Annotated in this window: 64 protein-coding genes and 1 tRNA gene (1 of these 65 cut by a window edge); 23 read left to right on the forward strand and 42 right to left on the reverse strand. The window is 67.6% G+C overall.

Annotated elements, in window-relative coordinates; genetic code table 11:
• Positions 1-97 precede the first annotated feature (97 nt).
• The 3 genes from PV766_RS00005 to PV766_RS00015 all read right to left on the reverse strand — a co-directional run bounded on the left by PV766_RS00005 (position 98) and on the right by PV766_RS00015 (position 3,253).
• The gene (locus PV766_RS00005) at positions 98-889 is read right to left on the reverse strand and encodes an FAD:protein FMN transferase (RefSeq protein WP_421096174.1); all 792 of its coding nucleotides are present in this window, start codon (positions 887-889) and stop codon (positions 98-100) included.
• Positions 890-986: 97 nt separating this feature from the next.
• On the reverse strand, positions 987-2,609 hold the full coding sequence (locus PV766_RS00010; RefSeq protein ID WP_421096175.1) for an acyl-CoA dehydrogenase family protein: 1,623 nt from the start codon (positions 2,607-2,609) through the stop codon (positions 987-989).
• On the reverse strand, positions 2,606-3,253 hold the full coding sequence (locus tag PV766_RS00015) for a TetR/AcrR family transcriptional regulator (RefSeq protein ID WP_129977049.1): 648 nt from the start codon (positions 3,251-3,253) through the stop codon (positions 2,606-2,608). Before PV766_RS00015 ends, PV766_RS00010 begins: the two co-directional genes overlap by 4 nt.
• Before the next feature lie 59 nt (positions 3,254-3,312).
• Here PV766_RS00015 and PV766_RS00020 point away from each other — a divergent pair, with 59 nt between their 5' ends.
• Positions 3,313-4,536 carry a hypothetical protein gene (locus tag PV766_RS00020; protein WP_129977050.1) on the forward strand — a complete coding sequence of 408 codons (1,224 nt, stop codon included), beginning with the start codon at positions 3,313-3,315 and terminating at the stop codon, positions 4,534-4,536.
• 55 nt (positions 4,537-4,591) lie between these two features.
• A complete protein-coding gene (locus PV766_RS00025) occupies positions 4,592-6,118 on the forward strand; it encodes a carboxylesterase/lipase family protein (RefSeq protein ID WP_129977051.1) in 1,527 nt (508 codons plus the stop codon).
• Positions 6,119-6,124: 6 nt separating this feature from the next.
• Here the strand turns inward: PV766_RS00025 and PV766_RS00030 are convergent, their stop codons facing one another.
• The 3 genes from PV766_RS00030 to PV766_RS00040 are packed head-to-tail and all read right to left on the reverse strand — an operon-like array spanning position 6,125 to position 7,772.
• Positions 6,125-6,451, reverse strand: a complete 327-nt coding sequence (locus tag PV766_RS00030) for a cupin domain-containing protein (protein WP_016933259.1) — start codon at positions 6,449-6,451, stop codon at positions 6,125-6,127.
• A 35-nt stretch (positions 6,452-6,486) separates the two neighbouring features.
• Positions 6,487-6,972: a dihydrofolate reductase gene (locus tag PV766_RS00035; protein ID WP_129977052.1), complete on the reverse strand. Its 486-nt coding sequence runs from the start codon at positions 6,970-6,972 to the stop codon at positions 6,487-6,489.
• Complete coding sequence (locus tag PV766_RS00040) at positions 6,972-7,772, reverse strand: thymidylate synthase (RefSeq protein ID WP_255162294.1); 801 nt, start codon at positions 7,770-7,772, stop codon at positions 6,972-6,974. Before PV766_RS00040 ends, PV766_RS00035 begins: the two co-directional genes overlap by 1 nt.
• A gap of 73 nt (positions 7,773-7,845) precedes the next feature.
• On the opposite strand from PV766_RS00040, the gene PV766_RS00045 reads away from it, so the two are divergent.
• Complete coding sequence (locus PV766_RS00045; protein WP_421096176.1) at positions 7,846-8,712, forward strand: Fpg/Nei family DNA glycosylase; 867 nt, start codon at positions 7,846-7,848, stop codon at positions 8,710-8,712.
• 193 nt (positions 8,713-8,905) lie between these two features.
• Complete coding sequence (locus PV766_RS00050) at positions 8,906-9,601, forward strand: AAA family ATPase (RefSeq protein WP_421096177.1); 696 nt, start codon at positions 8,906-8,908, stop codon at positions 9,599-9,601.
• Between the two features lie 123 nt (positions 9,602-9,724).
• On the opposite strand, the gene PV766_RS00055 is transcribed toward PV766_RS00050, so the two are convergent.
• Positions 9,725-10,534 carry a cytochrome c oxidase assembly protein gene (locus PV766_RS00055; RefSeq protein WP_421096178.1) on the reverse strand — a complete coding sequence of 270 codons (810 nt, stop codon included), beginning with the start codon at positions 10,532-10,534 and terminating at the stop codon, positions 9,725-9,727.
• Positions 10,535-10,543: 9 nt separating this feature from the next.
• Positions 10,544-11,038, reverse strand: coding sequence for a DUF2243 domain-containing protein (locus PV766_RS00060; RefSeq protein WP_037222805.1), 495 nt, complete (start codon positions 11,036-11,038; stop codon positions 10,544-10,546).
• An 82-nt stretch (positions 11,039-11,120) separates the two neighbouring features.
• On the opposite strand from PV766_RS00060, the gene PV766_RS00065 reads away from it, so the two are divergent.
• From PV766_RS00065 to PV766_RS00075, 3 genes are all read left to right on the forward strand, one after another.
• Positions 11,121-11,669 carry a hypothetical protein gene (locus PV766_RS00065; RefSeq protein WP_129977058.1) on the forward strand — a complete coding sequence of 183 codons (549 nt, stop codon included), beginning with the start codon at positions 11,121-11,123 and terminating at the stop codon, positions 11,667-11,669.
• A 64-nt stretch (positions 11,670-11,733) separates the two neighbouring features.
• Positions 11,734-12,378: an alpha/beta family hydrolase gene (locus tag PV766_RS00070; RefSeq protein ID WP_421096179.1), complete on the forward strand. Its 645-nt coding sequence runs from the start codon at positions 11,734-11,736 to the stop codon at positions 12,376-12,378.
• Positions 12,375-14,033: a GAF domain-containing sensor histidine kinase gene (locus PV766_RS00075; protein ID WP_016933387.1), complete on the forward strand. Its 1,659-nt coding sequence runs from the start codon at positions 12,375-12,377 to the stop codon at positions 14,031-14,033. Before PV766_RS00070 ends, PV766_RS00075 begins: the two co-directional genes overlap by 4 nt.
• A 25-nt stretch (positions 14,034-14,058) precedes the next feature.
• On the opposite strand, the gene PV766_RS00080 is transcribed toward PV766_RS00075, so the two are convergent.
• Entirely contained in the window at positions 14,059-14,706 is a 648-nt protein-coding gene (locus PV766_RS00080; RefSeq protein WP_129977060.1) for a response regulator, read from the reverse strand.
• A gap of 182 nt (positions 14,707-14,888) precedes the next feature.
• Between PV766_RS00080 and PV766_RS00085 the strand changes: the two genes are divergently transcribed.
• Entirely contained in the window at positions 14,889-15,812 is a 924-nt protein-coding gene (locus tag PV766_RS00085; protein ID WP_421096180.1) for a hypothetical protein, read from the forward strand.
• 23 nt (positions 15,813-15,835) lie between these two features.
• Positions 15,836-16,099 carry a hypothetical protein gene (locus PV766_RS00090; RefSeq protein WP_129977062.1) on the forward strand — a complete coding sequence of 88 codons (264 nt, stop codon included), beginning with the start codon at positions 15,836-15,838 and terminating at the stop codon, positions 16,097-16,099.
• Positions 16,100-16,146: 47 nt separating this feature from the next.
• Here PV766_RS00090 and PV766_RS00095 read toward each other — a convergent pair whose 3' ends face one another.
• The 3 genes from PV766_RS00095 to PV766_RS00105 all read right to left on the reverse strand — a co-directional run bounded on the left by PV766_RS00095 (position 16,147) and on the right by PV766_RS00105 (position 19,106).
• Complete coding sequence (locus PV766_RS00095) at positions 16,147-17,058, reverse strand: universal stress protein (RefSeq protein WP_026003122.1); 912 nt, start codon at positions 17,056-17,058, stop codon at positions 16,147-16,149.
• 25 nt (positions 17,059-17,083) lie between these two features.
• Positions 17,084-18,124, reverse strand: coding sequence for an LLM class F420-dependent oxidoreductase (locus PV766_RS00100; RefSeq protein WP_016933393.1), 1,041 nt, complete (start codon positions 18,122-18,124; stop codon positions 17,084-17,086).
• 73 nt (positions 18,125-18,197) lie between these two features.
• Positions 18,198-19,106, reverse strand: a complete 909-nt coding sequence (locus PV766_RS00105) for a universal stress protein (protein WP_255162287.1) — start codon at positions 19,104-19,106, stop codon at positions 18,198-18,200.
• 146 nt (positions 19,107-19,252) lie between these two features.
• Between PV766_RS00105 and PV766_RS00110 the strand changes: the two genes are divergently transcribed.
• The 3 genes from PV766_RS00110 (at position 19,253) to PV766_RS00120 (ending at position 23,339) form a co-directional block, all read left to right on the forward strand.
• On the forward strand, positions 19,253-19,696 hold the full coding sequence (locus tag PV766_RS00110; protein WP_016933681.1) for an RrF2 family transcriptional regulator: 444 nt from the start codon (positions 19,253-19,255) through the stop codon (positions 19,694-19,696).
• 54 nt (positions 19,697-19,750) lie between these two features.
• Positions 19,751-20,974: a globin domain-containing protein gene (locus tag PV766_RS00115; RefSeq protein WP_016933682.1), complete on the forward strand. Its 1,224-nt coding sequence runs from the start codon at positions 19,751-19,753 to the stop codon at positions 20,972-20,974.
• A 73-nt stretch (positions 20,975-21,047) separates the two neighbouring features.
• Positions 21,048-23,339: a M28 family peptidase gene (locus tag PV766_RS00120; protein ID WP_255162285.1), complete on the forward strand. Its 2,292-nt coding sequence runs from the start codon at positions 21,048-21,050 to the stop codon at positions 23,337-23,339.
• 6 nt (positions 23,340-23,345) lie between these two features.
• Here PV766_RS00120 and PV766_RS00125 read toward each other — a convergent pair whose 3' ends face one another.
• Both PV766_RS00125 and PV766_RS00130 read right to left on the reverse strand, forming a co-directional pair.
• Positions 23,346-24,854 carry a glutamate-cysteine ligase family protein gene (locus PV766_RS00125; protein WP_026003185.1) on the reverse strand — a complete coding sequence of 503 codons (1,509 nt, stop codon included), beginning with the start codon at positions 24,852-24,854 and terminating at the stop codon, positions 23,346-23,348.
• A gap of 110 nt (positions 24,855-24,964) precedes the next feature.
• Complete coding sequence (locus PV766_RS00130; RefSeq protein WP_421096181.1) at positions 24,965-25,780, reverse strand: M23 family metallopeptidase; 816 nt, start codon at positions 25,778-25,780, stop codon at positions 24,965-24,967.
• A gap of 235 nt (positions 25,781-26,015) precedes the next feature.
• Between PV766_RS00130 and PV766_RS00135 the strand changes: the two genes are divergently transcribed.
• The 3 genes from PV766_RS00135 (at position 26,016) to PV766_RS00145 (ending at position 27,249) form a co-directional block, all read left to right on the forward strand.
• Positions 26,016-26,088, forward strand: a tRNA-Arg gene (locus PV766_RS00135).
• Between the two features lie 154 nt (positions 26,089-26,242).
• A complete protein-coding gene (locus tag PV766_RS00140; protein WP_421096182.1) occupies positions 26,243-26,908 on the forward strand; it encodes a hypothetical protein in 666 nt (221 codons plus the stop codon).
• Positions 26,905-27,249, forward strand: coding sequence for a hypothetical protein (locus PV766_RS00145; protein WP_006551576.1), 345 nt, complete (start codon positions 26,905-26,907; stop codon positions 27,247-27,249). Before PV766_RS00140 ends, PV766_RS00145 begins: the two co-directional genes overlap by 4 nt.
• A 768-nt stretch (positions 27,250-28,017) precedes the next feature.
• Here PV766_RS00145 and PV766_RS00150 read toward each other — a convergent pair.
• From PV766_RS00150 to PV766_RS00215, 14 genes are all read right to left on the reverse strand, one after another.
• Entirely contained in the window at positions 28,018-29,244 is a 1,227-nt protein-coding gene (locus tag PV766_RS00150; protein ID WP_421096183.1) for a hypothetical protein, read from the reverse strand.
• A 124-nt stretch (positions 29,245-29,368) separates the two neighbouring features.
• Positions 29,369-29,587: a hypothetical protein gene (locus tag PV766_RS00155; protein WP_421096184.1), complete on the reverse strand. Its 219-nt coding sequence runs from the start codon at positions 29,585-29,587 to the stop codon at positions 29,369-29,371.
• Entirely contained in the window at positions 29,584-29,886 is a 303-nt protein-coding gene (locus tag PV766_RS00160; protein ID WP_421096185.1) for a hypothetical protein, read from the reverse strand. Before PV766_RS00160 ends, PV766_RS00155 begins: the two co-directional genes overlap by 4 nt.
• A gap of 149 nt (positions 29,887-30,035) precedes the next feature.
• Positions 30,036-30,350, reverse strand: a complete 315-nt coding sequence (locus PV766_RS00165; protein WP_421096186.1) for an HNH endonuclease — start codon at positions 30,348-30,350, stop codon at positions 30,036-30,038.
• Between the two features lie 94 nt (positions 30,351-30,444).
• Positions 30,445-31,236: a hypothetical protein gene (locus PV766_RS00170; RefSeq protein ID WP_421096187.1), complete on the reverse strand. Its 792-nt coding sequence runs from the start codon at positions 31,234-31,236 to the stop codon at positions 30,445-30,447.
• A 10-nt stretch (positions 31,237-31,246) separates the two neighbouring features.
• A complete protein-coding gene (locus PV766_RS00175; RefSeq protein WP_421096188.1) occupies positions 31,247-31,486 on the reverse strand; it encodes a hypothetical protein in 240 nt (79 codons plus the stop codon).
• Positions 31,483-31,842 (reverse strand): helix-turn-helix domain-containing protein, encoded by a 360-nt coding sequence (locus PV766_RS00180; protein WP_421096189.1) that lies wholly within the window; start codon positions 31,840-31,842, stop codon positions 31,483-31,485. Before PV766_RS00180 ends, PV766_RS00175 begins: the two co-directional genes overlap by 4 nt.
• Complete coding sequence (locus PV766_RS00185) at positions 31,839-32,012, reverse strand: hypothetical protein (protein WP_421096190.1); 174 nt, start codon at positions 32,010-32,012, stop codon at positions 31,839-31,841. The genes PV766_RS00180 and PV766_RS00185 overlap by 4 nt, the downstream gene beginning before the upstream one ends.
• Positions 32,009-32,311, reverse strand: coding sequence for a WhiB family transcriptional regulator (locus PV766_RS00190; protein WP_421096191.1), 303 nt, complete (start codon positions 32,309-32,311; stop codon positions 32,009-32,011). Before PV766_RS00190 ends, PV766_RS00185 begins: the two co-directional genes overlap by 4 nt.
• Before the next feature lie 331 nt (positions 32,312-32,642).
• The gene (locus PV766_RS00195; protein WP_421096192.1) at positions 32,643-33,866 is read right to left on the reverse strand and encodes an AAA family ATPase; all 1,224 of its coding nucleotides are present in this window, start codon (positions 33,864-33,866) and stop codon (positions 32,643-32,645) included.
• On the reverse strand, positions 33,863-34,270 hold the full coding sequence (locus tag PV766_RS00200; protein ID WP_421096193.1) for a hypothetical protein: 408 nt from the start codon (positions 34,268-34,270) through the stop codon (positions 33,863-33,865). The genes PV766_RS00195 and PV766_RS00200 overlap by 4 nt, the downstream gene beginning before the upstream one ends.
• Entirely contained in the window at positions 34,267-34,539 is a 273-nt protein-coding gene (locus PV766_RS00205; protein WP_421096194.1) for a DUF6011 domain-containing protein, read from the reverse strand. The genes PV766_RS00200 and PV766_RS00205 overlap by 4 nt, the downstream gene beginning before the upstream one ends.
• A complete protein-coding gene (locus PV766_RS00210) occupies positions 34,536-34,787 on the reverse strand; it encodes a helix-turn-helix domain-containing protein (RefSeq protein WP_397519261.1) in 252 nt (83 codons plus the stop codon). The genes PV766_RS00205 and PV766_RS00210 overlap by 4 nt, the downstream gene beginning before the upstream one ends.
• A 209-nt stretch (positions 34,788-34,996) precedes the next feature.
• Positions 34,997-36,145, reverse strand: a complete 1,149-nt coding sequence (locus PV766_RS00215) for a tyrosine-type recombinase/integrase (RefSeq protein ID WP_421096195.1) — start codon at positions 36,143-36,145, stop codon at positions 34,997-34,999.
• 346 nt (positions 36,146-36,491) lie between these two features.
• Between PV766_RS00215 and PV766_RS00220 the strand changes: the two genes are divergently transcribed.
• The gene (locus tag PV766_RS00220; protein ID WP_421096196.1) at positions 36,492-37,307 is read left to right on the forward strand and encodes a DUF5602 domain-containing protein; all 816 of its coding nucleotides are present in this window, start codon (positions 36,492-36,494) and stop codon (positions 37,305-37,307) included.
• A gap of 19 nt (positions 37,308-37,326) precedes the next feature.
• Here PV766_RS00220 and PV766_RS00225 read toward each other — a convergent pair whose 3' ends face one another.
• The gene (locus PV766_RS00225) at positions 37,327-37,698 is read right to left on the reverse strand and encodes a VOC family protein (RefSeq protein WP_232284709.1); all 372 of its coding nucleotides are present in this window, start codon (positions 37,696-37,698) and stop codon (positions 37,327-37,329) included.
• Between the two features lie 99 nt (positions 37,699-37,797).
• Between PV766_RS00225 and PV766_RS00230 the strand changes: the two genes are divergently transcribed.
• The 3 genes from PV766_RS00230 to PV766_RS00240 all read left to right on the forward strand — a co-directional run bounded on the left by PV766_RS00230 (position 37,798) and on the right by PV766_RS00240 (position 40,155).
• Positions 37,798-38,778, forward strand: a complete 981-nt coding sequence (locus PV766_RS00230; RefSeq protein WP_421096197.1) for a helix-turn-helix transcriptional regulator — start codon at positions 37,798-37,800, stop codon at positions 38,776-38,778.
• Between the two features lie 55 nt (positions 38,779-38,833).
• Positions 38,834-39,607: an amidohydrolase family protein gene (locus tag PV766_RS00235; protein WP_421096198.1), complete on the forward strand. Its 774-nt coding sequence runs from the start codon at positions 38,834-38,836 to the stop codon at positions 39,605-39,607.
• A gap of 95 nt (positions 39,608-39,702) precedes the next feature.
• The gene (locus PV766_RS00240; protein ID WP_016933098.1) at positions 39,703-40,155 is read left to right on the forward strand and encodes a hypothetical protein; all 453 of its coding nucleotides are present in this window, start codon (positions 39,703-39,705) and stop codon (positions 40,153-40,155) included.
• Positions 40,156-40,197: 42 nt separating this feature from the next.
• Here the strand turns inward: PV766_RS00240 and PV766_RS00245 are convergent, their stop codons facing one another.
• The 4 genes from PV766_RS00245 to PV766_RS00260 form a co-directional block, all read right to left on the reverse strand.
• The gene (locus tag PV766_RS00245) at positions 40,198-40,527 is read right to left on the reverse strand and encodes a YnfA family protein (protein WP_016933097.1); all 330 of its coding nucleotides are present in this window, start codon (positions 40,525-40,527) and stop codon (positions 40,198-40,200) included.
• 10 nt (positions 40,528-40,537) lie between these two features.
• Positions 40,538-40,699, reverse strand: coding sequence for a hypothetical protein (locus PV766_RS00250; protein ID WP_421096199.1), 162 nt, complete (start codon positions 40,697-40,699; stop codon positions 40,538-40,540).
• Positions 40,696-40,968 (reverse strand): LuxR C-terminal-related transcriptional regulator, encoded by a 273-nt coding sequence (locus tag PV766_RS00255; protein WP_016933095.1) that lies wholly within the window; start codon positions 40,966-40,968, stop codon positions 40,696-40,698. The genes PV766_RS00250 and PV766_RS00255 overlap by 4 nt, the downstream gene beginning before the upstream one ends.
• Positions 40,969-41,165: 197 nt before the next feature.
• Positions 41,166-43,487 carry an ATP-dependent DNA ligase gene (locus PV766_RS00260; RefSeq protein WP_421096200.1) on the reverse strand — a complete coding sequence of 774 codons (2,322 nt, stop codon included), beginning with the start codon at positions 43,485-43,487 and terminating at the stop codon, positions 41,166-41,168.
• A gap of 147 nt (positions 43,488-43,634) precedes the next feature.
• On the opposite strand from PV766_RS00260, the gene PV766_RS00265 reads away from it, so the two are divergent.
• Both PV766_RS00265 and PV766_RS00270 read left to right on the forward strand, forming a co-directional pair.
• Positions 43,635-44,360: a GAF domain-containing protein gene (locus PV766_RS00265; RefSeq protein ID WP_421096201.1), complete on the forward strand. Its 726-nt coding sequence runs from the start codon at positions 43,635-43,637 to the stop codon at positions 44,358-44,360.
• 7 nt (positions 44,361-44,367) lie between these two features.
• On the forward strand, positions 44,368-44,829 hold the full coding sequence (locus PV766_RS00270; RefSeq protein ID WP_421096202.1) for a hypothetical protein: 462 nt from the start codon (positions 44,368-44,370) through the stop codon (positions 44,827-44,829).
• 223 nt (positions 44,830-45,052) lie between these two features.
• Here PV766_RS00270 and PV766_RS00275 read toward each other — a convergent pair whose 3' ends face one another.
• From PV766_RS00275 to PV766_RS00295, 5 genes are all read right to left on the reverse strand, one after another.
• The gene (locus PV766_RS00275) at positions 45,053-45,685 is read right to left on the reverse strand and encodes a helix-turn-helix domain-containing protein (protein WP_421096203.1); all 633 of its coding nucleotides are present in this window, start codon (positions 45,683-45,685) and stop codon (positions 45,053-45,055) included.
• Positions 45,686-45,717: 32 nt separating this feature from the next.
• Positions 45,718-45,918 carry a cold-shock protein gene (locus PV766_RS00280; protein ID WP_016933092.1) on the reverse strand — a complete coding sequence of 67 codons (201 nt, stop codon included), beginning with the start codon at positions 45,916-45,918 and terminating at the stop codon, positions 45,718-45,720.
• Between the two features lie 525 nt (positions 45,919-46,443).
• A complete protein-coding gene (locus PV766_RS00285; protein ID WP_242496758.1) occupies positions 46,444-46,608 on the reverse strand; it encodes a hypothetical protein in 165 nt (54 codons plus the stop codon).
• 134 nt (positions 46,609-46,742) lie between these two features.
• A complete protein-coding gene (locus tag PV766_RS00290) occupies positions 46,743-47,033 on the reverse strand; it encodes an SHOCT domain-containing protein (RefSeq protein WP_064064375.1) in 291 nt (96 codons plus the stop codon).
• A gap of 32 nt (positions 47,034-47,065) precedes the next feature.
• Complete coding sequence (locus PV766_RS00295; protein WP_026003161.1) at positions 47,066-47,515, reverse strand: DUF6325 family protein; 450 nt, start codon at positions 47,513-47,515, stop codon at positions 47,066-47,068.
• 198 nt (positions 47,516-47,713) lie between these two features.
• On the opposite strand from PV766_RS00295, the gene PV766_RS00300 reads away from it, so the two are divergent.
• A complete protein-coding gene (locus PV766_RS00300; RefSeq protein WP_421096204.1) occupies positions 47,714-49,129 on the forward strand; it encodes a hypothetical protein in 1,416 nt (471 codons plus the stop codon).
• Here the strand turns inward: PV766_RS00300 and PV766_RS00305 are convergent.
• Both PV766_RS00305 and PV766_RS00310 read right to left on the reverse strand, forming a co-directional pair.
• The gene (locus PV766_RS00305) at positions 49,114-50,829 is read right to left on the reverse strand and encodes a SulP family inorganic anion transporter (RefSeq protein WP_421096205.1); all 1,716 of its coding nucleotides are present in this window, start codon (positions 50,827-50,829) and stop codon (positions 49,114-49,116) included. The genes PV766_RS00300 and PV766_RS00305 overlap by 16 nt on opposite strands.
• A 646-nt stretch (positions 50,830-51,475) precedes the next feature.
• Positions 51,476-53,512, reverse strand: a complete 2,037-nt coding sequence (locus tag PV766_RS00310; RefSeq protein WP_421096206.1) for an alkaline phosphatase family protein — start codon at positions 53,510-53,512, stop codon at positions 51,476-51,478.
• 36 nt (positions 53,513-53,548) lie between these two features.
• Between PV766_RS00310 and PV766_RS00315 the strand changes: the two genes are divergently transcribed.
• Complete coding sequence (locus tag PV766_RS00315; protein WP_255162278.1) at positions 53,549-54,355, forward strand: MBL fold metallo-hydrolase; 807 nt, start codon at positions 53,549-53,551, stop codon at positions 54,353-54,355.
• A 26-nt stretch (positions 54,356-54,381) separates the two neighbouring features.
• Here PV766_RS00315 and PV766_RS00320 read toward each other — a convergent pair whose 3' ends face one another.
• Together PV766_RS00320 and PV766_RS00325 are read right to left on the reverse strand one after the other, a co-directional pair.
• The gene (locus PV766_RS00320; protein WP_242496759.1) at positions 54,382-55,191 is read right to left on the reverse strand and encodes a class II glutamine amidotransferase; all 810 of its coding nucleotides are present in this window, start codon (positions 55,189-55,191) and stop codon (positions 54,382-54,384) included.
• Between the two features lie 87 nt (positions 55,192-55,278).
• On the reverse strand, positions 55,279-55,315 hold the 3' portion of the coding sequence (locus tag PV766_RS00325; RefSeq protein ID WP_421096207.1) for a diacylglycerol/lipid kinase family protein. The gene runs 1,286 nt beyond the window's last position; 37 of the gene's 1,323 nt are visible here — the last part of the coding sequence; its start codon lies off the right edge, out of view; its stop codon occupies positions 55,279-55,281.

Raw genomic sequence — 55,315 nt, forward strand, 5'->3', positions numbered from 1 at the left:
CTCGCCGGCGAGGAGACCCCCGACACCGGCGATGCCTCCACCGACCACCTGATCGAGACCTACCGAACCCTGCGCGATCGGGCGTGACCGCTCTCGGTCACGCTGCCTTCGGATCGGACCACGCCGTGGTGGTCCGGACGCGACCGTGGGTGTCGACGAGGCGCGCGGGCAGGTCGTACTGCTCGAGCCACGACACGGCCCCGATCCCCCGCCGCAGCGCCGTCGCCGCAGCCGCATCGGCCCACACCGCGTCGGGAGCGATGACGCTGACCAGACGCCACCGCTCCGGGTCGGCGACATCGCTGGTGTGCGACGCCATCGCCGATCCGGCCGGCAGTTCGACGGACCCGCGATCCGGAAGCGGCACCTGCCATCCCCCGGCCGGGGCGTGACCCGCGGTGGCCATGACATCGCCGATGCGTACGAGCGCCCCGCATTCGAGCAGGCTCGCGACGAGCGCCGCCGAGTAGTCGACGGTGTCGGCCACGGCCGTCGCGCCGAGTTCGAGACTCACCCCGAACGGGGCGAGCACGACGTCTCCCTCGATCTGCACGTCGCGGTAGGTCGGGATGGGATGGATCGGCGGGATGGCACCCGCGTCGACGGAGGCGTCGTCGGAGTCGACCGGAGTGACGGTCCCGCCCGTCATACGGGCCGCCCACAGCGCCGACCGCACCATCGACGCCAGGCGGGGGCTCATCGTGACCGGAGTGCCCTGCGCGAGATTGACGGAATGGATCTCGGCGTCGCCCCGGCGGCTGTCGCTGACCGCCTCGGATTCGGCGACGACGCCGCGCACGATCATGCGGGCACGGTGCAGTGCGTGCGGCTCGGTCACCGCGAGTGCGATCTGCCGACCCCACTCCCACCATTCGTTGCTGCCGACCATGACGGGCTCCACCCGTGTTCGATATCTCGCAGGATGTATTCCAGTATGCCCGCGGCCTACGACGGGTGACAGCGCTGCAAGATCGGGCCCGCCCTCGTCAGACCCGCTCGAGGATCGCGGCGGTGTCCACACCGGTCGGCAATGTGCCCATCGCAATGCCCCAGTCGTCGTCGAGCCGGCTCCGGCAGAACGCCTCCGCGACCGCGGGGTGCCCGTGCCGGACGAGCTGGGCTCCCTGCAGGACGAGAGCCATCAGTTCCACGACCCGCCGTGCCCGGTATTCCGCGTCCTCGAGGTCGGCGAGCTCCTTGCCGACCCGGGCGATCGCCGAATCGAGCCGGGGATCCGAGCCTTCCGCGAGCCGGACCTCGGTGAAGAACGCCTCGACGGTGTCGGGTTGCCGGGCCATGGCCCGCAGGGCGTCGAGCGCCGCGACGTTTCCGGACCCTTCCCAGATCGACATGAGCGGCGACTCGCGGTACAGCCGCGGCATCCCCGATTCCTCGGCGTAACCGTTGCCGCCGAGACATTCGAGGGCTTCGGCCGTCAGGGCGGGTGCCCGCTTGCACACCCAATACTTGGTGACGGCCAGCGCGATACGGCGCAGCGCAGCTTCCTGCTCGTCCCCCGCGGCGCGGTCGGTGGCCCCGGCCAGACGCATCATCATCGTCGTCGCAGCGTCGGATTCGACGACGAGATCGGACAGGACGTTGCGCATGAGCGGCTGGTCGACGAGCAGCGCGCCGAACGCCTTCCGGTGTCGCGCGTGATGCACCGCGCGCAGCGTCGCGACCCGCATGTTGACCGCCGAGCCGATGACGCAGTCGAGCCGCGTCATGTTCACCATCTCGATGATGGTGTTGATGCCCCGCCCCTCGGGGCCGACGAGCCACCCGATCGCGTTCTCGTACTCGATCTCGGAGGAGGCGTTCGACTTGTTGCCGAGCTTGTCCTTGAGCCGCTGGCTACGGATGGCGTTACGGGTGCCGTCGGGCAGGACGCGCGGCAGCAGGAAGCACGACGGTCCGTGCTCGGTCTGCGCCAGCGTGAGGAACAGATCGGACATCGGCGCGGATGTGAACCACTTGTGCCCGACGATCGTGTACGACCCGTCCGCGTTCGGGGTGGCGGTGGTGGTGTTGGCGCGCACGTCGGAACCGCCCTGCTTCTCGGTCATCGACATCCCGGCGATGAGGCCCTGCTTCGAGGAGGGCTCCCTCAGTCCGAAGTCGTAGTGCGGGGCGGCCAGCAGCGGTTCGTAGCGCTCGGCGAGTTCGGCGTTGTGGCGCAGCGCCGGAATCGCGGCGTAGGTCATGGAGATCGGGCACATGTGCCCGGCGTCGGTGTGTCCCCACACGTAGAACTTCGCGGCACGGGCGACATGCGCGCCGGGACGCGGATCGCGCCAGGGCGCGGCGTGCAGGCCGTTCTCGACGGCGACGGTCATCAGGTCGTGCCAGTGCGGATGGAACTCGACCTCGTCGACGCGGTGGCCGTGACGGTCGTGGGTGTGCAGGACGGGCGGGTACTCGTTGGCGAGGCGACCCCAGTCCTGGGCGCGGGGGCTGCCGGCCAGGGCGCCGAGTTCACGGACCTCGTCCTCGGCCCATCTCGCCCCCTCACGGCGCAGCCCTTCGAGCAGGGCCGGATCGTCGGCGGCCCGGTAGGGCTCGAGGTCCGGGGCCTGGTTGAACACCTCATGGGTGGCGGGGAAATTCACGGCTTCACTCCTGACACGATGTCGTTCCGGACGGCAGGGCACCCGGCCGCCCGCAGGGCGAGGACGACGAGATCGGGGACGGTGGATTCGGCCGCGCCGCGAAGGCGACCATCGGCCGCGCCGCGCAGGCGGCCGGTGAGGACCTCACCGACCGCACCGACGAGGGCGGCGGCGGTGAGTTCGGCGTCCTGGCCGGGGAATTCACCGGCCGCGATGCCGTGGTTCACGGCGTTCGCGAAGGCCGCCGCGAAAGCGCGACGCAGCACGAGCCGTTCGGCGTCGACCGCGGCGTCGACCGGTTCGGCGAGCAGTGCGTAGGCGAGGGTGGGATTGCGCAGCGCACGCCGGGAGAACGTCTCGACCACCGCGCTGACCCGGTCGGCACCGGATCCGGCTGCGGCTGCGGCCGTCACGGCCTCGACCTCGCGCCCGCACAGTTCCCGGAAGATGCGCACCATGAGGTCGGACTTGTCGACGTAGTGCCGGTAGACACTGCCGGTGGCGACGCCGGCGCGTTCGGCGACCGCGGAGACGGACAGTCCGCTGTAGCCGCGCTCGCTCAACAATCCCACGGCGGCAGCGGCGATCGCCTCGCGCTGCGCGTCGAGTCGCTCTTGTACTGCGGGTGTCCGCCGGTACGCCACACCAAGAATTGAACCTCGGTTCAGTGCTTCGGTCAACGGTCGGCGCTACGGTCGGACCTGTGAATCGACTCAGCGTCGTGGACGAGATGTTCCTCCACCGCCACAAAGGAACCGGTCTGCCGTCGGTGATGCAGGGCCTGTGGCGCACCGACGAGACCGTCGACGCGACCCTGTTGCTGTCCCTCCACGACGTGCTGTCCGAAGGCCCCCTCGGACGCCGCGTGGTCCGGTCCCGGGTTCCCGGCGCGCGCCCCCGGTTCGAGCCGAACACCCACGTCCATCCGCTGCGCTATCCCGCGACGCCCATTCCCGACGACCAACTCCTCGCCTGGGCCGACGAGCACGCGAACGTGAACGTCGATCCCGAACTCGGTCCCGGCTGGGCCCTCGCCGCGACCCGCCTCGCGAGCGGCGGCACGGCGCTGTCGATCGTGTGCTCACACGTTCTGACGGACGCACGGGGATTCGTCCGCGCGGTCGCCGACGCCCTCGCCGACCGGCCGCGGCGACCGGACCCCGGTCGTCACTCCGACCTGCGCGACGCGATGCAGCTGCTCCGGAAGGTCGGCGGCGGACTGCGCAGCGTGAAGTACACACCCCGCACCGAGAAGGCACCCGCACCACAGACGGTGCGCGCCCGGCCCCGCACCGCGCTGGTCGACGTCGACGCCGCGCAGTGGAAGGCACTCGCAGCAACGGAGGACGGCACTCCGAACGCCCTGCTGCTCGCCGTGTCGGCCGGCGTCGCCCGCCGCGCCCGGATCCCGTTCCCCGTGCGCATCTCCGTTCCCATCGACGACCGGGCAGACGGAACCGTCTCCAACGGTGTGTCGATGGTGGGGATCTCCGTCGACGAGGGCGACACCGTCGCCTCGATCCGCGCCCACGCCGCGCAGGCCTACACGCAGCCGCGGGAAGGGGCACCGCACAACATGCCGGCCGAGATCCTGCAGCTCCTCCCCGACCGGCTCGCCGCCCGCGTCGCGCGGGGCGCCGGCGAGCGCGACCTGTTGTGTTCCAACATCGGCGCCGTGCCCCGCGAACTCACCACCCTGGGGCCGTACCGCACCACCGGGATCGCGATGCGCGCCATGCATCCGGGACTCGACACCCGGCCGGCCCGCACCGCGACCCGGCTGTCGGTCTACGCCTGCCACACCGACGAGCGGTACACGCTGGCGTTCGTGGCTCTCGACAAGGAGCGCTTCCCCGACACCTCGACGCTGCGCACCTACGTCCGGGCCGAGCTCGCGGACCGGGGACTCGAGGCCCACGCCTGGTGACGCCGATCGCGGAGGCGACGGCTGCTGTGACGCCCCGTCACGTACAGTGCAGAGCATGACGGCCGAGACCCACGTCACATTCGCCGACGGGACCGTCCGCGGTTCCCGGCTCGGCGACCTCCTCGCCTGGCGCGGCATCCCGTACGCCGCTCCCCCGGTCGGTCCGCTGCGACTGCGCGCGCCGCAACCGGTCGAGCCCTGGACAGGGGTGCGCGATGCGACGCGGTTCGGCAATGCCGCACCGCAGCGTCCGCGTTATGCCGAGACGGGGCGTCGTGGGGTGCGTGTGCGTCCCGACGAGGACTGTCTGACCCTCAACGTGCTCGCCCCGGCCGGACGGGTCCACGCGCCTCGACCGGTCATGGTGTTCATCCACGGTGGCGCGTTCACCCTCGGCACGAGTGCCCTGTCGGTGTACGGCGGCGAGTCGCTGGTCCGGCGCGGCGACGTGGTCTACGTGTCGGTCAACTACCGCCTCGGAGCGCTCGGCTATCTCGACTTCGGCGCCTTCTCCACCGAATCGACGCGGTTCGATTCCAATCTCGGCCTGCGCGACCAGGTCGCGGCGCTGGAATGGGTGCAGCGCAACATCGCCGCTTTCGGCGGCGACCCCGGAAACGTGACGATCTTCGGCGAGTCCGCGGGCGGCACCTCGGTGACCACCCTGCTGGCGACACCCGCCGCGCGCGGACTGTTCTCCGCCGCGATCGCGCAGAGCCCGGCACCGAATCTCGTGGTCACCGCCGACCGCTCGGCCGAATGGGGCCGGAAGTTCGTCGAACTGCTCGGCGCCGATCCGGATTCGGCGGCCCGGGCGCTCCTCGACGCCTCACCCGTCGAGCTCGGACGGGTGGGCTCCCGGCTCGGGGCACAGGTGCTGCGCGCGACTCCCGGTCTGCATCCCTTCGGCCCGGTGGTCGACGGTGATTTCGTTCCGCTCCAGCCGCTCGAGGCGTACGAGACGGGTGCGGCGCATCCTGTTCCGCTCGTGCTCGGGACGAACGACCGCGAAGGTGCGCTGTTCCCGAAGTTCCTCGACGCGCTGCCGACGAGCCCGCGGCGGATCGACGCGTTGTTCGCCGCGACCGACCCGGAGGCGAAGGATCGCATCACGGCGGTCTATCCGGGATATCCGGACGAGCGTGCCGCGATCGATCTCGGCGGCGACCTCACCTTCTGGTATCCGTCCGTGCAGATCGCGCAGGCACATTCGCGTTTCGCGCCGACCTTCATGTACCGATTCGACCTCGCCCCGCGGCTGTTGCGGTGGATGGGCTTCGACGCGACCCACGCCGTGGAGTTGCTCGCGGTCTTCGACCAGAGCGGCGAACCGCTCGGCCGCGCCCTCACGGCGCTGGGGGGCCGACGCGGTCTGCGTACGGTCTCCGCGGCGATGCAGCGCCAGTGGCTGAACGTGGTCCGGCACGGCGAACCGCTGCCGTCGTGGCCGCGCTACGACGAGAACGACCGTGCGACAGTCATTTTCGACGAGGTCACGCGTGTCGAGCGCGATCCGCGCCGCGACCGGCGACTCGCGTGGGAGGGCTACCGCGGGTACACCGCTCCGGCACCCGTCCGGTGAGCGCCGCTATTTCGCCACGGTGAGCAGGAAGGCGACGTCTTCGATGGCGCTGACGCTGTGCCGCACGGCCGGGATGATGATCAGGTCGCCCGCCGAACCCTTCCACACGTCGTTGCCGGCGACGAGCTGGAGCTGACCCGACAGCACCTGCAGGGTCGCCTCGCCCGGGCTGTCGTGCTCGCCGAGTTCGTGCCCCGCCAGCAACGCGACGACGGTCTGCCGCAGGTGCTTGGTATGCCCACCGAAAACCGTCTGGGAGCTGCGTCCGCTGCTGGACGTCGCTGCGAGTTTGAGCTGCTGCCGTGCCATGGCGGTCAAGGAGAGCTTGTCCATGTACCGCAGTATCGCTCAGATGCCTCCGCGAGAACTCAGCTTCGCGCGTACCGGATCCAGCGGAACCTGATTCCCTTGGTGGACGTCAGCCATTGTCCGGGATCCGCCACCCACTCGGTCCCGATGGGAGGTGCGGTCGCATCTCCTGCGACGTCGAGGTCGACCTCGGTCACGAGCAGCTGCGTCGCGAACGGCATCGCCTGCGCGTAGATCTGGCCCCCACCCATGACGACGACCTCGTCCTCACCGGCGAGTGTCAGGGCGTCCTCGAGGCTCGTCGCGGTCTCGGCGCCCTGGGCCGACCACTCGACGTTGCGGGTGACGACGATGTTCCGCCGTCCCGGAAGCGGCCGGAACCTCGGCGGCAGCGAATCCCAGGTGAGCCGGCCCATGATCACCGGCTTTCCCATCGTCGCGTCCTTGAAGAACGCCATGTCCTCGGGGATGTGCCACGGGATGGTGTTCTCCCGCCCGATCACACCACCACGTGCCTGCGCCCAGACGAGGGTGACATCTCCCATCAGACGGCCACCGGCGCCTTGATCGCCGGGTGGTGCCGGTAGCCGACGACCTCGACGTCCTCGTAGCGGTAGTCGAAGATCGAGTCGCGCGGGTGCAGCTTCAACGTCGGGTAGGGATACGGCTCACGAGTGAGCTGTTCGGTGACCTGCTCGAGGTGGTTGGAGTAGATATGGCAGTCGCCGCCGGTCCAGATGAACTCGCCGGGTTCGAGGCCGGTCTGCTGCGCGACCATGTGAGTGAGCAGCGCGTAGCTGGCGATGTTGAACGGCACACCGAGGAACATGTCGGCGCTGCGCTGGTAGAGCTGGCAGCTGAGTTTGCCGTCGGCCACGTAGAACTGGAAGAAGGCGTGGCACGGCATGAGCGCCATCTTGTCGAGCTCGGCCACGTTCCATGCGGAGACGAGGATGCGACGCGAGTCGGGGTCGGTGCGCAGCGTCTCGAGGACCTGGCCGATCTGGTCGATGTGCTGTCCGTCCGGCGTCGGCCAGGAGCGCCACTGCACGCCGTAGACCGGTCCGAGGTCGCCGTCGGGCGCCGCCCATTCGTCCCAGATGGTCACGCCGTGCTGCCGCAGCCACTCGACGTTGGAGTCGCCGCGCAGGAACCACAGCAGCTCGTAGACGATGGACTTCAGATGCACCTTCTTCGTGGTGATCAGCGGGAAGCCCTCGGACAGATCGAAGCGCATCTGGTGGCCGAACAGGCTCCGGGTGCCGGTTCCGGTGCGGTCCGCCTTCTCCGCTCCGGTCTCGAGGATCAGGCGCAGGAGGTCTTCGTAGGGCGTCGGCACAGTCACGAGGGCAGTCTATCCGTGACCGAATCGTGCCCGTCGGCACCCGAGACGGTGCCTGCGACCGTAGCCTGGTCCCATGCCCGAGCTCCCCGAGGTGGAAGCACTCGCGGTGTTCCTGCGCGAGCATGCCGTCGGCAGCGTCGTCGGACGCATCGACGTCGCGGCGCTGAGCGTGCTGCAGACCGCCGACCCGCCGATCACGGCGCTGCAGGGACGCGACATCACCGGCGCCTCGCGCTTCGGCAAGTTCCTCGCGATCGACTGCTCGGGCCTGCACCTGATCACGCACCTGTCGCGCGGCGGCTGGTTGCGCTGGCTCGACGAGCCGTCGCAGACTCCCCCGAAACTCGGCCGCGGTCCGCTCGCCCTCCGCGTCCACCTGTTCGCCCCCGACGCGACGACACCGGCCTTCGACCTCACCGAGGCGGGCACGAAGAAGCGACTGGCGGTCTGGGTCGTCGACGATCCGCAGAAGGTACCCGGCATCGCCCGCCTCGGCCCCGACGCGCTCACCCTCACGCGCGACGAGTTCGCCGCGCTCCTGACCGACAGCACCTCACGCCTCAAGACGTTGCTGATCGACCAGAAGATTCTCGCGGGCATCGGCAACGCCTACTCCGACGAGATCCTGCACGTCGCGCAGCAGTCACCGTTCGCGACCGCCGGACGGCTGACCGACGACGAGGTGACCGCGCTGTACGGGGCGATGCGATCGGTGCTCACCGATGCCGCCACCCGCTCGGTCGGGCAGGACGCGGCGCGCCTCAAGGGCGAGAAACGGTCGGGGCTGCGCGTGCACGGCCGCACCGGCGAGCCGTGCCCGGTGTGCGGCGACACCGTCCGCGAGGTCTCCTACACCGACCGTTCGTTCCAGTACTGCCCCACCTGCCAGACCGACGGGAAGATCCTCGCCGACCGGCGGATGTCCCGCCTGCTGAAGTGACGTACGCGCCGTGCAGATCCGGTCCCGGGTTCGCGAAGGAGTCGTGACCGCTGCCGGCTGCGTGACGCTCGTAGCCCTGTCGGTGTGGCGGTCCGTCGCGTGTGAAGCTCTCCCGTTCGATCCGATAGGGGCCGGTAGTCTGGCCGTGATATGAGTGATCTGTTCTCGAGTCTTCCAGTGCGTCGCATCGAGGATGCATCGTCTTGCCCCGATTTCACGAGACACGTGGCCTGCCGGCCTCCCCGCTGTACGCCGGATTCTCGATCAGGGACTCGATTTCTCGCCCCTCACGGTGTTCGTGGGCGAGAACGGTGCCGGCAAATCAACGATAGTCGAAGCGGTCGCCGAGGCATACGGGCTGGGAGTCGAAGGCGGCACCAGGAACTCGCTCCATCGAACCCAGCGCACAGAATCAGGACTTGCCGAGCATCTGCAACTCGTACGGGGTGCAGGAAGCTCCCGACAGGGAGTATTCCTGCGAGCAGAGACGATGCACGGCCACTTCTCATATCTCGATGACGTCGGTGTCTCCGGGATGCACAACTATCAAAGCCACGGCGAGTCCTTCATCGAGTTCTTCGCCACTCGGTCCGGGATCGGTGGTCTGTGGGTGTTCGATGAGGCCGAGTCTGCTCTGTCATTCAACGGATGCCTCGCGTTACTGGCGCACATCCGTGAACTCCTGGCGAGCGGGTCGCAGGTGATCATGTCCACCCATTCGCCGATCCTTGCGTCACTTCCCGAAGCAAAACTCTTCGAGGTAGGCGAATGGGGGCTGCGAGACCGTGAATACGACGAACTCGACATGGTGCAGAGTTGGCGTTCGTTTCTTGATGCGCCCGGCCGGTATCTCCGCCACCTGACTGCCGGCGGCAGACCGGGTGACTGAACCGGGTGTGTCCCTCACGGGAAATCGCAACTCGTTCGATTCTGTTCGGTCGCAACCGGGTGGTGGCGGTGACGGCCTGGGGCGTGGTGTTCGCCGCGATGCTGCACTGCACGTGGGTGCGGCTCATGCGGCCGGTCGACGAGCGCGACCGGCCGTGACTGCACGCGTGCGAGCCCGCCCCACCTCGCCGTACCAGCGGACGGCGAGCACGACGGCCAGGGCGACTCCGACGGCGTCGCCACCGTAGTACATCACCTGGGCACCGGTCTGCAGATCGAGCACATCGAAGGTCGTACCGGGCGGCGACTGCGCATACAGCGTCTTCGCCAGTACCGAATGGGTGGCGCCGGCCACGAGCAACACCACCGCGAGGTGCGGGAGACCGTACCTGCGCCGGAGCGGATCGAGGCGGCAGATCGCGACGGTGAACAGCATCCCCGCAGCGAAGACGTGCAGGTGGACGACAGTCGCGACGAGCACGTCGTCGTGCATCGCCGCGAACAGTGGTGTCCGGTAGAGCACCCACAATCCACCCATGTCCAGAACTGCCGCGACGACCGGCACCGTCAGCAGATCGGCCGGACGTGAATGCAGCACGGTGAGCAGGCCGGTGCGTGTGCGTCCCCCCGGGACGCTCCTCAACAGCAGCGTCATCGGCCTGCCCAGCACGATCAGAAGGGGTCCGACCATGCCGACCAGCAGATGGCCGGTCATGTGGGAGGTGAACGGACCACCGGGCAAGGGCAGCACCGCCGCGGCGGCGACGGCACCGGCACCCGCGACGACGCTCGCATCGCGCCACCGTGGCCACGCGTCGCCACGCCGGCGGAGCCTCACGGCCGCACCGGTGTACAGCGCGATCCCCACCCCTGCGGCGATCAGGACGACGAGGGCGAGCACACCCGGCCCCGTGTACGTCGGATGGTCGTGCACCGACGGCTCCTATCCGTCCGGGAGCCCGACGGTGCGGACGTTCCGCCGCGCCGACCACCACAGCGCAGCACCGGCGATCAGGAACACGAGAGCCGCTCCGATCCACGCCAGGTCGTAGGGCCACACGTCGACGTCATACCGGATCTGGTGGATGCGGAGCACCTTGTGGTCGACCAGCCCGTCGAACAACTGGAATCCTCCGGCACCCATGAGCAGGGCCGCCCAGAAGTGCCGTACTGCAAGGGCATGTCTGCGACGCACGTCCGCGAGCAACGCGAATCCCGCTACGAGAACGAGCAACTCGGCAGTGTGCAGCAGGCCGTCGGAGGCGAGACCCACCGCGGGCGTGGAGCGATCGTAGAAGTGGTGCCAGCCGAGGATCTGGTGGAAGACGATCTCGTCGATCGCCGCCATGAGCGCCACACCGAGCAGAGCACCACTGATCGCGGAGTGCCGCACCGACATTCCGTCGCGCGTACCCCCGGGTCGCATCGCGCCGGTCATCGCTTCCTCACCGTGTCGTCCCGGGACCTGCCGTATCGGGATTGCCGATTGTTCCGATCCCGCGAGGGGTACCCGAGCGATCATGCTGAGAAACGCACTGTGGGAAGGCCTGGTCGCCGGTGCCGCCGGGGTCGCGGCCATGACTGTCGGAGAGAAGATCGAGCAGGCCGTCACCGGGCGGCCGAACTCGCACGTCCCCGGCCGCGTCCTCGCCCGGTTGACGGGTGCGTCCGAGTCCGACGGGCAGAATTCGACCGCACTGAACTGGGCGATGCACTTCGGTCAGGGCATCGCCCTGGGTGTGGTGCGGTCGGTCATGGCCGAGGTGGGGCTGCGGGGCCCACTCGCATCGACGAAGTTCACCGTCGTGCGGCTGACCAACGACCAGATCCTCGAGAACGCGACCGGTGTCGGCGCACCGCCGCAGACGTGGCCCCGCTCGGAACTGGCCGTCGACGTCCTCCACAAGAGCGTCTACGGCTTCGTCACCGGGGCGGTCGCCGACGCGCTGGCCGCTCGCCGGGGTCCCGGCCCGGGTGGGCGGCACGCCGCGCTCGTCCCCGGCCGCCACTCCGGCATCGGCCCTGTGCCTCGCGGCATGGCAGCGGGACGGCTGCCGCGCGGAGCGTAGGCCACCTGGGGCAGAGCGCGGAGGGGTACGAGAGCGCCGCCGATGCGGCGGTTACCGTATCGGTGTGAGCGTCGAACTGCTGGACACCGGCCCCGTGGCCGGGCACCTGCATCGTCCCGAGGGGAGTCCCCGGGGGGCGGTCGCGCTGACGCACGGGGCAGGCGGCAACTGCGACGCCCGGATCCTGCAACTGATGTGCGCCCGGTTCGCCGACTCCGGCTTCCTCGCCCTGCGCTACGACCTGCCGTTCCGCCGGCGCACACCCAAGGGACCCCCGCAGTCGTCCCGGGGGGCGGAGGACCGTGAGGGTGTCGCCGCCGCGGCCGCTGAGCTGCGTGGACGGGTGTCCGGACCCCTGCTGCTGGGCGGTGTCTCCTACGGCGGCCGGCAGACGTCGATGCTCGCGGCCGACGAACCCGGCATCGCCGACGCGCTCGTCCTGCTGTCCTATCCCCTTCATCCCCCGGGGAAACCGGAGAAGCCGCGCACCGAGCACCTGCCGAGGATCGCGATGCCCACGGTGTTCGTCCACGGCGACCGCGATCCCTTCGGTACCTTCGGCGAACTATGGGAGGCACTCGCTCTCCTGCCTGCGGCCACGACCCTCGTGGAGGTCACCGGGGCCGCACACGACCTGAGCCGCGCGAAGACGGATCCGTCGGAGGCCGCCGTCTCCGCTGCGCTGCACCTGCTGGAAGAGAAGTCATGATCGAACCCACCGACGTCGCCATCGACACGCTGCTCGCCGAGCTCCGCGACCGGCTCGGCGACTCCGTCGATGCCCCGACCACCCTGCGTGGTCTGCTCGAGGCGGTGCTCGTCGTGGGATCGGGTCTCGAACTCGACTCCATGCTCCAGCGCATCGTCTCCGCGGCGACCTCGCTGCTCGACGCCCGGTACGGAGCGCTCGGTGTGCGCGCCGCCGACGGAGGCCTGTCGGAGTTCGTGTACGTCGGGATCGATCCGGCGCAGCGCGAGGTGATGGGTCACCTGCCCGAAGGCCGGGGCATCCTCGGTCTGCTCATCAACGATCCCCGGCCGGTCCGCCTCGGCGACCTGTCGAAGCATTCCGCCTCGATCGGCTTCCCGCCGAACCATCCACCCATGAAGAGCTTCCTCGGAACCCCGATCATGGTGCGCGGCAAGGTCTTCGGAAGTATCTACCTCACCGAGAAGCTGGGCGCGCCCGAGTTCACCGAAGAGGACGAGGTGATCCTCAAGGTACTCGCGATGTCCGCGGGCGTGGCCGTCGAGAACGCCCGCCTGTTCGAGGGCTCCCTCGCCCGCGAGAGATGGCTCACCGCAATGGCATCCATCAACTCCCGGCTGCTGATGGGCGGATCGGTGGACGAGACGCTGTCGATGCTCACCGGCCAGGTCCGCGAACTCGCCCGGTGTGCGGGAGTCTATGTCGTACTCGTCGACGGCCACCACGGCAGCCTGCAGGCCGCGGCACCCGCGCTCCCGTGCGGGAAGGACAAGCGCTTCGACATCACCGGATCACCTGTGCTGCAAGCTCTCAAGAGCCGCCAGGTGATGCATCTCGACAGCCTTCCCGGGCTGCCACCGACGGAGCTGGGCGACGACGGACACGCGGTTGTGCTGCCCCTGTCGGCGACGTCGACCGTCACGGGCGTACTCATCGCGACACGTGAGGCCGGCACCGAACCGTGGGACGACGAGGACGTCGCCCGCTTCGAATCCATGGCGAACCTTGCCGCCGTGGCCCTCGAATTCGCCGAACAGCAGCGCAAGAAGCGTCTGCTCGATGTGCTCGCCGACCGCGACCGCATCGCACAGGACCTGCACGACAACGTCATCCAACGTCTGTTCGCCACCGGCATGAGCCTCCAGAGCGCGACCGCGGAAGGTGCGGGCACCGAACGCGCCGTGGAAGTGATCCGTCACGCGATCGAGCAGCTCGACCGGACGGTGCGCGAGATCCGCACCACCATCTTCGATCTGCACACCACCGGCGCGGCGGCATCGAACAGTCTGCGCCGGAGACTGCTGGACGTCGTGGGAGATCTGAGCATCCACTCCGCGGTGGCGCCCAACGTCCAGTTCGTCGGCCCCATCGACACCCTGGTCCCGATGCGCATCCACCCGCACGCCGAGGCCGTCCTCCGCGAAGGGCTGAGCAACGCGCTGCGCCACTCGCAGTCCGACAACATCTCGGTGTCGGTCTCGGTTCAGGACGACTTCCGGATCGAGATCCTCGACGACGGCACAGGCCTTCCCGACACACCTCGACGCAGCGGCCTGGCGAACCTCGAACGGCGCGCCGTGCAGTGCGGCGGGTCGTGCGAGATCGGTCCGGCCGATCCGCGCGGCACGCGGGTGCTGTGGACCGTCCCGCTCTGACGGGACGAGCTCGGTATCACTCGCGCTAGGACGACGGCTTGCCGCGCTCGTTGCGCAGTTCGGTGGCGAGCACCGCCGCCTGGGTGCGTCGCTGCATGCCGAGCTTCGCCAGGAGCCTCGAGACGTAGTTCTTCACGGTCTTCTCCGCGAGGAACAACCGTTCGGCGATCTCCCGGTTGGTCAGACCCTCACCGATGAGCTCGAAGACGGCGCGCTCCTGCTCCGACAGTTCGGCGAGCGGATCGGCCGTCCGCGACGCCCGGATCCGGTCCATGAGCGCGGCGGTGGCACGGCTGTCCAGCAGCGAGCCGCCTTCTCCGACGGTGCGGATCGCCGAGACGAGGTCGGTTCCCAGGATCTGCTTGAGCACGAACCCGGAGGCGCCTGCCATGATCGCGTCGAAGAGTGCTTCGTCATCGGCGTACGAGGTGAGCATCAGAGCGCGCAGATCCGGCATGCGGGTACGCAGCTCGCGGCACAGTTCGACACCGTTGCCGTCGGGAAGCCGCACGTCGAGCACCACGACGTCGGCGCCGCTGTCGGGTACGCGAGCCAGGGACTCACCCACCGAGGCGGCCTCACCGACGACGGTGAAGTCCGGCACGCTGCTCAGCAGATCCACCAGGCCGCGCCGCACGATTTCGTGATCGTCGACGAGGAACACGCGGGTCATCTCGGGCACCTTTCGTTGGCAGGCTTTCCGGTCATTGTCCCAGCTGTACCGCGATACCCACGTCCGCGGGGCCGTTCGACATCCATATCAGGACCTTCTCCCCCTCCCCCACGGACGCTGCTCGGGAGACGCTGAACGTAGAGGTGAACATGTGGGACGAACGAGCCGACGAGGAGGATGTCGTGACAGTCGATGCCGGAACCTGGTCGCTCGGTGACACCGAGATCATCGCACGTGCGGTGGTGGAAGCACCCTCCGTGCACGACACGCAACCATGGAATCTGCGCCTGCCCGATCACAGCGCCGAGCTCGAGGAACGCCTCGAATTCGCCGAGCCGGGCCCGGACCCGCTGCGTGTCGACCGGCTGATCTCGTGCGGCGCGGCCCTCACCAACCTCGAACTCGCGATCCGGGTCCTCGGAAACAGATTGCGCACCACTGTGCTGCCCGATCCGCAGCGTCCGGAGCTCGTCGCGCGCATCGAGACGCTCGGACCGGGCACCCCGGCCGGTCGCGACCTGCGGTTGTATGCGGCGATCTCGCACCGGCGCAGCCACCGCACATCGTTCACCGACATCCCGGTGCCGACGGAGACGCTCGCCGACATCATCGCCGTGGCCGGCGAGATCGCAGATGTGGACGTGCGCCTGCTCGCGGACGACGAGGCCGTCGCCCTGGCCCAGGTGCTCGCGTATGCGGCGGAGGCCTGCCGCAGTCATCCGCACTATCAGCGCGAGATGTTCTCGTGGACCTCCCATTGGCAGCCGCGCGGCAACTCCGAGGTGGTCACCACGTGGAGTGCGACCCTCGACGGGAAGGGCGCGGCGGGCGAAGCCCTGGTCACGACAGGGATCCCGGACGTCGATGCGCTGGCATCGGCGATCGCGCGCGAGTCGGTGCTGCTGTTCTCCGCACCGTCGACCTCACCGGCCGATCTGATCCGGGTGGGCGCGGCCGTCGAACGGTGCTGGCTGGCGGCGATCGACGCGCGATTGTCGGCATCGGTACTGACGCATCCCCTGCGGGTGGAGGACGCCGGGTCGCGCCTGGCCGAGATGCTCGACCTGACGGTCGTTCCCCTGGTCGTCCTGCGTGTGGGTTTCTGAAGAAACGGGAGAGTGAAGCGACGATGAGTGCACCGACCGAGCAGCCGGTCGACGATCCGACCCGCGAGTTGTTCCGCACGGCCCTGGACATGGCGCAGGCCGCCAAGGCCGGCAATGTCTCGGGCTGGCTGACCGCCCGCTACGAGAGCGGACGCCTCGAGGACGTCGCGTTCCTGCTCTCGCAGATGCTCGGAGTGCTCATCGAGAACGGGGCGGTCAGCCGCGGCGTACACCCGGCCGACGCATGGCGGGAACTGCGCGAAGGTGGCGTCGACGACTTCGGCTGACGCCTCGGTCGGGGCGTCGACGACTTCGGCCGACGCCCCAACCCGCATCAGTCCTCGGTCTCGGTCGAACGTACGACGAGGACCGGGCAGTCGGCGGTCTGGATCAGCGCGTTGCTGGTGGACCCCAGCAGCAGTCCCTTGAATCCGCCGCGGCCGCGGGTTCCGACCACGAGAAGCTGTGCAGCTTCGGCATATTCGCTGAGCACCCGCACCGGCCGGTCGCGCGCGACGACACGCTCGACGGCGACGTCCGGATACCGCTCCTGATAACCGGCGAGACGCTCGGCGAGCACGACCTCCTCACCGGTCTGGATCCGGCTCCAGTGCGGGTCGTCGGGGACGGCCCCGAGCGACGGTTGCACGCTCACGTCGCTCCACACGTTCACCGCAACGAGCGTCGCACCGCGCGCGGATGCCTCCTCGAACGCGACCTCCACCGCGTCGCGGCACGAGACCGATCCGTCGACACCGACCACGACGGGCCCTTCCGCCGGCGGAGCGCCGTCGAGCGTACGACCCCGCACCACCACGACGGGCGCCTTCGCGTGCGAGACGACCGCCGTGGAGACCGACCCGGCGAGCAGACCCTTCACCTCACCGAGGCCGCGTGAGCCGACGACGAGCCGATCCGCGTGGTCGGCCTCGGCGATGAGCGTGGGAACGACCTTGCCTTCGAGCTGCGCGGTGGTGACCTCGACGTTCCCGTGGCGGTTCTCGTCGATGATCTGCCGGGCGAGCGCGGCCGCGCTGTCGAGGCGGTCGCGAGCGGTTGCCTTCATCTCCTCGTGGAAGCTCTGCGCGAGGTAGGGCTCGGAGTAGTAGAAGGCGGGGATGTGCACGACGGTGACGATGCGCAACGGCAGGCCGCGGATCGCCGCCGCCCGTGCCGCCCAGCTCACCGCGGTGGTGGACGCGTCGGATCCGTCGACGGCCACGACGATCGGCTTGTTCTCGGTCATCGCACGCGGAACCTTTCTCGGTGGGTCAGCCGCAGATCTGCCGCAGCTGCTCGATCAGTCGCACACGCCCGGCGGTGTCGGCCGCGAACGGGGTGACGTTGAGGGTGGTGACCCCGGCTTCCGCGAAGGCCGCGATGCGTTCGCGCACGAAGCCCTCCGGGCCGATCAGGGAGATCGAGCGGAGCAGTTCGAGGGGCACCGCTGCGGCCGCCTCGTCCTTCTTGCCGGCCAGGTACAGCTCCTGGATGGTCTCGGCTTCCTTCGCGTAGCCGTACCGGATGGCGAGGTCGTTGTAGAAGTTCTTGCCCTTGGCGCCCATGCCGCCGACGTACAGCGCGACCATGGGCCGGACCCAGTCGAGCATGTGGTCGACGTCGTCGCCGATGGCGAGCGGGGTCTGCGCGTAGATCTGCAGGTCGCCGAGTGCGGGATCGCGCTTGGCCTTGCCCTTCGCGATCGATTCGCCCCACACGTCGGCGGCCTTCTCCGGGTAGTAGAACAGCGGCTGCCAGCCCTCGGCGATCTCGGCGGTCATCTCGACGTTCTTCGGGCCGAGCGACGCGATGATGATCGGGATACGTTCGCGCACAGGCTTGTTGATGATCTTCAGCGGCTTGCCGAGTCCGGTGCCGCGGTCTTCGGGCAGCGGGATCTGATAGTACTTGCCCTGGTGGTCCACCTTCTCGCGGCGCCACACCTGCCGGCAGATGTCGACGATTTCACGGGTGCGTCCCAGCGGCGCGTTGTAGGGAACGCCGTGGAAACCTTCGATGACCTGAGGGCCCGACGCGCCGATACCGAGCACGAATCGGCCGTCGGAGACGAAGTCCAGACCGGCCGCCGTCATGGCGGTGAGCGTGGGTGTCCGGGTGAACAACTGGAGGATGCCGGAGGCGAGTTCGACGCGCGAGGTCTTCGCCGCCAGATAGCCGAGCTGGCTCACCGCGTCGAACGAATAGGCCTCGGGCACGAACACGATGTCGAGGCCGGCCTTCTCCAGGTCGGCCACCTCCGCCGCGGTCTCCGCGAAACCTCCGCTGTAGTTCAGTCCCATCCCGATGCGCATGCGCCACCTTCGTCCCTGCTGCACACCCCCGTTCGGGGGCGCGATCGTCCACGTGCCCCGCACACTACCGCCGTCAGGAGGTGACCGGTCGCACCACCATCACCGGGCAGCGCGCCTCGCGCATGAGCGCGTTTCCGGTAGAACCGAGCACCATCCCCTTGAAGCCGCCCCTGCCGCGGGTCCCTACCACGACGAGCTGGGCTTTCTCGCTCCAGGACTGCAGATGGGCGCGGGGGCCGTCGACGTAGACCTTCCGGTGGACCGTCACGTCCGGATAGCGCTCGCCGTAGCCCGCGAGGCACTCGGACAGCAGGGAGTGCTCGTACTCCTCGAACGCGCGGGGATCGAAGTCGAGGGGCGACTCGTCGATCTCCCCGACCTTCAGGTCGCTCCAGACGTGGACGGCGACGAGGTCGACCCTGCGCCAGGATGCCTCCTCGAACGCCAGATCGACCGCCCGGCGGCTCGCGGGGCTGCCGTCCACGCCGACGACGACGGGTCGCTCGTCGGGGACGGGCCCTTCCGGTCCCCGCACCACGACGACCGGGCACTCGGCATGACCGGCGACGGCGACCGGGGTGGAACCGAGGAACGCCTCCCCCAGCTTGGTGCCGCCGGTGGCCCCGAGGACGATCATGCGCGACGTGCGGGACAGTTCGACGAGCCACTTGGCGCTTCCGGTGAGGGCGAGCTCGGCGGTGATCTCGAGGTCCGGCGCCACCGCCTCGGCGGTCTCTGCAGCCTCCTTCAGGAGTGCCTGGGCCTCGGCCTCGCTCCACTCGAAGACCTGCGAGGGGCGGAAGAAGGGAAGTTTCGTCCAGCCCGACGGCGCGAAGTCCACCGCGTGGACGAGGTGCAGTGGGATCTTCCGGCCGGCCGCGGTGGCGGCCGCCCACCTCACCGCGCGCTCGGAGGCCGGGGAACCGTCCGCACCGACGGTCACGTGGTTGTGGTCGCGGGGTGCTTCACCGAGAGGTTTCACATCCGTGAGGCTAGCCGGATCCGGTACGCCCGGATACGGACTTTGGTCATCGTGTCGAGATTCCTTCGGTTGCAATGCATTCCATCGACAGCGATCTGCGTCACATAAAATTGTCATCGCGGATGCGAATTTACTAGCGTAGGGCCATGCAACTCACCCGGTTCACCGATCTCGGACTGAGAGTTGTGATGCATCTCGTCGCCGGCCCGGCGGGGAGTATGCCCGGTACCAGAACGATTGCAGACCAGCTCGACTTGTCGTACGCACATACGACGAAGGTCGTCGCCCGGCTCGGCGAGCTCGGAGTGGTCACCACCCGCCGCGGACGCGGCGGAGGCCTGGCCATCACCGAACTCGGCCGCACGGCGAGCCTCGGATGGCTCACCCGAGCCCTCGAAGGTGAAGAAGAAGTCGTCGAGTGCGAAGGAGCGAAGCCGTGCCCCCTGCGTCACGGCTGCAACCTGCGCTCGAAGCTGCGTGCCGCACAGGACGCCTTCTACGCCGCTCTCGACGACGTCACGATCGCCGACCTGGCGACCCCTGACGCCGGCCCTGTCCTGCTCACCCTCGAACCACCCACCGGCCGCTGACCCACGGCGAGGCCGCCGGTGCAGCCCGTCACGACACACACGAGGAGACACACCATGCCGCTCTCACCCGAATCCAAGGACGTCATCGCCGCGACCCTTCCGGCGGTGGGAGCCGCCATCGGCGACATCACCCCGCTGTTCTACAGCAAGATGTTCGCCGCCCACCCCGAACTCGAACGCGACCTGTTCAACCGCGGCAACCAGAAGCAGGGTGAGCAGCAGAAGGCCCTCGCCGGATCCATCGCGGCCTTCGCGACGCTCCAGCTCGATCCCGATCCCGCACGTGTCGAGGCGATCCTGTCCCGCATCGCCCACAAGCACGCCTCGCTCGGCATCAAGCCCGACGAATACTGGATCGTCCACAAGCACCTCTTCGAGGCGATCGTCGAAATCCTCGGAGACGCGGTCACGCCCGAGGTCGCGAAGGCATGGGACGAGCTGTACTGGCTGATGGCCGACACTCTCATCTCGATGGAGGCCGATCTGTACCGGGCCGCGGGTGTCGAGACCGGCGACGTCTGGCGCACCGTCCGCGTCGCCGACCGCGTGCACCAGTCCGCCGACACCGTCTCGTTCGTCCTCACCTCACTCGACGGCTCCCCGCTGCCCACCTTCCGCCCGGGCCAGTACCTCTCGGTCGGCGTCCATCTCCCCGACGGCGCCCGGCAGATCCGTCAGTACAGCCTGTCGAGCGCACCTGCCAAGGGCGACTGGCGGATCACCGTCAAGCGGGTGCTGCAGACCACCGCAACCGACGGCACCGTGCTCCCCGCCGGCGAAGTATCGAACTTCCTGTACAACAACGTCTTCGAAGGCGACGAACTTCAGGTCACCACTCCTTTCGGCGATCTCGTCCTCACCGAGGACGAGACCCCGATCCTGCTGGCGTCGGCCGGCATCGGCTGCACCCCGATGATCGGCATGCTCGATCACCTCGCCGGCGTCGGCGACGAGCGTCCCGTCGCGGTCCTCCACGCCGACCGCTCCGTCGCGAGCCACGCCCACCGCCGCGAACTCGAGACCCTCGCCGAGAAGATTCCTTCGGCCCAGCTGTACCGCTGGTACGAGGATCTCGGCAACCGCGAGCCACTCGAGACCGTCCGCATCGGACGCGCCGACATCTCGGATCTGCCGCTCGATCCGAAGACCCAGGCCTACCTGTGCGGCCCGCTGCCGTTCATGCTCTCGCTGCGCGAAGCCCTGATCGAGCGCAACGTTCCGGCGGAGAACATCCACTACGAGGTGTTCGGACCCGACAGCTGGGCGCCTGCCTCCTGATCCGGCCGATCCGATCGCGGTGCCCCGGCCGAGTCTGCCGGGGCACCGCTGCAGTCGCGACTAGGCTGCACCCATGGACTCCGCCGCGGTTGTTCGCCACCCGGCCCCGTCCCGTTTCGGCCACGTACTCGCACTGCTCGGCGTACTGGTCGTGGCCGGCCTCGTCGCCCTGGTCCCCGGCTCCGGCGAACCGCTCGGAACCGACGCCCCCGCCGACGTCTTCAGCGCCGCCCGCGCCGGCGAACACATCGATGCGATCGCGACGGCCCCACGTCCGCTCGGCTCGACCGCCCACACCGCTGCCCGCGACCACCTCGTGGGCGTCCTCGACGAACTCGGCTGGACCACCCGCGTCGACTCCGGCGTCGGATGGATGGCACGGCCCGAGGAGGCGACCCAACGCGGTGCCCGCGTGCAGAACATCACGGCGACCCTGGACGGTACCGATCCCACCGGCACCGTCATGCTCGTCGCGCATTACGACACGGTCCGGGGCTCTCCCGGCGCCGGCGACGACGGGATCGGCGTCGGTACGGTCCTGGAGGCCGCACGCGCGATCGACGCCGGACCTCCCCCGCGGAACGACGTCGTCGTGCTGCTCACCGACGGCGAGGAGAACGGCCTGCTCGGCGCCCACCGGTTCGTCGGCACACAGTCCGTGCGAGCGGGACCCGTCGTCGTCCTCAATCACGAGGCCCGCGGGAACGCGGGCACGCCGACCACCTTCCGGATCACCTCTCCCAACGGCGTCCTGATCGACAACCTGGCCGGAGCGCCCGGAGCGCATGCGGATTCCCTCACCGAGCTGATCTTCGAAGCGCTGCCGAACGACACCGACTTCCGTCGTTTCGCCGAGAGCGGCCATCACGCCCTCGACACCGCGATCTCGGCGGGATCGGCGTACTACCACAGCCCTCTCGACACCCCCGACCGTCTCAGCCGGACGTCGCTGCAACACATGGGCGAGACTTCCCTCGCGACCGCCCGCGCACTCGCCGCGTCCGATCTCACGGCCGTCGACGACGGCGGAGCCCAGGTGGTGACCACCGCGCCGTGGGGACTTCTCCACATGCCGCGCTGGGCCGAGATCGTCGGATCGGTCGTCCTCGGCGGTGTCGTGGCGGCGCTCGTCGCCCTGCGCGTGCGCCGCGGTGAGACGTCGGCCTGGCAGGTCGGCACCGCCGTCGCCGTGTCCCTGCTCGCCGCCGCGCTCGCCGCGGGGGCAGCATGGTTGCCGTGGTGGGTCGCGCAGATCCTCGATCCGGGCATGGCCGCACCGGTCGCCGACGAGCCCTACCGGCCCGGCGTCTTCCAGTTCGCCGCGGTCGTCGCAGCCCTCGGCGTACTGGTCGTCATCCGATCGTGGTGGGGCCGCGGTCGTCCGGTCGCCGCCCTCACGTGCGGAGCATTCGTGCTCGTCGCGATACTTTCGCTGATCGGTATCCCCTTCCCCGGTGTGCCGCTGACACTGTCGGTGCTCACGTTGCCGTCGGCGCTGGGGCTGCTGGTGGCGCTGTTGCTCCCGCAACGCGACACGGTGTGGCCGCTCGTCGCGACGACGCTGGGCGCGCTCGGGTCCCTGATCTTCGGTCTGCCCGCCGTGCTGGTGTCGTTCGACGCGGGCCTTCTGTACGGGGCACCGGTGGCCGGTCTGTTCGTCGCATTCGTCTTCGCCGCGGTGCTCCCGCTGTGCGAGCCGCTCCCGGCGACCACGCGGGGGTTCGTGACCTGCGCGACGGGCACCGTGGTGCTCGTCGTGGTGTGCACGCTGCTGGCCGGTCACCTCAACCGGGACGGAGCGACCGATCCCCGGCAGGAATACCTCTGGTACTCGCTCGACGCCGACCGGGGCGCCGCAGTGTGGGGGTCGCCCGACGGTCCGCGCTCCGACTGGAGCCGAGATTTGCTCACCAGCGGTCCCGAACCGCTTCCCGCCGCGTTCCCGTGGCGGGAGGACCGTCCGATGTATCGCGGGCCCGCCCCGGTCGCCGATCTCGAAGCGCCCGAGGTCGAGATCCTCGAGGACACGATCGGCGGGAGCGCGCGGGAGATCCGGCTGCGGCTGACCTCACCGCGGGACGCCCAGGCCGTCGGATTGTGGATCGACAGCACGACGGCCCACGTCCACGGCGCGACGGTGGACGGTTTCCGCGCCGAACCGTCCGACAGATTCGGTTTCCTGTTCTGGGCTCCCGGCCCCGACGGGATCGAGGTGGATCTGACGCTGAGCATGCGCGAGAACCATCTCGGCGTCCGGGTGGTCGATCTCGGTGACGATCTCGGCGTCGTACCCGGATTCGTACCGCCCACCGACCGTGTCATCGTGCAACCGACGGTGGCCGTGACACGGACCTTGCGCTTGTAGGGGATGTCACTCCCACTCGTGAACGGGCGTGCCGGTCCGCATGTTCTGCACGTAGTCCTGCATCATCCCCAGGAGCGCCACGCGCCGATCCTCACCGGCGGCCTCGCGCCGGGCCACCTGTCGGCGTTGCCATGCCGCACCGGTCTGCCGACTCGAGGCACGCCGTTCGACGATCCCGAGGTAACGATCCCGGACCGCCGACGACAACCCGTAGGCGTCGAGACCCTTGTGCGCGAGCGGCAACAGGCACCGCAGAACGAGTTCGTCGGCGCCGACCCATCCGGTCCGCGGCCAGTACAGCTTCGCGTCGAGCCCGAACTTCGCGCCCAGGACCAGATTGCGTTCCGCGGCGTCGAAGCTGAGGTCGCGCCAGAGCGGCTCGTCGGCGTCGGCCAGAGCGCGCAGCGTCCCGTAGTAGAAGGCGGCGTTGGCCATCGTGTCGAGAACGGTCGGACCCGCCGGGAGCACACGGTTCTCGACACGCAGGTGTGGATGGCCGTCGCTGATGTCGTAGACGGGGCGGTTCCACCGGTAGATGGTGCCGTTGTGCATCTGCAGTTCGCGCAGCTCGGGAACCCGGCCGGCGTCGAGTTCGGCCATCGGATCGACGTCCGAGATCTCCGGCAGGAGCGCCGTGAAGTAGCGGGAATTCTCCTCGAACAGGTCGAGGGCGGAGTCGATCCACCGCTCGCCGAACCACACCCGGGGACGGACACCCTGGTTCCGCAGTTCGAGCGGACGTGTATCGGTGGCCTGCGCGAACAGCGGGATCCGACTTTCGTGCCACAGCGCCTTACCGGCGAGGAAGGGTGAGTTCGCCGCGAGCGCGACCTGGGCTCCCGCCAGGCACTGGGCAGCGTTCCAATGGGTCGCGAAATCCTCCGGCGCGACCCGCAGATGCAACTGCAGAGACGTGCAGGCAGCTTCAGGGACCACCGAGTTCATATCCGCGCGAAGGGTTTCCACGACATCGCTGCCGGGGAGGGGCACGCCGTCGAGATCGAGTTCGATGTCCTCACCGCGTGCCGCGAAGATCTGGTCGTTGAGCGCTTCGTAGCGGGGATTGGCAGTGATGCGACCCAGTTCGAGATCGTCGAGTTCGAGCGTCGGCAGCATGCCGATCATCACCAACTGCGCGTCGTGCCGGTGCATCCGATCGTCGGCACGGCGCAGCGACGAACGCAGCGAATCCTCGAGTTCGAACGGTTCGTCGCCCGTGAGGCGCCGCGGTTCGACGTTCATCTCGACGTTGAACTGGCCGAGTTCGGTCTGGAAGACCGCATGGTCGTCGATCGCCTGCAGTACCTCGAGGTTCGACATCGCGGGCGACATGTCGTCGCGGACGAGGTTGAACTCGATCTCCATGCCGAGATGAGGTTCGGGCGACGAGTGCACATCGACGAAGACGTCCTCCCGGAGCATCCGCTCGAGCGCCTTCATGCAGTCGCGAACCTTGCTGCGGAACATCCGCCGGTCTTCCCCGGTGAACGAACGAGCAGATATCTCAGCTCCCAATGGAACCCCCGGGTCGGCGTGCAGTCGGTCGAGCCAAGCCTAGCGCGCGACTCTCGGTCGGGTGGGATCGGACGACTCGCCGTCGGGTCGGATCGGACGACCCGGTGAGATCAGACGGCGCGGTATCCGCCCCAGTCGGTGACCACACCGCGATCGCTCAGCCACGCATTGGGGTTGATCTTGGTGCCGGCGGTGTCCCACACCTCGAAGTGCAGGTGCGGGCCGGTGGACCAGCCCTCGTTGCCGACGGTCGCGATCTGCTGGCCGGCGTTGACCCGCTGCCCGGCGGAAACCTGGTAGGTGCTCACGTGACCGTAGACGGCGGTGGTGCCGTCGTCGTTGAGGACGCGGACCCACTGACCGAAGCCGGAAGCCGGCCCGGCGTCGAGAACGGTGCCGTCGGCGGCGGACTTGATGGGCGTGCCGATCGGCGCTGCGATGTCGATGCCGCCGTGGTGCGTACCCCAGCGCGGACCCCAGTCGGAGGTGAGGGTGCCGGAGACGGGCTGGACAGCGGAAGGTGCAGCCGGGTTGAGCTGGTCGAGCCAGCCGGGACCCGAGAACTGATCGAGGAAGTCGGTGACCTCGGCGGGGAGCTCGGGCGCACCCTGCTCGGCCGGGGTGGTGACACCGGGAATCGCCGGGATCTCGACACCCTCGGGCAGCAGACCCGCAGGAAGCTCGAAGGGAAGAGAGGGAGCCTCGGCCTGGACGTGGTCGTGGCCGGGATGCGCGGCTGCAGTACCGGCGCCGATCTGCGAGCCCACGGCGAAGAATGCACCCGTGGCTGCGGCGACGGTGGCGGCCTTGACCGGAGCGGACGTCCCGGTGGGCTCGACACGGTGGCGACCCTTGCCGGAGGACGGCACGCGAATCGGTTCGAGGTCGAATGCTGCGTCTTCGCGTGTGCGCTGATGGCGTCCCACAGTGTGTCCCTTGTTTCGTCCCGACTTCGACCGGGTATCCCCCGGCCGTTCCTGGCGACCCAAGGTAACAAAACGATATAGGGAAAGGCCAGAGTTACCTTTCCTTGATCTCAATCGGCGGGAACCTGCAGGTCGTATGCTCCCTCCGGCGAGGCCCGGGAGCGGGCGCTTGGTTACGGCAGCGGGCCGGCGGCTACACTCACAACGCGCAGAGGTCGGCTCCGCCCGGCCGGACGCCTCCGTAGCTCAGGGGATAGAGCACCGCTCTCCTAAAGCGGGTGTCGCAGGTTCGAATCCTGCCGGGGGCACAACATCTCTGCACGTCAGGGCTGGTATCTGGCTCTGACTGTAGAGCACGTGCAGAATCCGTGCAGAATCGTCTGTCTTGGAGCCGATACAGAACGGCCCCGGATCGGGCTTCCCTCCCGAATCCAGGGCCTCGGCCCAACGGAGATGCTTCCGATGAACCGTCAGACCATCGTAGAGCGCGCACTGTGCGTTCTCGTCCCCCTCCTCGGCTTCGCCCTCCTCTACGGGCTGCCCATGCTCGGCATGAAAGTCGCCATCGAACACGGCTGGTACGTCGCCAGCGCAGCAACCATCGTCCCGTTCCTGCGCGCTACCCCACTCGAGCGGATCTCAGCGGTCCTTGGCTACCACGAACACGACGGACGCCGCTGCGCTCACGTCGTCCTCGCCGAACTCGATGGGGCACCGGAGTTCGAGTGCTGCATCTGGGTCGACGAGTTGCATATCGAGGGGGTGCCACAGCCGCACACCCTTTTCCGCGACGTCACGAAAAACCCGCAGATCAGCCAGGTTGTCGGCGTCAGCACACTGGATGGTAGAGGCATGAAGAACACACCCGAAGAGATTCTTGCCAGCCTCGACCCTGACGGCGGTTCCGTGACCCTCAGTGAAACCCAGATCGGTGACGCACTGACGGTCATCCACGACCGCTATTACAGCTCTACCCCCGGCGCCCACCCCGAAGAATGCGTGCTGTTCGATCCCGTATCCGGCGGGTCGTTGAGCGCCGGGTCGATCACCCCCGACCAGATTCCCGCGCTGATCGACACGCTCACCGAGATTCACCGCACGTGGCGCGAGAACGGCGGTGCGCTGTGAACACGCCCGAAGGCATCCTCACCGATCCGATCCCCACCGCCGCCCAGAACCTCGCCACCTTGCTGCTCGGCGACGGAGACGACGAGATCTCCAAGACCTTCCTGCTCGCCGAAGTCACCCGCGGTGTCTTCACCGCCCAGATCTGGCGGTTCGATTATGTCGAGAACGACGAGCCGTGCAGCGACCCCCTCGAGATCACGTTCGACTCGACGGGCATGGAGGGCGGCGAAATGTTCCACGACCTGTGCATCTTCCCCGACCAACTCGAGGACTTCCAGCAGGTGACAGCCGCGATCATGGCGGCATACCGGTACATCACCGAGCAGGCCGGCGCGGACTGATCCGCGCCGAGGGGTCCGCACTTTCCGCGTACCCCTCGGCAACCGTGTCGCTCATCGACACACCTGCTTCGTCTGTTGCCGTGATGAGTGAGGTAACTGCCCACTCCAATCCGCCGCACCCGACCTGTTGGCGTCGTGCTGGTGTCCGCTTGGCGGAGACCAGCACGGCCCTGCACGCCGCGGTCCGCGAGCCTCTGCACAATCCGTCGTCCTTCACCAGCTGCCCGACGTAAACCAGCAGCCGCCGGTGTTCCACTATCCCCACAACCGGGTGGGGCGCTTCCACGCCGATGTCAGGCCTGGCGTCGTGGGAGTCCAGCACAGCCACGCTCACATTCGGTGACGTGGCTACAGGTGTTGGCCTGACGCGATACGGGGAAGTGGTTCGTGGGAAATTTCCGGGGTGGGGTCATCGACACCGGCACCCTTGGGTGCTCCTTGCGGTTGAGCACAGCCCGCGGAGCGGCCCGCTTCGGAATGTCTCTCCAGTGGGGAACCGTGCGTGACTCTTCTACGTCCAACCTGACATGACCACAGACGAGGTTCGGACACTGCTGCGCTTCATGGGGACGCTCGAGCACGCCGAACTCACCGACGCCCGAGGTGCCCCGAGACGAGAACACACGGCAGCGTGGCTCTCAGCGCTCCCTGTATCGCACACAGAGCGACGAAAACCCCACCCGGCACACCGAGGGTAGGGCAGAAACGACGCAACCCCCGTCACGAGGACGGGGGTTGCGTCGGGAATCGACGATCTACAAACACAGTCTATCCAACCGACACCCCATACCGGGCCGCCAGAAACTCGCGGCGCGCAAGCAACACATCCCCCAACCGAGCAGGGACACCCGCGGCCGCGATCATCGCCCGGATCTCCGACTCATCGAGAGCCATGATCCGGCGCACCGCGTCAGCCTCCTCCTCCGCGGTCAGGCCCGCGTAGAGCTTCGCGCCAGCCGGTGAGATATCCGGATCTCGCATCGTCTCGAGCTCCCACACCTCCGGGGTGAGGTTGCGGCGTTCACCACGGGCACGGAAATCCAACGCACCCCCGACGTCCACACGGAATGCAGTGCCCGCCTCGTCGATGAGGATGTTCCCTGGCTCCGGGGCATCCCAGTTCGCCAACCACGCATCCACCGCAAAGTGCCGGCGAACCTCCACAGTCGACTCCGACCACGGCTGCGCGTCGATCACCGCGGACATGTACCGCGTCCCATCCGGGGACAACTGCGCCTCGGGTACCGGCACACCCGCGAGGGCGTACAGCTGGTTCGCGGCGTACTCGTTGCGGGCGTGCGCGATCGTCGGCGGGGTCTTCACGAACCACTCGCGACCCGACCGAGGATCGATCACCACCCGCCCCGAGGTCGTTGCCACTCGAGGACGCACGATCTCCCGATCGGCCGGGATGTGCTCGACGATCGGCAAGCCACGCACGTCGGCGACCCACTCGATTTCCTCCACCGGATCCCGGTCGAAATACCCGAGGAACCTCTCAGGGGGAATGGTGCACTTCCACACCGTGCCCCCGGTGTTGCGTTTGCCGGTCTCCCACTCCTGCACATACCAGCGAGCTCGTTCGGGGGTGTCCGTCCACGACAGACCCTCCCGATACTCCGGCGGTGCACCCCGATACAGGGTCAGCGGCTCCGTCGGACGCTTCGACTCATCCACCACGCCGTTCACATCGCCATAGGTCACGAACCCCAGAGTGCGGAACATGGAAATCCACTTGTCGGGGCGCACCCGTAGCGTAGGAACTTCCACCTTCCGCCACGCCAGAGTCAGCGCGCCGGCGAACCACTGCGCCGTGCCGTAAATCCGCTCATCGAACATCCGCTCCACCATCAACGGCACATGCTTGGTGGGAACATCCGCGGCGAGGCGACGGAACTGCGGCGAACGGGTCCGAGCAGCATGGAGAGCAGCGTTCAAGGCGTCGAAGTTCTCCGGGGTGCGGGCCTTCTTCTTGCGCTTACGGGAAACAGGCACGAGCAGTCCTCTCAGAATCGATTCGGGAGAGCGCGAGAACCGAATCCCCAGACTCGTAGGAAACCCGCGCAGCAACGCCTATGGGTGTCCGGCCTACCCCCGTCGAGGGAGGTCATGGGTGGGGTCAACGGTCGCCACCGTGCATCACTTGCCGGCGCACCGCCCGGTTCTGCACGATCATCTCCACCGCACCACCCGGCCACGGATTCGTGCGCGCCCACTCACGGCGAGCAGCGCACCACGCCTGCACCCGCTCCACCGGCGAGCCTGACCAATCCTCGGCGTCGAACGTCCACAGCATCGGCGGCACCTGCCCGGCCTCGGCGATCCGCCGGCGCCTCACGCCGACCCCCGAATCCCGTACACCCCTCGAGGTGCACGCACCGGACGAGAAGCATCCTCGGCAGGGATATTCAAAGCAGCGAGCAGACGAGCCAACACGATGCGCTGCTGCCTGAGTTCGGAGACGGCAGGATGCACGCGCCTGCCCTGCGGCGAGTTCTGCATCGGGCCGTCATCCTTCACCACAGCCTGCAGCTGTTCGATCTGATCCACGGTTCGCACCGCTTCCCGCAGGACAGCAACCTCGTGAGTGTCGAGTTCGTACTCATCGAGCACCGCGTTCCACAGGCGGCGACCCACAGCGGTGCATCCAGGTGGGGGTTTGGGCTTCATCGGGCCTCCATAGGTCGGGGCGTTTGGCCGGCGGGGGGATAGATCCTCAACGCCAAGGGGAAGCGGAGCGGGGCGGGGTGAGGAGGTGGCCCCTGGGGGGTGGCGCTGCTGTGCGGTCACCATTGCTGTGAGGTGGGGAGCGGCAGGCTTGTGGTGGGGACGTGGAAGGGTTCGCCGTATGCCTTGCCGCCTTTGGCGAGGTTGCAGGGCCGGCACGACAGGACGAGGTTGTTGGGGTCGTGTGCGAGGTCGGGGCGCTCGATGTATGGGATGAGGTGGTCGATCTCGATTGCGCCGGGTTCACCACGTTTGGCTTTGGGGTCCAGTGCGGTTCCGCAGTGGTGGCATTGGTGTGTGCGGGTGTGGATGAGGCGTGTCCTGATGCGCTTCCATCGTGTGGTTGCGGTGCGTGGTGTTGTGGGGCGCGGCATGGTGTCTCCGGTTGTGGTGGGTGGGCGTCGGTCCAGGAGGGGAAGCCGACGCCCACCCGTTCCCCGCACGGATGCAAGGCGTGCGGGAAGTGTGTTAGACCATCTCGTCTTCGGGGTCGATCTCCACGCGTACTGATCCGGCGTACTTGCCTTCACCACGCATGTACTTCACTTCGATGGGTGCGGGTCGGCGGTAGGGCGTGAAGGTGTCGGGGTGTGCTGCTCGGATGGTTGCTCCGAGGCGTGCGAGTGCTCCCCACTTACCGGTGCGTCCGGTGTTGGTTTCCCAGGCTTCCCACAGGCGCCTGCGGTGGTGTCCTGCGGTGTCGACGGTGAGGGGTAGCAGGGCGTCGTTGTCGTGGGCGCGGAGGCCGGCGAGTACTGCTGCTGCTCGGAGTGCGGGGAGTTGCTGGTCGAGTTCGACGGCGTGGATCGCGGCGTCGGTCCAGGCTTTGCGGGCCTTCTCGGACTGGGTGACCATCTGTTCGGCGGGCAGGTCGGGGTCTGCTGCGTTCACAGCTTTGGTGAACGCAGTGGCGGTGGCGGTGAACTTGTCGGCGAGGGTGCGGTAGTTCGCGTCGGCGACGGGTTCGTAGGCGTTGCGGAGGGCGAGCAGAACGGGGGCTTTCAGCTCTTTGGTGAGGTCGGCCTGTTCGATGCTTCCGCAGCGTTCTGCGAGGGCCAGTGCCCGTAGCTGTGCGAGGTCGCTGGTGTCGTCTGGTGTGGTGATCGCGTCGGCGAGCAGGATGCTGGTGTCGTGGCCGATGTCGAGGTAGCGCTTCCATCGTTGGTTGATGGTGGTGTAGGTGTCGGGGACGGTGCCGCCGGCGGCTGCGACGGTGTTGATCTGTTCGCGGAAAGTGTCGAGGGGGTGTGTTCCGAGCATGGTGTGGTCCTTAGAGTTCGCGGCTGCGGTTGAGTTTCGCGCCGATGATGCGGGCGAGTCCTTCGTCGTCGTTGAGGGCGACGGGTGCCGGCTGGTCGGGTTCGGGGGTGCGGTTGAGTTCGCGGTGGATGAGGTCGCGCACGTTGGCGGGGCCGGGGTCGGCTCCGCGGGCTTCGGAGATGGTGCGGCGGAGCTCGTCGTCGGTCATGGCGGCGAGCATGTCCAGCAACTCGTGCCGGGTGGGGCTCATGCGGCCCGTCCTTTCACGTGTTCGTCGACGGCGGCACGTGGGATGAGCCAGCGGCCTGCGTGGAGGCGTCCGTCGAGTTGGGGTGCGAGGCGGCGTGCTTGGCGTTGGCTGCATCCGAGCATTCGTGCCGTCTCCTGTATGTCGAGTAGTTCGGTTGAAGTGTGTTGTGCGCGTGTTGGTTCGATGTCCGTGGTTCCGGGTTCGGTCACGGCTGCTGCGAGTTCGGTGAGTTCTCGGGGGACGGGGTAGCCGTTGCGGTGCCGTGCTGCGATGGCGACGCGTACGGCGTAGCGGACGGTGGTGAGGGCGTCTCCGGTGAGCAGGATGACACCGGGTGCGAGGTGCTGCACGGTCATGCTCGGCCTTCCCGTAGTTGTTCGGCGGCGTCGACGAGTTGGTCTGCGAGGGCGAGTGCTTCGGACGGGCGCATGGCGATGGCGACTCCGCTGAACTCGAACAGGATCGGGAAGTCGGTTCCGGGGTTGGTGGTGACTTTCTGCCTGCTGCGGCGGACGACGAGTCTCATGCTGCGGGGGTGTCCTTTCGTCCGGGGCGGCCGGGCAGGCCGTGGACCTTGCCGCCCCATATCCCGAGGGGATGGTCTTGTTCGTGTGCTGCGGTTCGGCACAGGCCCTGGATCGGGCATCGTGTGCATTCGGTTCGTGCCCATGCCAAACGTGCCGATCGCTGCTCTGTGGTCTCGTTGTCGATCTCGGCATCGAACAGGGGATGTCGGCCGCTGCATCGGGCGCCGGTGAGGCGGTCGTCGACGAGGCTGGCGATGGGATCGGGGATCTGTGGAAGTCGGGACTTGGCGCGGGTCACTGCGTTACTCCTCGGTTGGATGTGCGGTGCCAGTGGCAGGCTTTGCCGTCTCGAGCGACCGGGGTGCGGCACGGTTGGCCGTCGCTACGGGGACGGCCGCAGCGCGGTTGATGCGCTCGGTCGAGAGCGGCAACCATTCGGGGCGGGATCGGTCGGCCTGGGTGCTCGTGGGGTGCGCAGCGTTGGCAGCTGCACCCGAACTCGTCGTCATTCTCGATACGTCCGTGGTTGGCGAGTAGCCAGAGCACCCTTCCGCCGTCGGGTGTGATGCAGACGGTGGCGGCGTAGCCGTTGGGTAGGTGCGCGGCCTGCAACGGATCGGGGTGGCTCATCAGCGATCACCACCACGTGCGTTGTCGTGCGCTTCGTCTCGGATGGAGCAGATGGTTTTTCCGGCTGCGGGGAAGAGGAAGGGTTGTCCACATACGACGCAGCGAGCAGTGTTGTCCCCTTGTCCGGGGGCTGTCCCCACTGTCCCGTTGTCCCATTCCCCCTCGAGTTCGTCCTTTTCGTCTTCCGATTGGGACAGTGGGACAGTGGGGACAGGGGTACTAGGGGGTCCGTACAACCCGCGGCCGATCTTCCGTAGCCGCTCCGCATCCGCCAGACGCGCCAAGTATCGGCGTGCATCCGGAATCCCGAGAGCATCCGCCACTTCCTTCGGTGAGACACCACCGGGATAGCCGCTGACGTACCGGATGATTTCGGCGCTACGGTCCCCGATCCCGTCCGTGGACTTCCGTTCCGCAAGAGCCGCGGCGGCAGCCTTGAGGCTTCCTCCATCGAGCGTCCAGGCACCGTCTCGTGATGTGATCGCATACTCGGCTTCGATCACATCGCGGCCGGTCACAGCGAGGGATGCCTGATCGTCGTGGCGTTTGCGGGCGAGCACGAGGATGAAGTCAGCGGCACCGGCGATGCCCTGTGTCCCGGACACCGCATCGACGAAATCGCTCGATTCGGCCTTGCGGGTGTGGTGCACGGCGAGCACGGTCGAACCGGGTACCGCATCCGCGAGTGCCTTGAGTTTGCCGGCGACTCTGTAATCGCGCTGATAGTCCGACTCCCCCGCGGCCTTCGGCGGCATCACCTTGCCGAGCGTGTCGAGCACGACGAGGGGTGCGTCATGCCGATGCTGCTCCAACCACTCCCCGACCAGCATGGGAACTTCGTGGGCCTGGGCGTCGATGATGACGTCGAGTTGTCCCGGGATTGGGACACTGTCCCCTAGCAGGATTCGGCACCGGGATTGCAGGCGTCGGTATCCGTCCTCGAGCGCGAGGTACAGCACCGGGCCGCGACGAACCGAGATGCATCCGAGTGCCCGACCACCGTCTGCTTTCGCCAGGGCCGCACCGAGCACGAACCAGCTCTTGCCGGCCTTCGGTGGGGCGACGATCAATCCGAACCCTTCGGGGATCACTCCATCGATGGCCCAGTTCAACGGCGGGAACTGTTGCGCGTCGAGCCAAGCTCCCGACCGCAGTCGACTTGCCAGCAGTGAGTGGGAAGAGTCGTCGAACGGTGGAACGTCGAGGTATGGATCTACGCTCATGCTGCCCCCGTCCCGCGGTGCTGGCGACGGCTGGTCTGGGCTTGGTCGCGTCGGCCGGCGTCGTATCCGAGTCGGTACGCTTCGGCACCCCAGTCGATGAGGGAATCGACGCGATCACCGGATTCGGCGTATGCCACACGTTCGTCAGGTCCACGTTCGGCGGCCCAGATGCCCTGTAGGGCGAGTGTGGCGACCACGGCCCACTTCACCCCGTCGCCTGCGTTCTCCCATGCCTGCGAGCCGATGAGGGGCAGTTGACGGAGGTTGCCATTTCCGTCGTCGCGGATCTTGAGGATGTGCGGCATCACAAAGTCTGCGAGCACCGCCGAGGACGGGATCGGGCGTGTAAGGCCGGGATCGGTCCCGAGCACCGCCTCGAGCAGCTCGTTTTCGTGGGTGCTCATCGACGCACCCCCTCACGGGCGGCGCACTTCGGACCCATGTGGGCTTGGAGTGACTTCGGGGATACGAGAGGGTGCCCACAGGCGGTGCAGCGCACTGCGACCCAGTAGCCGGCGCTCTGCACGATCTCGAGGGCCGCTGCGATCTCGCGGTCCGTGGGCGTAGGCACGTGGTAGCGGGGATCTTCGCTAGAATCGGTGTGTCCCGCCGCCATTTGGGATTTCGGATGCGCCTCGTTGCCCGCGGGGCGCATTCTGCTGTTCGAGGTCATGCAGACGCACCCCCAGCCGCAGCCATTGGGCGCATCATTGCCTCGATCTCGTCGAGGTCCACACGGATCATCCGGGGGCCGAACCGGTATCCGGTGATACGGCCCGCTGAGATGTAACGGCGGATTGTCTTGCTGCAGACGCCGTATTCCTCAGCGGCCTGCGGTATCGAAACCAGTCGACGCTTCGACTTATTCACTGGCACGGTCTCTCCCAAAGCGAAACGGAAGAACACGAGCGCACAAGTCACCTCCCTGTGAGGTGCTGTGCTGCTCGACGTTCTTCCGCCTGGGAAACCTGCGCCGTTCGCCTTATTGCGCGGTGGGACCTAGACCTCCTGGGTCCGTATCGGTACTCCGCCGCATATTCGGGCTAGCGTGCTGTGTTCGGTTGTCAATCACTGTCCACTTAATCGGTCAGCAAGACCATTAAAGCACACGTCTTTTCACACCCTGCTCGCTAAGCGTCATCGCGAGTCGCTAGCTGTGACAGCCGTTCCGCGATCTGAGCGTCACGTCCTGCTGCAGCGTGCTGGTAGCGCATCGCCATGTTCGGGGTCGAGTGCCCCAAACGTGCCATGAGTTCTTTTGTGGTCGCGCCGGCCTGCGCTGCGAGAACTGCGCCCTGGTGCCGGAGGTCGTGCAGGCGGAGATCCGGGCGGTCGATCTTCTTTGCGGCCTGTTCGAAGTGGTATCGCAACGTCCACTCCCCTAGCCGGTCCCCGTCCGTCGATGTGAACAGCAGCGCATTCTTCCCACGGCTCACATGCTCGGCGAGGTGATCCACCACCGCAGTACGGACGTGTGGGGGTACGGCAACGTCTCGGACGCCTGCGGTCGACTTCGGCGCACCGACATGCGGCTGCCCCTTCACGAACACAACTGCTCGGCGGATACGCACCACGCTGCCGTCCTCAGCTACGTCACTGCGGCGCAACTCGAGCAGTTCCCCCCGCCTTAGACCACACCAGGCACCGAGCTTCACGAGCAGCCGGAGACGATCAGGCATCGCGTAGGCGAGTGCATCAAGTTCGGAGAGGGACAGCAACCTGATTTCGTGGGCACGTTCGGTGCGTCCAGCTCGAGGAATCCGGCAGGGATTCGTAGGGATGAGTCCATCGTCGACTGCCGTCCCGAGAATGGTCCTCAGCAACGCGTAGACCCGGGCATTACGGGTCTTACCCGTCGAGACCCTGTTCGGGCCGGGAGTGTCGCGAAGGTCGGCGAACCATACGCGGATCTGATCTGGTGCCACGCCATCGAGCGGGAGTGCTCCGAGGGTCGGTTCGATGTGCTGTTCGAACATGCGTCGGTAGAGGTGCCGGGTGGACTCTTTGAGGTGCCGATGAGTGATCCACCGATCGGCGTAGTCCCCGAGGGTGAGTACGGGTGCCGGCGGTTCGTCGAGACCCCGTTCGGTGGGTGGCGTCCACACGTCCAGGTCGATGAGGCGTCGTTCGGCGTTCAACCAGCCGATTGCGTCGTCCTCAGCGGCGAACGTGCGCGGCGCCTTGTAGAGCAACCCGTCAGGCGCGGTGTAGTTCGCCTGCCACCGACCGGAGGGAAGCTTGCGGAGACCTCCGAAGGATCGCTTCTTTCGACGCGCCATATCGCCCCTCGTGCAGAATATGTGCAGAATCAGGTTCATCCTATGACACGTTGCGTCCACAACTGTCCACATGTAGATTCACGTATGACCAGCGGATGCGGTACAAGTTCCCTGGTCAACGATCGCAGAAGATCGGCATTCACGACAGGTTCGAATCCTGCCGGGGGCACCATCCGACACCACTCGGGTCCCGAGCATCGGGCACCGCCGGTTTCGCGACCTTCCGGGATCACCGCCGACCGCCCGAAGCCCCCGCATCACGGTTCGATCTAGTCCGTCCTCCGCCGTCCGCACGACGGTTAGCATCCAGAACGATGCCGCTGGAGACGGAAATCGAGGACCTCACATGGACATTCGGCCTCGTGCCTCACACCTCGCCGTGATCGTCTCGGCGGCGGTCCTCGGATTGTTCGTCACTCCCGCCCCCGCAGGGGCCGGAGGCGTCTCCGGCCTCGTCGAAGGACCGGCCCGTCCGGTCGGCGCGGGCAACGCCCGCACGTACGTCACCGTCGACGAGGAGGGCACGCCGGCCACCATCGGGGTCCGACTCGACACGGGCGCACTCGACGACCTGCCCGCCGCGCTGCTGCCGGTCACCGAGGCCTACGTGCTCGAGTTGCCCGAGGAGGCGGCCGCCACGGCCTTCGACCACGTCACGATCGACTGGAACTCGCACGGCCACGACCCCCAGCACGGCTTCGACGTCCCGCATTTCGACGTCCACTTCTATCTGCTGGACAGGCCGACGGTGGAGTCGATCCATCCCTTCGCTCCCGGCTACATCCCCGCTGCTGCCCGCGTGCCCGACCCGCGCTACCTCCCGAAGGGGTACGCACCGTCCGGAGATCCGCTGACCTCGACGGTCGCAGGTATGGGACTGCACTGGGTGGACACCACCGAGACCGGGCACGATTCCGCTGCGGAACACCACTTCACCGAGACGGTGCTCTACGGCACGTGGGACGGCCGGCAGGCGTTCATCGAACCCATGATGAGCCGGGAGTGGCTCGCGTCCCGGCCTGCGATCCACGAGCCCCTCCCCCAGCCCGAGGCCTACCAGCGCGCGGGTCTGTACCCCACCACCTACTCCGTGTGGTGGGACGAGGCGTCGCAGACGTACACGGTCGAACTCGGCGGGCTCACGATGCGCGAGGCGTCGTAGATCGGCCGGTCGAGCGGGCTCAGTCCAGCGGGGAGACGCGGATGAGGTTGCCGTCCGGGTCCGACACCACGAATGTCCGCCCGAACACCTCGTCGCGAGGTGCCTCCACGACCGTCACCCCCTTGCCGGCCCACTCGTCGTAGATCGCATCGACGGCGGCTGCCGAGCCCGGCACCATCAGGCCCACCTCCGAGAACCGCGGCGCGTTCGCATCCACGGTCTCGGCACGACCCGACCACAGCGCGAACAGCACTTCCGGCGCCACTTCGAAGCAGACGTAGCGCGGGGTCGTCATCTGCGGGGTCATGTCGAACAGGTCGCTGTAGAAGCGAGTCGCACGTTCGACGTCGGTCACGTAGATCAGGAACAGGTTGGGCGACGACACGGTCATCGACATCCCCTTCCGGTAGGCGGTGAAGGCTTCGGGGACTACCGTGGCACCGAAACCCGACAGTTCCTGTCGTGTTTTCGAAAGGAGATCGAACAGTCCGTGAACCGGCCGCAGCGGTTGCTGAGCATGCTGGTCGTCCTGCAGGCCCGCAGACGGGTCACGGCCGCCGAACTCGCGGAGGAATTCGGCGTCTCCGGGCGCACCGTGTTGCGCGATGTGGAAACGCTTGCTGCTGCGGGCCTTCCGGTGGTCGCCGAACGCGGTAGGTACGGCGGCATCGTGATGCTCCCCGGTCGGCCGACCGACCTGAACCGGCTCACCGCGTCCGAGGTGGACGTCCTGCGCGCCCTGGGTCTCGACATGGGCCGGGCCCGGCAACTCGGTGTCGACACCACCGCACGCGACGCCGTCCACAAGCTCACCGCGCGCGGCCGGCGCACGCCGTCCAGCGCACGCGAGAACGACCTGCTGCCGCTGACCGAGGTGGTCACCGTCGACAACCGGGGATGGTTCGCCGCCGAGGACCGGGCCGACGTCGCTGCGCTCACCCGCGACCTGCGACGCGGACGACGACTCGCGATCACCTACCGCTCGAGCGGGCACCGCGACGAACGCGAGATCGTCGTCGATCCGTACGGTGTGCTCTCCCGCGCCGGCCGTTGGTATCTCGTGGCCGACGATCAGGGGCGACCACGACTGTTCGCACTCACCCGCCTGAGTGCGTGGAAAGTGCTCGACCGGCCGCGCCGCCTGTCCCCCGGCCGGACCCTGCCCGCCCTGGCACGCGAACTCGGCGACGCGCTCGAACGACGCGAGGACGTCGTCACCGCCGATCTCGCGACGAGCCGTCTCGACCTCGCACGGCGCATCCTCGGTGCCCGCCTGCGCGGAAGCACCGCAGGGCCGCGACCGGCCGTTTCGCGGATCACGGTGGCCTACGACTCGATCGACGGTGTGCGGCAACTGCTGCAGTTCGGCGAGCACATCGAGATCGTCGGGCCACCCGAGGCACGGGACCTCGTGGCAGGACTGGCCGAGTCGCTCCTCCGCCGTCATACCGCGCATCGTCGCCGCCCCTGAACTCCCGATGATCCGAAACCTGTCCCGGCTGCGGGGCGATTCCTATCGTGGGGAGATGTTCGACGCGCACCTGCACATCATCGATCCGCGCTTCCCCCTCGTCGAGAACGACGGGTATCTACCCGAACCGTTCACCGTCGACGACTATCTCGCGCGGGTCGCGCATCTGGGCGTCACCGGAGGAGCGGTGGTGTCGGCATCGTTCCAGGCCTTCGATCACAGTTTCCTCCTCGACGCGCTCGACCGGCTCGGTCCGTCCTTCGTGGGTGTCGTGCACCTGCCGGTCACCGCTTCGGACCACGAGATCGTGCGGCTCGACGCGGCGGGCGTGCAGGCGGTGCGATTCAACGTCCGCCGCGGCGGATCGGCGACCCTCTCCGAACTCGACCGGGTCGCCCGCCGGGTCCACGATCTCGTCGGCTGGCACGCCGAGTTGTACATCGATGCCCGCGATCTGGCCGATGTGCACTCGACGATCGCGGCGCTACCCGCGGTGTCGATCGATCATCTGGGATTGTCGCGGGACGGCCTGCCGTCACTGTTGCGCCTGGTGGACAGTGGTGTCCGCGTGAAGGCCACGGGGTTCGGGCGCGTCGACTTCGCGGTGGCCGACGCGCTGCGGGCCCTCGCCGATGCGAATCCCGCTGCCCTCGTGTTCGGCACCGATCTGCCGTCGACGCGGGCACCACGACCGTTCCGGGACACCGACATCGCCCTCGTCGAGGACGTGCTCGGTGACGACCTCGCCGACGCGGTATTGCGCCGCAATGCTTCCGGGCTGTACCGGATCGAGACCGAAACCGCTCCAGGAACTTCGGTGTCTCGATAGACTCACGCTCGTCATCGGTGCGCGGGACGCGCCGCGGTATTCCTCGCCGCGGTCGGCTCCCGGACGTGACGTCCCTTTTTCCGAGGAGCAGCACCATGCCTGCACTGCGAAGTGCACGTCGAATTCTCGCCCTGGCGGCTCCCCTCGCTGCCGCAATCGCATTCACCGGTGCGGCGACCGCTGCACCCCCTCAGCCGCTGGGCACGGCGATCACCATCGGCTGCATCAATCAGGGCAGCCTCGCGTCGTTGACCTCGGTCGCGGCGCAACCCGGACCGGACGCCGGTATTCCCGGCGGACACGTGTTGTTCTCCACGCGGGAAGCGCTGTGGCCGGTCCCGGCAGCAGGCCAGGTCAGCGTCGCATGGCTCAATCGCACCACCGGCCGTACCGGCATCGTCGATCTGGGCGGTGCGTACCCGAACCTGTCGGCGCTGGTCGACACCGGACCGGGTGAAGTCGTGGCCACGGTGTTCGGCTCGGTGAATCTCGGCAGTGGACCGCTGTGCAACTCGACCCCCGCAGCCGGAGGCGTCGTAGTGCCGTGACATCGGGAGAGGCATCCGGCGCCGCCCGCACCGGATGCCCCGTCACCGAGGTGAATACATGATGATGGCGACGCCCACGAGGCAGACGAGCGCGCCCGCGACATCCCATCGATCCGGCCGGAAGCCGTCCATCACCATGCCCCACACCAACGAACCGGCCACGAACACCCCGCCGTACGCGGCGAGGATGCGCCCGAAGTTCGCGTCGGGCTGGAGCGTGGCGACGAAACCGTAAGCGCCGAGCGCGATCACGCCCAGCCCCATCCAGATCCAGCCGCGGTGCTCGCGCACGCCCTGCCACACCAGCCACGCACCACCGATCTCGAACAGGGCGGCAACGGCGAACAGCAGCAACGACTTCAGCACGGTCACACGAGGAACTCTAGTCCTGCGGTACCGCACCCGACTCGATGCCGCGCACGCGCTCGTCCATGCCGTGATCGTCGAGCATCACCACGTCCACGCCCCGTCGACGCGCGGCGTTCGCCGCACTCGTGGCTTCCGTCGTGTGTCCACCCTGCCCGGTGAGAAGCCGACGGGTCACAGTTCGTCGATGGAGATCACACCGTCCTGCAGGGCGCGGGCGAGCAGTGCGGTCTTCGTGGTCGCCCTACGCCCGACCCGCGCATACTTCTCGCGAATGCGGACGATGTGGGTGCTGACCGTGGCTGCGGTGACGAACAGGCTCGCAGCCGCCTCTGCCTTGGACTCGCAGAGCAACCAGGCCCGTAGGATCTCGATCTCGCGAGCCGAGAGTGCGGGCTTCTGTGGTGCAGGCTCCTGAGCCGGGGAATGTCCGAGCATCGTCGTCATAGCGCGTCCCTACCGAGATGAATACATGGGATCGAGCCGGGTCCCCCGACGAACACCGTTTCGAGTGGATACAACGTAACGGTTGAAGGCGACGATCACCCATACCGATCTCTTTCTGCCCGACAGAATACGGGCATCGGTACTTCGACCGCTCAACCGATCCGCCGGCCGTCGCGCCCGAGCTCGATACGTCGATGTCAGGAGTCGGTGCCTGCTTCCTCTTCTCGCACCACGCTCGACGCGTCGATGTCGTCGCGCAGACCGCGCCAGCTCGCGTGCCGCACTCGGTCTCCTTCCGTCCATCCCCCGAACCGCACTTCCCCCACGAGTTCGGGCCGCAGCCACACCGCATCGCGGCGTTCGGCGGCCGGCACCTCGTTCGCGAACGGGTTCGTACGACTCGTGTGCCCCTTCATGGTCTTCGCCACCGACAGAAGGGTCTCGGCGTCGAAACCGGTCCCCACCTTGCCGACGTAGACGAACTCGCCGTCGTCGTAGACGCCGAGCAACAAGGATCCGAAGGTGGAGGCGCGATTGCCGCGGCCGCGCCGATATCCTCCGAGCACGACGGTCTGGGTGAGCCAGTTCTTGGACTTGATCCATCCCGCTCCGCGTTTGCCCGGCAGGTATACGGAGTCACGGCGCTTCGCGACCACGCCCTCCCAGTTCTTCGCCCGGCTGCGGTCGAGAGCGTCGGGTCCGTCACCCGGGAGCAGATCGGGGACGATCAGTCCGTCCGTCGCGGCGGCAAGCGCCTCGAGGACCCGGCGGCGATCGTCGTAGGTCTTGCGCAGCAGCGAGACCCCGTCGAGATACAGCACATCGAACACGCGGTACTCGTAGTTCACGCCGCGCTGCAGCATCGAGAAACTCGTCACGCCGGAACGGTCCACCGCGACGATCTCCCCGTCGAGCACCGCCCGGTGACCGTCGAGGATCGTCGCGAGTTCGACGAGCTTCGGATAGTCGCCGGTGACATCGCGTCCGGATCTACTGCGGAGCCTCACCGTGCCGTCCTCGATCTCCGCGATCGCGCGGTATCCGTCCCATTTGCCTTCGAACGCCCAGTGTTCGGCGTCGAGATCCGAGACGTCACCGGGGGTCGCGAGCATCGGCGCCAGGTCGTGCGGGAAGACCTTCGACCCCGACGGCCCGCCGTCGGACGAAGGCTCGGGGGTCGGCTCCGCCTGGTCTTTCATGCGATGCGCGAGCCACTGGTTCTTCTCGGTGCGGATCAGCGCGTACCGTCCCTCGATCCGCTCGCCGTGGAAACGGACGATCACCTCGTCGTCCCGCCACTTCTCGGTGTCGTAGGTGCCGGTGTCCCACACGGTCATGCTGCCGGCACCGTATTCGCCCTTCGGGATCGTCCCGTGGAAGGTCAGGTACTCGATGGGATGATCCTCGGTCCGTACCGCCAGGTTGTTGCGCCCGGAGGTCTCCGGCAGGTTCTTCGGCACCGCCCAGGAGGCCAGCACACCGTCGCGTTCGAGCCGCAGGTCGTAGTGCAGGCGACGCGCATGGTGTTCCTGGATGACGAACCTGTTGCCGGGACCGTCGTCCGGGACGCGGTCGGGCACGGGTTCGGGGGTGCGCGCCGCGTCGCGCTTGCCGCGGTAGGTGTCCAGGGCGTCGCCGCCGGACGCAGTGCCGCCGCCGAGCGGCGGATCCAGTCCGGCGAGCAGGTCCCCGAGCTCGTCGATACGAGCGAGCACGTCGCGGAACTGCAGTTGCGAGAGGTCGGGATCGTCGAGTTCGTCCCAGCTACGCGGGGCTGCAACCCACGGCTCGTCGCGACCGCGCAGCGAGTACGGAGCCACCGTCGTCTTGGAACTGTTGTTCTGACTCCAGTCGACGAAGACCTTGCCTTCGCGCGCGGATTTCGCCATCGTCGCGGTCACCAGGCCGGGAAGGGTCGTCTCGAGATTGCGCGCGACCTGCTTCGCCACCTTCGACGCCCCCGCCGAGGACAACACCCGGTCGAGCGGAACGTACAGGTGTATCCCCTTGCTGCCACTGGTCACGGGATAGGCGTCCCACCCGAGTTCTGAGACGGTGTCGCGCACGTGGCGGGCGACCTCCGCGCACTCGGCCAGGCCCACCCCGGGCCCGGGGTCGAGATCGAAGACGATGCGGGTCGCGGGTCCGGCCTTCTCTCCGTCGAAACGCCACTGGTGGACGTGGAGTTCGAGGGCTGCCTGTTGTGCGAGCCAGACCAGTCCGGCGACCGAATCGAACAGCGGGTAGGTGACCCGCCGGTCCTTGTGGTGCAGAGTGCGACGCTCGATCCATGCCGGTGCGTGGTCCGGAAGGTTCTTCTCGAAGAAGGACTGTCCACCGACGCCGTTCGGCCACCGGTTGCGGGTCGTGGCCCGGCCGGCGATGTGGGGCAGCATCGCCTCGGCGATCGCTTCGTAGTACTCGACGACCTCACCCTTCGTCGTCCCGGTGCTCGGATACAGCACCTTGTCGAGGTTGGTCAGGGTGATGCGGTGACCGTCGATCGTCCGGGTCGGCATACTTCGGATTCTGCCGATTCGGGCGCGTTCGGGTGCGGTGTCGAAGAGGGTGATCGGGGCGGCACGTCCGTGAACGCCGAAGCTTCGGAACGGGCAGCGTCGAGATATCGGTGACGCACGAAGGTGCGTTCGGGCAGGAGGTGGGAGATGACGGAGTCGCACGATCCGACTCCCGATGCATGGGCCGCGGTGTTCGCCCGCATGGCCGGAGTGTTGCTGTCCGAACAGACCGTGACCACCGTGCTGGAGTTGATCACCTCACTGGCGAAGGACACATTGCCCGGCACGGACGGCTCGGGTATCACTCTCGTCGACGAGACGAGCAACCGTTCCACGTCCGCCGCGACCGGGCGGATGGTCGAGCATCTCGATGCGCTGCAGTACGAACTCGGCGAGGGTCCCTGTCTGACGGCGATCCGGGACGTCGTGGCGGTGCGAGTGGACGACCTCGAAGTGGAAGAGCGCTGGCCGGACTGGTCCAGGCGGGCGGTGGAGCTGGGGATGTCTTCGTCGCTGAGCGTTCCCCTGCAGTACGCGGGCGAGATGATGGGCGCGCTGAAGGTGTATTCCACACGTCCGCGCGTCTATACCTCGGACAGCGAGGACATTCTCGGCCGTTTCGCCGATCAGGCCGCGATCCTGTTGGCGAACATGCACACCCTGACCGCAGCCGAAGCACTCAACGAGCGGTTGCTTCGTGCCCTGCGCGATCGGGATCTGATCGCTACCGCCAAAGGAATCGTGATGCTGCGCGAGAATCTCGAAGCCGATCGCGCCGCGCAGCGACTGCTCGAATCGTCTGTACAGCGGCGCATCCCCGTACGGGAGGTGGCAGCCGAGATAGTCGCGTCGACCCACACCGAGACGGTGTGAGGTCGGAGTGGACTATCTACCCGACGGCGAACACCGTCGCCGACTCTTTGCTGCCCTTCGTGCCTCCGGACTCGGAGTCGAGGAGTTGTGGCTCCGCTACTTCGCGCTCGGGGGCGAGGTGGGAAAGGTCGAGGTCGAGGCTTATCTGAACGGATTGTTGCCGCTTCCCCACCTGCAGCACGATCTCATCGCCCACGCGATCAACGAACGTCTCGACGAGATCGCCCCGCCCCGTGCGCCCTACTCGGCCGAACTCCCCGCGTCCCCTCCGAAGAGAACGGTGCGCGCGACAAGGACGATTCCCCGGGCGGCACCGATGAGGACACCAGGGACAACGATATCGACGAAGGTCCAGGAGGATCACGAGGCCCGGGACTCGATTCCGGCCGGTGAGGCGGGGCGCACGACGTACACCGAAACCCTGTCGCCCGAGCAGGGGAATGGGGCGGCAGGGTCCGGCATCGCCTGAGTGGCCGACATCGGATCCACCCGGCGGCGGTGATCGTCCGTGCAGGGGGTGACGGGCGATCATCGATATCCCGAGAATACGCCGAATGGCCCCGGCCGGGATCGAATGTGCATGCTCGAGTTACTGCCGACGGGGCAGGTGGACGCATCCGACCCCCTGCGCCGGAAGTCTCACGCCCCGTCGGCAGTCTCGACAGCGACGCATTGTTCGCTTCCGGTGCAGTCTATTCGTTTCTCGGAGATTCGTCGGTAATCCGATCGGACCACAACCGTCCCGCGCCGGTCACGCGAGGGGATCGACCGTAGACGGACCGGTATTGCGCCGCGAACCGCCCGGGAGACGAGAAGCCCCAGCGCGCCGCTATCGAGGCCACCGTCTCACGGTTCGGGTCGGCGGTCTGCAGATCACGGTGGGCCCGCTCGAGTCGTACCGAACGCAGATACCGCACGGGCGTCGTGTGATGGTGGCGCACGAAATCGTATTGCAGGGCGCGCCCTCCGACACCGGCGGCAGCGGCGATATCGGCCAGTCTGATCGGGCGAGCCGCTTCGGCCTCGATGAAGGCGATGGCCTTCTGCAGGGCCGCAGGCGCGGGTGCGGTGTCCAGCACTTCCCGAATCGAGGACGGCTCATGCGTCCGGCCGGAGACGAGCACCTCCTCCGCCAATTGCACCGTCGGTACGGCGGCACGGCGGGAGGCCCGAAGCAGCGATTCCTTCGCCTGTCCGGCATCGAGGCCGTATCGTTCCATCAGCACGCCCGTCGCCCGTTCGATTGCAGCCCGCGAGGCCCACACCTGCTCCTCGGAGGGAGAAACGTGGATCTCCCCCACCAGCTCGTTCGCACGTGTGTCCATGGTCCGTTCCCACCGTCCGGACGGCCCAGACGTCAGCACACGTGCACGTCGACCGCCTGTCGGCCGAAGATTCCGTAGCCCACGTCGAACCGTACTCGCTGGCCACTTGTCAGAAAGCGGTAACCGCTCCCGTCGATCTGTGAATAATGCACCAGGATTTCGGTGCCGTCGTCGTCACGGATGAATCCGTGTCCCAGACCGGCATCGAACCACAGCACAACTCCGTGTTCCATTGTCGTCCCCTGCCACCGTTCGCGAATTTCCCGACGGAGCAGCGATGCGGAAGCGTATCCCCTGCGCTCCCGGCAGTCCCTCTGCACCTGTCATTGAATCCTGTTCGGGGGGCCGGGGGAAGCGCCCGCGCCGAATCGGTGACATTCGTACCATTTCTTCCGATTCATCTGCGCACCAACGGAGTCGGTTCGGGTCCGGACATCCGGAAACAGAGAGGTGCACCCGATGCCTCCGCCTCCGTCGGTGTGCCTACACACCGCATGCATGTCGGTGTATACCCAACGGGCACTTGCTATTCGGATGTCCCGACAAAACGCCCGAGGACGGATCAGGTACCAGGCCCTTCGTTCGCCGCATCGACCCCTCCGGTCCGTTCCGCAGCGATGATCGCGCAGGCCGCACCGACGCCACGTCCACAACGAGATGACCGCACCGCACCACACCGCCGGTGTGGATATCCGATGCCTTCAGGGCGAAACACCTTTCCCGACAACAGATGCGGACCGCGAGGGAACGGCGTCCGTTCACGTCGACGGTGGCCGGCGGGGAGTGCCCGTCGACCAGTATTCCGGTTCGACGTCAGCGACATCGACGTCGTGTCCGAAGAACTGGCGGGCCAGCACACGAGCGCGGTCCTGCACCTCTGCCGAGGTGAGCTCGTCCGCCAGTACCAGCGACAGCCTCGCCACGCACTCGGTCGGCTCGTCGATCCGGTGTACCGTACACCTCCAGTCGCCCATGAGGCTCGTCCCGTCGAACCCGTCGAACCCGTCGTCGCGTCGGAGCGGGGCGCGCCCGCCCGACGCGGAGGCCGGACTCGTGCTCAGGATGCGAGGATCCTCGCCTTCTCCCTCTCGAACTCGGCCTCGGTGAGCACGCCTTGCGCCTTCAATTCGGCGAGGTCCTTCAGCGCCGCGATGCGGTCCGTCCCACCCGGAGGCGGGCTCGCCGGGGTCGGCGCGGGCTCGGGTGCGTACTGTTCGGGCCGGCCGTACTGTGCTTGTTCCTGCGCGCTCCACCGCGCCCCCTGACGGCGGGAGACCCGATTGGAGACGGCTGTCGCAGTCCCCGCTACGACTGCGGTACGAGCCACCCCACGAAGCAGTCCCGGCATGATGATCTCCTCACGTATCTCGTTCGCTAGAATCACGTTTCGACATCGAGCTTCTCCAGCGAAGCCAGGATGCTCTGCACCGGGATACGCCCGGATGCGACGAGTTCGGCGCCGTTTCGACGCAGTGCTCGCGCCAGCGGAGCAGCCCAGGTGTTCTCGTAGACGAGCACGGCGGCGGAGCAGCCCGGTTCGAGCGCGGCCCCCGCTTCGTCGAAGTCGGTGTCGCCGAGCAGGCCCGAGGACGCCTCCGCGAACAACGTCACGTCGACCTCTCCTTCGAGTCCGACCTCGGAGATGTCGATCCCGGCGACCGAACCGTCGGTGTCCTTGCGGACGAACGCGAGATCGAGCACCCGGATGATTCCTCGTTCGACGAGATCGAGCAGCAGCGGTAGAGCAGAGCCGTTCGGCGGTCGGTCGGCGGGGAATTCGATGACGAGATAGTCGACCGGGCCCATCTCGTCGATATCCGAATCGGTCACCTGGAGCCTCGTTTCGATGAAAGATCGTTCGCGGAAGCCGGGAGCCGACTTCCGCCGGTGTCGTCGAGAACAGATCCCCTCTTGTCGAGTATGACCGCGCGGAGGCCATTTCCGAAGTGAATGGAGTCCAAATTTCCAACGGAGAGATCCTCGGCGGCGCATACTGAGTCCGGCCCCGAAAGGGGAGGCGATGCAGGGATGGCCACGAACACCGACGCGGGCGGTGAAGATCCCCGACCGGGTCGACTGGACGACGACGAACGCGCCGAACTCGACCGGTTGCGCGCGGAGGTCGCCACGCTTCGGGAACGAGAACGAGCCGCTCCCGGGACGAAACCCGTTCGCGAACCACGGCCCCCGAGACACGGATGGCGCTGGGCTGCGGTTGCGCTGCTCACCGTGCTGGTCGCGGTTCTGGCCGTCCTGTCGGTGACGGCACGGTTCGTGCGCAGCGAGATCCTCGACACCGACCGGTACGTGACCACCGTCGCCCCGCTGGGCTCCAACCCTGCTATCCAGACACAGATCGCGAACTCCGTCACCGACGAGATCTTCACGCGCGTGGACATCGAAGGCCTGACGACCGACGCACTGGTTGCCCTCACCGACGCCGTTCCGGCCACGGAGAACGCGCCCCGTGTCGACCGCGCGGTGGAGGGACTGGCACCGGTGATCACGGGGCAGGCGCGGAGCTTCGTCAACCAGACGGTGCTGTCGTTCGTACAGAGCGACCGATTCGAGGATCTGTGGATCCAGGCCAATCGCGCCGCCCACGATGCCCTGGTCGCGGTGGTGACCGGGAATCTCGGTCCGTCGTCCGTGACGGTCGACGATGCGGGTACGGTGAGCATCTCGCTCGGCACGGTGATCGACAACGTGAAGGCTCGCCTCCTCGACCGTGGTTTCACGTTCGCCGAGAAGATCCCGAGTGTCGACAAACAATTGGTCCTGTTCCGATCACCGGAACTGGTCCGGGCACAACGGGCCGTGAACACCCTCGACAACGTGTCCGATGTACTGCCCTGGATCACGCTCGCCGCTGCTGCCGCCGCAGTCGCGGTCGCACCGACGGGACGGCGCCTACGCGCACTCGCGTTCGTCGGCCTCGCGCTGGTCGTAGGCATGTTCGTTCTGGCGGTCGCCCTCATCATCGCTCGATCGCTGTATCTCGACGGTGTTCCGCCCGACGTCCTGTCGCCGGATGCGGCTGCCGCCATCATCGATGCCGTGCTGGTACCGCTGCGAACCACTCTCCGGGCGGTCGCGGTCCTCGGGTTGGTGATCGCTCTCGGCGCCTACCTCACCGGTGGTTCGTCCTCCGCCGAGACCGTCCGGCGCGGGTTCGGCCGCAGCCTCGACGCCGTGCAACGACTGCGCCGGCCGCGCCCGCCGAATCCCTTCGAGGCAGCAGCCTTCCGTGCCCGCATCGTGATCCGGTCGGTCATCATCGGAGTGGCCGCCCTGCTCGTGATGTTCTGGCGCTACCCCACCGGGCTCGTGGTCGCGCTCATCGTGCTGGGTGCGGTCCTGGCGCTGCTGGTCCTGGAACTGGTGATCAGGCCCGCACGCACCGTCGAGGAACATCCGGCGATCGAGGATCAGCCGACGACCTGATCGCCGCTACGACCGGTCCTGCCGATGAAGACGTTCACCGCGTCCTCGACGGTCGGGTGGAAGCGAGTCGGGTCGAATCTGTCTCCCACCCCGAATCTGACGAGCCGGTCCTTGATCGGTCCCTTCATCTCGGCGAATACGAGCCGGATTCCGTTGCCTTCCAGATAGGTGTCGAGGTCGACGAGTTCGTCGACGGCAGTGGTGTCGAGTCCTGTGATCGGTTCGGCCGCGATGATCACCCACTCGACCGGCACCTCGCTTCCGGCGACCACCGAGCGCACGTACTGATCGAAGATCTCACCGTTGGCGAAGAACAGCGGAGCGTCGAACCGGACGAGCACCAGCCCCGGGATACGGGTCCCGTCGGGATGACGCTCGACGTCGTGAAATCCCGGACGGTCGGCGGTCCGTACGAGTTCGGTGCGGTACGGCTGCCACGCGTGCGCGACCACCGAGACGAAGGACAGACCGATCGCGACAAGGATGCCCTGCAGCACGCCCACCAGAGCGACCCCGAGGAAGGCCGCGGCGGCCAGCCCGAACTCGACCGTGCTCATCCTCCACATCCGGACCATGCCCCGGATGTCGACCAGGGCCGTGGCGGCGACGATCACCACGGCGCCGAGAGTCGCATCGGGCAGGTAGGTGGTCAGACCCGGAGCAGCGAGTACGAAGACGAGGACGGCGACCGCGCCTACGACACAGGCGAACTGTGTACGCGCGCCGCTCTGCTCGGCCACCGGCGTCCGCGATCCGCTCGCCGAGATCGGGAACCCCCCGAAGAGTCCCCCGGCGATGTTGGCGGCACCCACCGCCTTCATCTCCGTACTCCCGTTCACGTTCTCGCCTCGGCGCGCAGCGAACGTGCGGGAGAGCACCCCGGTGTCGGCGAAGGCGATCAGTGCGATACCGGCCGCCGGTCCGACGAGCCGGACCACGTCTCCCCATCCGACCCCGCCGAACGACGGGAGCGGGAGCCCCTCGGGCAGCGCACCGACCATTCCGATGTCGTCGGTGAGATCCAGCGCGGCGGAGGTCACGATCGCTCCGACGACCGCGACCAGGACTCCCGGTATCCGCGGCAACCACAATCGGAAACCCACGATGACCGCGAGGGAGGCCAGCCCGATACCGGCTGCGACCGGGTCGATCCCGCCGCCCGCCACGGCTTCCCCGATCTCCCGGATCTCCCCCAGCAGGCCGGGTGCGTCGACCGAGAAGCCGAGCAGTTTCGGCAGTTGCCCGACGATCACGACGAGTGCGATCGCGTTCAGGTAACCCAGCCGGATCGGTTTGGACAACAGTTCGGTGACGAAGCCGAGACGGAGGAACCCTCCGACGAGCAGGATCACGCCGACGAGCACACCGAGTATCCCGGCGAAGACCAGGGCACTCTCCGGGTCGTCTGCGACGGCAAGCGGGAGGACGGCCGCTGCGATGAGCGGCGCGAGCGACGAGTCCGGGCCCAGGACGAGAATCTTCGACGGGCCGACCACCGCATAGGCCAGGAGCGGAACGATGGTCGCATAGAGGCCGGCATAGGCAGGCAGTCCGGCCGCTTCCGCGTATCCCATTCCGGCAGGGATGAGCAGTGCGGTGAGCACGAGGCCGGCGGTGAGGTCCGGACGCAACCACTCGCGACGGTAGCCACGAGCCGTGGCGATTCCGGGAAGCGCGGAGAGCCCCGTCAATCGGGACACGGCCCGAAGTTCCTGCGCACCGGGAACGAGCGCTCCCGACTGTTCCCGTGTCCCGTTTCGTGTTCCACGATCCACCTCCGCCCGACATCCATTCTGCGCCTTCGCCCGGATTCGGAGACCTGTTCGAGCCTTGACGAGTATCCGAGGCGAGGACGACGATCGAACGATAACCGGCGACGACGACGAGATGCGTCGGGTCCGACAGGTGATCGAACGTCGCATCGTTCGGTGTCCCCACGTTCCCTCGGACGACATCGAACGCGGTGCACGGTGGCTACCGCCGATGTGTCAGGAGCAGGGTCCGAGACGTCGTTCCGTTCCTCGTGGAGAAGGCGGTGAAGCACGGATTCTCCGAACCTTCGATTGTCGATTCCGTTCTTCCGCCTGCGATTCCGGATGTCGGAGGGTAGGACGTGAGCGAGCACGAGAACCCCACCAGTCACGGAGCGGAGGTCGGTCTCGGCTGAGGCCCGGGCGCGGGGCCGGTGGCCGCGCTCTTCCCGCCCGTGGGTATCGGGCTCGTCGGCACCACGGCCGGTGGAACGACCGTGGGAACACTGATCGGCCGGGTCGGCCGACGAACGGAACACGCACCCATCGACGAGAACAACCTCTCCCGAACAGGTTCCATTCGTTCCGAGCCGGGTCACCCGTCCCCGACCGTCGCGTCGTGATCGGTCGTGGCCGTGGACGGTCTCACCGAGAGATCCCGCCACCCGGCGAGCACCTCGTGCACGTTCTCGGCGCCCTTCAGCGGTTCGGGTGGCGGGGGCAGCGCGGCGGGATAGAGGAGGAACGGAGTGCTTTGCGGGCCACCCATACCGCCGTGCGAGCCGACCTGCTCCTCGAACGCCGCAACCTCGTCGGTCTCGGGCCAGTAGGCACCGCCGACCATGATGTCGGCGATGTTGTCGAAGGTGTCGGTGCGCCGGATCTTCGCCAGCGCATCGGGACCCATCACCTCGAGAGGGTTGCGGCCGGTGACCTCACCGGTCGTCACGTCCACCCGGCCGTGGGCTCCGAGCACGACGGATCCGCCAGGGGTGGCGACGAGCAGGAAGCCGATGCCGGGATGCTCCCGGAGAGCAGTGAGAAGCCCCGGGTGCGCGGCCTCGATGGTATCGACGTCGGCGCGGCCGGGCAGATGAGGGAAGTAGATCAGGCCGAGGTTGCCCGAGCCGAGCACGATCGGTTCACCGGCGACGGTGTGCGCCTGCTCGCCGGCCGGCGCGGCGTGCATGCTGGCTGCGGCATACGCGCGTCCTTCCCCTCCGGGCCGGGTCGAGGGCTCCGCCCTGCGCTCGTGCCGGTGACGATCGGCCGACTCGTCCCGTGTGGCCAACCGGATCACCAGTTGTCCCAGGCTCTCTCCGTAGCGTTGAAGAAACGTCGCGCCCTGACTCTGCCCGTGATCGGACAGCACGACGACGCGATAGGACCGGTCGGACTGTTCCGCGACCGCGAGCAGCATCGCGATGATGTCGTCGACCTTCGCGAGCACGGACAGCGTTTCGGGCCGAGAGATCCCGGAGTGGTGCGAGACCTCGTCGTAGCCGATCAGATCGAGGTAGACGACAGTACGTCCCTTGATCAGATCACCGACCACCGCGGCGGCGGTGACGTCGGTGGCGAGTACGGTCGCGAAGGCGCGGACGAAGGGGTACATTCCGCCACGCGGTACCCGTGGCCGGATGTCCTTCCGTTTCTGCCGCAGCGACTGACGAAGTTCCCGTTGCAGTTCCGCGATCATCCGGATGAAGGTGCGCAGCGCACTCGCAGGATCGGCGAAATAGGCGCTGTAGCCGGCGCCCCCACCGAGCCGGGCGCCGCGCATACGACTGACGACCAGTACGTTGTCCTGCGCACCACCGGTGAACAGGTTGCCCCGGCTCGCACCGTCGTGGGCGAGCAGCCCGGGCCGCTCTGCTCGTTCGAGTTCGCGCTGCTCGTTGTCGGCCGGGTTGCTGAACACGGAGATACGCCCGGTGGTCTTGTCGTACCAGCGGAATGCGGGCACGTTGTGGTTGGAGCCGTGCAGCACGCCCAGTTGGGTCGCTCCGGTCTGGCTGCTCCAATCGGTGTGCCACGGCACCAGCCGGTGGGTTTCACGCACCAGCTTCGCCAGGCCGGGCGTGACACCGTCGGCGATCGCCCGCCGCAGTACGTCGTACCCGAGCCCGTCGATCTGGATGCACAGCAACCCCGGAGGCGCACCCACGAGCGTCGCGTTGTGCCGCAATCGGAACCGGTTCCGTCGCACCTGCATCAACCGGTAGGCGGTATCGGAACGGGAGGCGATCGCGCCCGAGACGACGGAAGTGACCAGCGAGACCAGCGCGGCGAGCACGATCGCATCGCCCGCGCGGTCCACCCTGGCGACCGGTACCAGGTACAGCGTCAGCAGCATGATCACACCGCCGGCCACGAAGACTCCGGCGAACAGCAATACCGGGCCGATCCACGACATCAACCGCATCATCACCGGCCACAACACCGCGTTCAGCAGACCGAACACCAGCGCGAGTACCAGCGCGGCAGGCAGCGTCGGTATCGGAGCGAAGCCGGACCGGTCGAGGGTGATGCCGTCGAGGACCCGGTCGAGCACGACGAGCACGAGCGCCGACGATCCCCACAACACGAGGAACTCGACGAGTATCCGCAACAAGCCGCCCACCGTACGCATCGCGGGCCCCTTCCCACGTCTGGAATCGTAAGGTTCATGCGCACGCCGCCGCGTCCGAATGCCCCTGTATCCGGTCTGCGCTGGCTCGGGCATGCCACCACGCTGATCGAGGACCACGGGACGGTCGTCCTGACCGATCCGGTGCTCACCGACCGCGTCGCGCATCTGCACCGCCGCCGGGGACCCACCCCTGCCGGACCGCGTGTGCGCGATCCGGATGCCGTCCTGCTCTCACACCTGCACGCGGACCACACCCACCTGAGGTCGTTGCGGTTGCTCGATACGGACGTTCCGATCGTGGTCCCCTGGGGAGCTGTCGACGGATTGCCGGCACTGCGTCGATTCGCCGACCGGCTGGTGCCGTTGCGTCCCGGCGAGGGAACACGGGTCGGCACGGTCACCGTGCGCGCCGTGCCCGCCCGGCACGATGGCCGCCGTTGGCGTCGTGGACCGGAACTCGCGCCGGCGGTCGGGTACGTCGTCGAAGGAGACCGGCGCACCTATTTCGCCGGCGACACGGATCTGTACCCGGATCTCGCCGACCATGTGGGGCCGGTGGATCTGGCGTTGCTACCGGTCGGAGGTTGGGGGCCCACCCTCGGCGACGGCCACCTCGATCCCGGCCGGGCCGCTGTCGTCGCCCGTCTGGTGCAGGCAGGCCTGGCCGTACCGATCCACTACGGCACGCTGTGGCCGATCGGATTCGGCGCCGTCCGCCCCCGGTTGTTCTTCGAACCCGGCACCGAGTTCGTCCGCCGGGCCGAGTATGCGGGGATCGCCGCCGTGGAGCTGTCCCCGGGTGACTCGATCGACACACCGGGTACCGGCCGGGGTGAACGGTGAAATCGGATCCGGCAGGGAAGAATTCGTCACGACGGGATCGAGTGGACCGGCGAGATCGGTTCGAACGGCCGGAACTCCTGGTCGCTCCCCCGAACGACGCCCGCACTCGACTCCGGTACCTCCAGCCAGGCCCCTTCGAGATCCCGAAGAGGCTCGGACACCACGAATCGGGTGTCGTCGCCCAGCTTGTACAACACCTCCACTTCGGGATGCTGCGCCCGTACAGCCGTGATGTCGGCCGAGTAGAACAGCGAACGTGTCTTTCGTTCCGTCGAGTACCGGAACACCCAGACACTGTCGCCGTCGGTGGTGGCGATCGTTCCCTGCACGGGGTTCTCGATATCCTGACGGGCGGCGAGATCCTCCACGAAGCCGACGGCCTTCGCCACGCCGGTGAACGGGTCGTCTGCGAGGCCGAAGGTCAGCGCGAGGTAGAACAGCATCTCGGAATCGGTCGATCCCCGGATCCCGTCGTAGAGGCTCGGATCGACGGCCATCGCCAGATCGCGTTTCATCGCGTGGAATCCGTGCACCGCCCCGTTGTGCATCCACAACCTGTTCTCGTACCGGAAGGGATGACAATTGGTGCGCTGCACCGGAGTCCCCGTCGAGGCGCGGACATGCGCGAACATCAACGGCGTCCGGATCTGCGTTGCGATCTCCCGCAGGTTGCTCTCGTTCCACGCAGGTTCGATGCACTTGAACAACGCGGGTCTCGGACCTTCTCCGTACCAGCCGATCCCGAATCCGTCTCCGTTCGTGGTGGTCGCCCCCATCTTGGAATGCAGGCTCTGATCGATCAGGGAGTGGACCGGCCGGAAGAGCACGTCGTCCATCAGGACCGGGTCACCGGTATACACCATCCATCTGCACACACATACATTGAAGTCGCCCGGCCCCCCGTGGGGTGACGTCGTGAGACTTCATTTCGGCCACAATATCTTCCGCAACCCTGCGTAA

Origin of the sequence: Rhodococcus sp. As11, assembly GCF_048957735.1 — a bacterium.
Classification (GTDB): domain Bacteria; phylum Actinomycetota; class Actinomycetes; order Mycobacteriales; family Mycobacteriaceae; genus Rhodococcus; species Rhodococcus gordoniae.

Bases quoted from the DNA above. Each gene is read 5' to 3' on its own strand.
- PV766_RS00260 (WP_421096200.1), bottom strand. From the start codon at position 43,487: ATGCCGACCCGGACGATCGACGGTCACCGCATCACCCTGACCAACCTC.
- PV766_RS00060 (WP_037222805.1), bottom strand. From the start codon at position 11,038: ATGACCGGCGCGATGCGACCCGGGGGTACGCGCGACGGAATGTCGGTG.
- PV766_RS00030 (WP_016933259.1), bottom strand. From the start codon at position 6,451: ATGGACAAGCTCTCCTTGACCGCCATGGCACGGCAGCAGCTCAAACTC.
- PV766_RS00215 (WP_421096195.1), bottom strand. From the start codon at position 36,145: ATGGCGCGTCGAAAGAAGCGATCCTTCGGAGGTCTCCGCAAGCTTCCC.
- PV766_RS00095 (WP_026003122.1), bottom strand. From the start codon at position 17,058: ATGACCGAGAACAAGCCGATCGTCGTGGCCGTCGACGGATCCGACGCG.
- PV766_RS00255 (WP_016933095.1), bottom strand. From the start codon at position 40,968: ATGACGACGATGCTCGGACATTCCCCGGCTCAGGAGCCTGCACCACAG.
- PV766_RS00005 (WP_421096174.1), bottom strand. From the start codon at position 889: ATGGTCGGCAGCAACGAATGGTGGGAGTGGGGTCGGCAGATCGCACTC.
- PV766_RS00100 (WP_016933393.1), bottom strand. From the start codon at position 18,124: ATGCGCATCGGGATGGGACTGAACTACAGCGGAGGTTTCGCGGAGACC.
- PV766_RS00275 (WP_421096203.1), bottom strand. From the start codon at position 45,685: ATGGACACACGTGCGAACGAGCTGGTGGGGGAGATCCACGTTTCTCCC.
- PV766_RS00035 (WP_129977052.1), bottom strand. From the start codon at position 6,972: ATGGGAGATGTCACCCTCGTCTGGGCGCAGGCACGTGGTGGTGTGATC.
- PV766_RS00235 (WP_421096198.1), top strand. From the start codon at position 38,834: ATGTTCGACGCGCACCTGCACATCATCGATCCGCGCTTCCCCCTCGTC.
- PV766_RS00120 (WP_255162285.1), top strand. From the start codon at position 21,048: ATGGACTCCGCCGCGGTTGTTCGCCACCCGGCCCCGTCCCGTTTCGGC.
- PV766_RS00065 (WP_129977058.1), top strand. From the start codon at position 11,121: ATGCTGAGAAACGCACTGTGGGAAGGCCTGGTCGCCGGTGCCGCCGGG.
- PV766_RS00205 (WP_421096194.1), bottom strand. From the start codon at position 34,539: ATGACCTCGAACAGCAGAATGCGCCCCGCGGGCAACGAGGCGCATCCG.
- PV766_RS00320 (WP_242496759.1), bottom strand. From the start codon at position 55,191: ATGGACGACGTGCTCTTCCGGCCGGTCCACTCCCTGATCGATCAGAGC.
- PV766_RS00090 (WP_129977062.1), top strand. From the start codon at position 15,836: ATGAGTGCACCGACCGAGCAGCCGGTCGACGATCCGACCCGCGAGTTG.
- PV766_RS00170 (WP_421096187.1), bottom strand. From the start codon at position 31,236: ATGCTCGGAACACACCCCCTCGACACTTTCCGCGAACAGATCAACACC.
- PV766_RS00265 (WP_421096201.1), top strand. From the start codon at position 43,635: ATGACGGAGTCGCACGATCCGACTCCCGATGCATGGGCCGCGGTGTTC.
- PV766_RS00175 (WP_421096188.1), bottom strand. From the start codon at position 31,486: ATGAGCCCCACCCGGCACGAGTTGCTGGACATGCTCGCCGCCATGACC.
- PV766_RS00225 (WP_232284709.1), bottom strand. From the start codon at position 37,698: ATGACCGTGTCGTCGCCCAACCTGTTCCTGATCTACGTGACCGACGTC.
- PV766_RS00050 (WP_421096177.1), top strand. From the start codon at position 8,906: ATGCATCGTCTTGCCCCGATTTCACGAGACACGTGGCCTGCCGGCCTC.
- PV766_RS00280 (WP_016933092.1), bottom strand. From the start codon at position 45,918: ATGGAACACGGAGTTGTGCTGTGGTTCGATGCCGGTCTGGGACACGGA.
- PV766_RS00075 (WP_016933387.1), top strand. From the start codon at position 12,375: ATGATCGAACCCACCGACGTCGCCATCGACACGCTGCTCGCCGAGCTC.
- PV766_RS00195 (WP_421096192.1), bottom strand. From the start codon at position 33,866: ATGAGCGTAGATCCATACCTCGACGTTCCACCGTTCGACGACTCTTCC.
- PV766_RS00300 (WP_421096204.1), top strand. From the start codon at position 47,714: ATGGCCACGAACACCGACGCGGGCGGTGAAGATCCCCGACCGGGTCGA.
- PV766_RS00185 (WP_421096190.1), bottom strand. From the start codon at position 32,012: ATGAGACTCGTCGTCCGCCGCAGCAGGCAGAAAGTCACCACCAACCCC.
- PV766_RS00045 (WP_421096176.1), top strand. From the start codon at position 7,846: ATGCCCGAGCTCCCCGAGGTGGAAGCACTCGCGGTGTTCCTGCGCGAG.
- PV766_RS00310 (WP_421096206.1), bottom strand. From the start codon at position 53,512: ATGCGTACGGTGGGCGGCTTGTTGCGGATACTCGTCGAGTTCCTCGTG.
- PV766_RS00110 (WP_016933681.1), top strand. From the start codon at position 19,253: ATGCAACTCACCCGGTTCACCGATCTCGGACTGAGAGTTGTGATGCAT.
- PV766_RS00165 (WP_421096186.1), bottom strand. From the start codon at position 30,350: ATGCCGCGCCCCACAACACCACGCACCGCAACCACACGATGGAAGCGC.
- PV766_RS00025 (WP_129977051.1), top strand. From the start codon at position 4,592: ATGACGGCCGAGACCCACGTCACATTCGCCGACGGGACCGTCCGCGGT.
- PV766_RS00180 (WP_421096189.1), bottom strand. From the start codon at position 31,842: ATGACCGTGCAGCACCTCGCACCCGGTGTCATCCTGCTCACCGGAGAC.
- PV766_RS00200 (WP_421096193.1), bottom strand. From the start codon at position 34,270: ATGAGCACCCACGAAAACGAGCTGCTCGAGGCGGTGCTCGGGACCGAT.
- PV766_RS00290 (WP_064064375.1), bottom strand. From the start codon at position 47,033: ATGCCGGGACTGCTTCGTGGGGTGGCTCGTACCGCAGTCGTAGCGGGG.
- PV766_RS00080 (WP_129977060.1), bottom strand. From the start codon at position 14,706: ATGACCCGCGTGTTCCTCGTCGACGATCACGAAATCGTGCGGCGCGGC.
- PV766_RS00315 (WP_255162278.1), top strand. From the start codon at position 53,549: ATGCGCACGCCGCCGCGTCCGAATGCCCCTGTATCCGGTCTGCGCTGG.
- PV766_RS00115 (WP_016933682.1), top strand. From the start codon at position 19,751: ATGCCGCTCTCACCCGAATCCAAGGACGTCATCGCCGCGACCCTTCCG.
- PV766_RS00140 (WP_421096182.1), top strand. From the start codon at position 26,243: ATGAACCGTCAGACCATCGTAGAGCGCGCACTGTGCGTTCTCGTCCCC.
- PV766_RS00240 (WP_016933098.1), top strand. From the start codon at position 39,703: ATGCCTGCACTGCGAAGTGCACGTCGAATTCTCGCCCTGGCGGCTCCC.
- PV766_RS00220 (WP_421096196.1), top strand. From the start codon at position 36,492: ATGGACATTCGGCCTCGTGCCTCACACCTCGCCGTGATCGTCTCGGCG.